General features: G+C 27.7%; 64 protein-coding genes and 2 riboswitches (1 of these 66 running past the window's edge). Of the genes, 59 read left to right on the top strand and 5 right to left on the bottom strand.

Annotated elements, in window-relative coordinates; translation table 11 throughout:
* A protein-coding gene (locus QOZ84_RS15835; RefSeq protein WP_284133868.1) for an AI-2E family transporter crosses the window boundary here: on the bottom strand, window positions 1-542 show its start. 553 nt of this gene lie to the left of the window's left edge; the window shows 542 of its 1095 coding nt (coding positions 1-542); its start codon is at window positions 540-542; its stop codon lies off the left edge, out of view.
* A 200-nt stretch (window positions 543-742) separates the two neighbouring features.
* On the opposite strand from QOZ84_RS15835, the gene QOZ84_RS15830 reads away from it, so the two are divergent.
* From QOZ84_RS15830 to add, 10 genes are all read left to right on the top strand, one after another.
* Complete coding sequence (locus QOZ84_RS15830) at window positions 743-1459, top strand: pseudouridine synthase (RefSeq protein WP_284133867.1); 717 nt, start codon at window positions 743-745, stop codon at window positions 1457-1459.
* Window positions 1460-1469: 10 nt separating this feature from the next.
* Window positions 1470-2051: a tRNA 5-(aminomethyl)-2-thiouridylate-methyltransferase MnmM gene (mnmM, locus tag QOZ84_RS15825; protein WP_284133866.1), complete on the top strand. Its 582-nt coding sequence runs from the start codon at window positions 1470-1472 to the stop codon at window positions 2049-2051.
* Window positions 2052-2119: 68 nt separating this feature from the next.
* Window positions 2120-2311, top strand: coding sequence for a 4Fe-4S binding protein (locus QOZ84_RS15820; protein ID WP_026900933.1), 192 nt, complete (start codon window positions 2120-2122; stop codon window positions 2309-2311).
* Between the two features lie 18 nt (window positions 2312-2329).
* Window positions 2330-3481, top strand: a complete 1152-nt coding sequence (locus QOZ84_RS15815; RefSeq protein WP_284133865.1) for a 2-oxoacid:acceptor oxidoreductase subunit alpha — start codon at window positions 2330-2332, stop codon at window positions 3479-3481.
* Window positions 3466-4281 carry a 2-oxoacid:ferredoxin oxidoreductase subunit beta gene (locus QOZ84_RS15810; protein WP_284133864.1) on the top strand — a complete coding sequence of 272 codons (816 nt, stop codon included), beginning with the start codon at window positions 3466-3468 and terminating at the stop codon, window positions 4279-4281. Before QOZ84_RS15815 ends, QOZ84_RS15810 begins: the two co-directional genes overlap by 16 nt.
* A 22-nt stretch (window positions 4282-4303) precedes the next feature.
* The gene (locus QOZ84_RS15805; protein ID WP_284133863.1) at window positions 4304-4849 is read left to right on the top strand and encodes a 2-oxoacid:acceptor oxidoreductase family protein; all 546 of its coding nucleotides are present in this window, start codon (window positions 4304-4306) and stop codon (window positions 4847-4849) included.
* Window positions 4850-4860: 11 nt separating this feature from the next.
* Window positions 4861-5733 (top strand): MurR/RpiR family transcriptional regulator, encoded by an 873-nt coding sequence (locus QOZ84_RS15800; protein WP_026900937.1) that lies wholly within the window; start codon window positions 4861-4863, stop codon window positions 5731-5733.
* Window positions 5734-5890: 157 nt separating this feature from the next.
* The gene (locus QOZ84_RS15795; RefSeq protein ID WP_284133862.1) at window positions 5891-6934 is read left to right on the top strand and encodes a hypothetical protein; all 1044 of its coding nucleotides are present in this window, start codon (window positions 5891-5893) and stop codon (window positions 6932-6934) included.
* A 111-nt stretch (window positions 6935-7045) separates the two neighbouring features.
* Window positions 7046-9034 (top strand): GTP-binding protein, encoded by a 1989-nt coding sequence (locus QOZ84_RS15790; protein ID WP_284133861.1) that lies wholly within the window; start codon window positions 7046-7048, stop codon window positions 9032-9034.
* 42 nt (window positions 9035-9076) lie between these two features.
* A riboswitch (purine riboswitch) is annotated at window positions 9077-9176 on the top strand.
* 98 nt (window positions 9177-9274) lie between these two features.
* The gene (gene add / locus QOZ84_RS15785) at window positions 9275-10264 is read left to right on the top strand and encodes an adenosine deaminase (protein ID WP_284133860.1); all 990 of its coding nucleotides are present in this window, start codon (window positions 9275-9277) and stop codon (window positions 10262-10264) included.
* 81 nt (window positions 10265-10345) lie between these two features.
* Here the strand turns inward: add and QOZ84_RS15780 are convergent, their stop codons facing one another.
* Window positions 10346-10975 carry a peptidylprolyl isomerase gene (locus QOZ84_RS15780; RefSeq protein ID WP_331496619.1) on the bottom strand — a complete coding sequence of 210 codons (630 nt, stop codon included), beginning with the start codon at window positions 10973-10975 and terminating at the stop codon, window positions 10346-10348.
* A gap of 129 nt (window positions 10976-11104) precedes the next feature.
* Here QOZ84_RS15780 and QOZ84_RS15775 point away from each other — a divergent pair, with 129 nt between their 5' ends.
* From QOZ84_RS15775 to QOZ84_RS15575, 44 genes are all read left to right on the top strand, one after another.
* The gene (locus tag QOZ84_RS15775) at window positions 11105-11515 is read left to right on the top strand and encodes a hypothetical protein (protein ID WP_284133859.1); all 411 of its coding nucleotides are present in this window, start codon (window positions 11105-11107) and stop codon (window positions 11513-11515) included.
* 444 nt (window positions 11516-11959) lie between these two features.
* On the top strand, window positions 11960-12511 hold the full coding sequence (locus tag QOZ84_RS15770; RefSeq protein ID WP_284133858.1) for a glycerol-3-phosphate responsive antiterminator: 552 nt from the start codon (window positions 11960-11962) through the stop codon (window positions 12509-12511).
* A gap of 222 nt (window positions 12512-12733) precedes the next feature.
* Entirely contained in the window at window positions 12734-13531 is a 798-nt protein-coding gene (locus tag QOZ84_RS15765) for an MIP/aquaporin family protein (RefSeq protein ID WP_284133857.1), read from the top strand.
* A 74-nt stretch (window positions 13532-13605) separates the two neighbouring features.
* Complete coding sequence (gene glpK, locus QOZ84_RS15760) at window positions 13606-15144, top strand: glycerol kinase GlpK (RefSeq protein ID WP_284133856.1); 1539 nt, start codon at window positions 13606-13608, stop codon at window positions 15142-15144.
* A gap of 205 nt (window positions 15145-15349) precedes the next feature.
* Window positions 15350-16810 (top strand): NAD(P)/FAD-dependent oxidoreductase, encoded by a 1461-nt coding sequence (locus tag QOZ84_RS15755; protein WP_284133855.1) that lies wholly within the window; start codon window positions 15350-15352, stop codon window positions 16808-16810.
* Window positions 16800-18044, top strand: a complete 1245-nt coding sequence (locus tag QOZ84_RS15750; protein ID WP_284133854.1) for an NAD(P)/FAD-dependent oxidoreductase — start codon at window positions 16800-16802, stop codon at window positions 18042-18044. The genes QOZ84_RS15755 and QOZ84_RS15750 overlap by 11 nt, the downstream gene beginning before the upstream one ends.
* Before the next feature lie 2 nt (window positions 18045-18046).
* Complete coding sequence (locus QOZ84_RS15745; RefSeq protein WP_284133853.1) at window positions 18047-18409, top strand: DUF1667 domain-containing protein; 363 nt, start codon at window positions 18047-18049, stop codon at window positions 18407-18409.
* A 258-nt stretch (window positions 18410-18667) separates the two neighbouring features.
* Window positions 18668-18883 (top strand): DUF3955 domain-containing protein, encoded by a 216-nt coding sequence (locus QOZ84_RS15740; protein WP_284133852.1) that lies wholly within the window; start codon window positions 18668-18670, stop codon window positions 18881-18883.
* Window positions 18884-18932: 49 nt separating this feature from the next.
* On the top strand, window positions 18933-19175 hold the full coding sequence (locus QOZ84_RS15735) for a hypothetical protein (RefSeq protein WP_284133851.1): 243 nt from the start codon (window positions 18933-18935) through the stop codon (window positions 19173-19175).
* Window positions 19176-19374: 199 nt separating this feature from the next.
* Complete coding sequence (locus tag QOZ84_RS15730; RefSeq protein WP_284133850.1) at window positions 19375-20190, top strand: sulfurtransferase; 816 nt, start codon at window positions 19375-19377, stop codon at window positions 20188-20190.
* 282 nt (window positions 20191-20472) lie between these two features.
* Window positions 20473-20649: an ABC transporter permease gene (locus tag QOZ84_RS15725; RefSeq protein WP_284133849.1), complete on the top strand. Its 177-nt coding sequence runs from the start codon at window positions 20473-20475 to the stop codon at window positions 20647-20649.
* 225 nt (window positions 20650-20874) lie between these two features.
* Window positions 20875-21063 carry a hypothetical protein gene (locus QOZ84_RS16610; RefSeq protein WP_331496618.1) on the top strand — a complete coding sequence of 63 codons (189 nt, stop codon included), beginning with the start codon at window positions 20875-20877 and terminating at the stop codon, window positions 21061-21063.
* Entirely contained in the window at window positions 21035-21229 is a 195-nt protein-coding gene (locus QOZ84_RS16605; protein WP_331496617.1) for an FAD-binding protein, read from the top strand. The genes QOZ84_RS16610 and QOZ84_RS16605 overlap by 29 nt, the downstream gene beginning before the upstream one ends.
* 231 nt (window positions 21230-21460) lie before the next feature.
* Window positions 21461-22096: a hypothetical protein gene (locus QOZ84_RS16600; RefSeq protein WP_331496615.1), complete on the top strand. Its 636-nt coding sequence runs from the start codon at window positions 21461-21463 to the stop codon at window positions 22094-22096.
* Window positions 22097-22116: 20 nt separating this feature from the next.
* Window positions 22117-22224 (top strand): BBE domain-containing protein, encoded by a 108-nt coding sequence (locus QOZ84_RS16690; protein ID WP_416390353.1) that lies wholly within the window; start codon window positions 22117-22119, stop codon window positions 22222-22224.
* Between the two features lie 410 nt (window positions 22225-22634).
* Entirely contained in the window at window positions 22635-24086 is a 1452-nt protein-coding gene (locus QOZ84_RS15715; protein ID WP_284133848.1) for an aminotransferase class I/II-fold pyridoxal phosphate-dependent enzyme, read from the top strand.
* Between the two features lie 27 nt (window positions 24087-24113).
* Window positions 24114-24527, top strand: a complete 414-nt coding sequence (speD, locus tag QOZ84_RS15710; RefSeq protein WP_026900954.1) for an adenosylmethionine decarboxylase — start codon at window positions 24114-24116, stop codon at window positions 24525-24527.
* Window positions 24528-24767: 240 nt separating this feature from the next.
* Window positions 24768-25622, top strand: a complete 855-nt coding sequence (gene speE, locus QOZ84_RS15705; RefSeq protein ID WP_284133847.1) for a polyamine aminopropyltransferase — start codon at window positions 24768-24770, stop codon at window positions 25620-25622.
* A complete protein-coding gene (speB, locus tag QOZ84_RS15700; protein WP_284133846.1) occupies window positions 25609-26499 on the top strand; it encodes an agmatinase in 891 nt (296 codons plus the stop codon). Before speE ends, speB begins: the two co-directional genes overlap by 14 nt.
* A 157-nt stretch (window positions 26500-26656) precedes the next feature.
* A complete protein-coding gene (locus QOZ84_RS15695; RefSeq protein WP_284133845.1) occupies window positions 26657-27898 on the top strand; it encodes an MFS transporter in 1242 nt (413 codons plus the stop codon).
* A gap of 54 nt (window positions 27899-27952) precedes the next feature.
* Entirely contained in the window at window positions 27953-28132 is a 180-nt protein-coding gene (locus QOZ84_RS15690) for a hypothetical protein (protein WP_284133844.1), read from the top strand.
* A gap of 172 nt (window positions 28133-28304) precedes the next feature.
* Window positions 28305-30314 (top strand): ATP-dependent DNA helicase, encoded by a 2010-nt coding sequence (locus QOZ84_RS15685; RefSeq protein ID WP_284133843.1) that lies wholly within the window; start codon window positions 28305-28307, stop codon window positions 30312-30314.
* Window positions 30315-30535: 221 nt separating this feature from the next.
* Window positions 30536-31267: an energy-coupling factor ABC transporter permease gene (locus tag QOZ84_RS15680; protein ID WP_284133842.1), complete on the top strand. Its 732-nt coding sequence runs from the start codon at window positions 30536-30538 to the stop codon at window positions 31265-31267.
* Complete coding sequence (locus QOZ84_RS15675) at window positions 31251-31556, top strand: energy-coupling factor ABC transporter substrate-binding protein (RefSeq protein WP_284133841.1); 306 nt, start codon at window positions 31251-31253, stop codon at window positions 31554-31556. The genes QOZ84_RS15680 and QOZ84_RS15675 overlap by 17 nt, the downstream gene beginning before the upstream one ends.
* Before the next feature lie 47 nt (window positions 31557-31603).
* Window positions 31604-31778: riboswitch (cobalamin riboswitch) on the top strand.
* A 248-nt stretch (window positions 31779-32026) separates the two neighbouring features.
* Window positions 32027-32710, top strand: coding sequence for a response regulator transcription factor (locus tag QOZ84_RS15670; RefSeq protein WP_284133840.1), 684 nt, complete (start codon window positions 32027-32029; stop codon window positions 32708-32710).
* The gene (locus QOZ84_RS15665) at window positions 32710-34143 is read left to right on the top strand and encodes a HAMP domain-containing sensor histidine kinase (protein ID WP_284133839.1); all 1434 of its coding nucleotides are present in this window, start codon (window positions 32710-32712) and stop codon (window positions 34141-34143) included. The genes QOZ84_RS15670 and QOZ84_RS15665 overlap by 1 nt, the downstream gene beginning before the upstream one ends.
* A gap of 63 nt (window positions 34144-34206) precedes the next feature.
* The gene (locus QOZ84_RS15660) at window positions 34207-34815 is read left to right on the top strand and encodes a HutD/Ves family protein (RefSeq protein WP_284133838.1); all 609 of its coding nucleotides are present in this window, start codon (window positions 34207-34209) and stop codon (window positions 34813-34815) included.
* A 148-nt stretch (window positions 34816-34963) separates the two neighbouring features.
* On the top strand, window positions 34964-36166 hold the full coding sequence (locus QOZ84_RS15655; protein WP_284133837.1) for an exonuclease SbcCD subunit D: 1203 nt from the start codon (window positions 34964-34966) through the stop codon (window positions 36164-36166).
* On the top strand, window positions 36167-39292 hold the full coding sequence (locus QOZ84_RS15650) for an AAA family ATPase (RefSeq protein ID WP_284133836.1): 3126 nt from the start codon (window positions 36167-36169) through the stop codon (window positions 39290-39292). It abuts the gene before it with no gap.
* A gap of 15 nt (window positions 39293-39307) precedes the next feature.
* Entirely contained in the window at window positions 39308-40198 is an 891-nt protein-coding gene (locus tag QOZ84_RS15645) for an alpha/beta fold hydrolase (RefSeq protein ID WP_284133835.1), read from the top strand.
* A gap of 173 nt (window positions 40199-40371) precedes the next feature.
* A complete protein-coding gene (gene pseB, locus QOZ84_RS15640) occupies window positions 40372-41370 on the top strand; it encodes a UDP-N-acetylglucosamine 4,6-dehydratase (inverting) (RefSeq protein ID WP_284133834.1) in 999 nt (332 codons plus the stop codon).
* Between the two features lie 22 nt (window positions 41371-41392).
* A complete protein-coding gene (pseC, locus tag QOZ84_RS15635) occupies window positions 41393-42589 on the top strand; it encodes a UDP-4-amino-4,6-dideoxy-N-acetyl-beta-L-altrosamine transaminase (RefSeq protein ID WP_331496613.1) in 1197 nt (398 codons plus the stop codon).
* A gap of 27 nt (window positions 42590-42616) precedes the next feature.
* Entirely contained in the window at window positions 42617-43603 is a 987-nt protein-coding gene (locus QOZ84_RS15630; protein WP_284133833.1) for a hypothetical protein, read from the top strand.
* Window positions 43604-43640: 37 nt separating this feature from the next.
* Window positions 43641-44462, top strand: a complete 822-nt coding sequence (locus tag QOZ84_RS15625) for an SPOCS domain-containing protein (protein WP_284133832.1) — start codon at window positions 43641-43643, stop codon at window positions 44460-44462.
* 15 nt (window positions 44463-44477) lie between these two features.
* Window positions 44478-44771, top strand: a complete 294-nt coding sequence (locus QOZ84_RS15620; protein WP_284133831.1) for a hypothetical protein — start codon at window positions 44478-44480, stop codon at window positions 44769-44771.
* A gap of 182 nt (window positions 44772-44953) precedes the next feature.
* Complete coding sequence (locus QOZ84_RS15615; RefSeq protein ID WP_284133830.1) at window positions 44954-45262, top strand: hypothetical protein; 309 nt, start codon at window positions 44954-44956, stop codon at window positions 45260-45262.
* A gap of 59 nt (window positions 45263-45321) precedes the next feature.
* Window positions 45322-47058, top strand: coding sequence for a motility associated factor glycosyltransferase family protein (locus QOZ84_RS15610; RefSeq protein ID WP_284133829.1), 1737 nt, complete (start codon window positions 45322-45324; stop codon window positions 47056-47058).
* Window positions 47059-47106: 48 nt separating this feature from the next.
* Entirely contained in the window at window positions 47107-47442 is a 336-nt protein-coding gene (locus QOZ84_RS15605; protein WP_284133828.1) for a hypothetical protein, read from the top strand.
* A 3-nt stretch (window positions 47443-47445) separates the two neighbouring features.
* Complete coding sequence (locus tag QOZ84_RS15600) at window positions 47446-47772, top strand: peptidase associated/transthyretin-like domain-containing protein (RefSeq protein ID WP_284133827.1); 327 nt, start codon at window positions 47446-47448, stop codon at window positions 47770-47772.
* A complete protein-coding gene (locus tag QOZ84_RS15595) occupies window positions 47769-48068 on the top strand; it encodes a hypothetical protein (RefSeq protein WP_284133826.1) in 300 nt (99 codons plus the stop codon). Before QOZ84_RS15600 ends, QOZ84_RS15595 begins: the two co-directional genes overlap by 4 nt.
* A 21-nt stretch (window positions 48069-48089) precedes the next feature.
* Entirely contained in the window at window positions 48090-48377 is a 288-nt protein-coding gene (locus QOZ84_RS15590; protein WP_284133825.1) for a hypothetical protein, read from the top strand.
* Between the two features lie 88 nt (window positions 48378-48465).
* Complete coding sequence (locus tag QOZ84_RS15585) at window positions 48466-49917, top strand: glycosyltransferase (RefSeq protein ID WP_284133824.1); 1452 nt, start codon at window positions 48466-48468, stop codon at window positions 49915-49917.
* A gap of 266 nt (window positions 49918-50183) precedes the next feature.
* A complete protein-coding gene (locus QOZ84_RS15580; RefSeq protein WP_284133823.1) occupies window positions 50184-51038 on the top strand; it encodes a hypothetical protein in 855 nt (284 codons plus the stop codon).
* 42 nt (window positions 51039-51080) lie between these two features.
* Window positions 51081-52292, top strand: coding sequence for a glycosyltransferase family 4 protein (locus tag QOZ84_RS15575; protein ID WP_284133822.1), 1212 nt, complete (start codon window positions 51081-51083; stop codon window positions 52290-52292).
* A 31-nt stretch (window positions 52293-52323) separates the two neighbouring features.
* On the opposite strand, the gene QOZ84_RS15570 is transcribed toward QOZ84_RS15575, so the two are convergent.
* Together QOZ84_RS15570 and QOZ84_RS15565 are read right to left on the bottom strand one after the other, a co-directional pair.
* Complete coding sequence (locus QOZ84_RS15570) at window positions 52324-52512, bottom strand: asparagine synthase (protein WP_284133821.1); 189 nt, start codon at window positions 52510-52512, stop codon at window positions 52324-52326.
* 101 nt (window positions 52513-52613) lie between these two features.
* Entirely contained in the window at window positions 52614-52892 is a 279-nt protein-coding gene (locus QOZ84_RS15565) for a hypothetical protein (RefSeq protein WP_284133820.1), read from the bottom strand.
* Between the two features lie 210 nt (window positions 52893-53102).
* Between QOZ84_RS15565 and QOZ84_RS15560 the strand changes: the two genes are divergently transcribed.
* The 4 genes from QOZ84_RS15560 (at window position 53103) to QOZ84_RS15545 (ending at window position 56901) form a co-directional block, all read left to right on the top strand.
* Window positions 53103-53357: an RING finger protein gene (locus QOZ84_RS15560; RefSeq protein WP_284133819.1), complete on the top strand. Its 255-nt coding sequence runs from the start codon at window positions 53103-53105 to the stop codon at window positions 53355-53357.
* An 18-nt stretch (window positions 53358-53375) separates the two neighbouring features.
* Window positions 53376-54092: a hypothetical protein gene (locus QOZ84_RS15555; RefSeq protein WP_284133818.1), complete on the top strand. Its 717-nt coding sequence runs from the start codon at window positions 53376-53378 to the stop codon at window positions 54090-54092.
* A 165-nt stretch (window positions 54093-54257) separates the two neighbouring features.
* Window positions 54258-55394 (top strand): betaine/proline/choline family ABC transporter ATP-binding protein, encoded by a 1137-nt coding sequence (locus tag QOZ84_RS15550; protein WP_284133817.1) that lies wholly within the window; start codon window positions 54258-54260, stop codon window positions 55392-55394.
* A gap of 25 nt (window positions 55395-55419) precedes the next feature.
* Complete coding sequence (locus QOZ84_RS15545; RefSeq protein WP_284133869.1) at window positions 55420-56901, top strand: ABC transporter permease/substrate-binding protein; 1482 nt, start codon at window positions 55420-55422, stop codon at window positions 56899-56901.
* Between the two features lie 3 nt (window positions 56902-56904).
* On the opposite strand, the gene QOZ84_RS16685 is transcribed toward QOZ84_RS15545, so the two are convergent.
* Window positions 56905-57003 (bottom strand): IS3 family transposase, encoded by a 99-nt coding sequence (locus QOZ84_RS16685; protein WP_416390354.1) that lies wholly within the window; start codon window positions 57001-57003, stop codon window positions 56905-56907.
* 281 nt (window positions 57004-57284) lie between these two features.
* Here QOZ84_RS16685 and QOZ84_RS15540 point away from each other — a divergent pair, with 281 nt between their 5' ends.
* The gene (locus QOZ84_RS15540) at window positions 57285-57494 is read left to right on the top strand and encodes a hypothetical protein (protein WP_284133816.1); all 210 of its coding nucleotides are present in this window, start codon (window positions 57285-57287) and stop codon (window positions 57492-57494) included.
* Window positions 57495-57671: the final 177 nt, after the last annotated feature.

The following is a 57671-nucleotide window of genomic DNA, read 5'->3' as shown; positions in this document are numbered from 1 at the left end:
AACATGTAAATTGATAAAATTATACCCATAGCTATGTTAAATAGTAAAGATGTTAAGCTAAATACATAAAGAACAATATCAGAAGAAGTTTTAGAAAATAAATTTATAAGCTCCTTTAAGATAACGTTTAAGTTTTTCTGAATGTGTGGCAAAGCTATATCTAACACATTAGTTTTAGAAACATACCTATTTAAAAATTCCTCTAACATAACTATATAATTTGGAATTTCTTTTATTAGAGTATCTAAAGTATTAATTATATCAGGTATGAAAATCTTACCTATTAATATTAAAACAATTGATATTATTATATAACATAAAAGTATATTTAGTATTCTATGTAGATTAAATTTTTTTTCAAATAGCATCATCATAGGGTTAATTAATAATGCAAATAAAATACCTAATAAAAAAGGACTTAAAATTTTTATCAAACCACCGATATTAGAAAGTAGTCTAGTTGGTGTATCTACAACTTTATAAATTAATATACTAATAAATGCTATGAATATATAATACTTTATATTTTCTCTTGAAATCATAATAACTCCTTAATTAACATATTTACAATATGTTATGGCGAAATATTATAAATTAATACTATTAAAGTATATGCAAAGATACTAAAGATATTTAAAAAATTAAATGTTTTGTCTTTGACATATAGTTAGTATGGTATAATAGTTAAATAAAAATAAGTAAAATACAAAAATAAATACAAAATCATAAAAGAAGGTGCAATATGAGAATTAACAAATACATAGCTTCTTGTGGAATAGCATCAAGAAGAAAAGCAGAAGAAATAATATTACAAAAAAGAGTTACAGTTAATGGTAACGTTGTGAGTGAGCTATCATTTAAAATAGATGAACAAAATGATATAGTGGAAATAGATGGATCGAAAATAGGATTAGACGAAAAAGAAGTTTATATAGTTTTAAATAAACCAGAAGGTTATATAACAACAGTAAAAGACCAATTTGATAGACCTAGTGTTCTTGACCTAGTAAGTGATATAAAGGAGAGAATTTATCCTATAGGAAGACTAGACTATGAAACTAGTGGATTATTAATACTTACTAATGACGGTGATTTAACATATAAACTAACTCATCCAAAGCACGAAGTTGCTAAAACTTATATGGCAATAGTAAAAGGAATACCAACAACTGATGAAATGAAAAATTTTGAAGACGGACTTTATATAGAGGATTATAAAACGGCCCCAGCTAAAATTAAAATTGTGAAAAAAGATGAAGAAAAAAATTATGCAATATGCGAAATAAAAATACATGAAGGTAGAAATAGACAAGTAAGAAAAATGTGTAGAGCTATAGATCATCCGGTACTAAGACTTAGAAGAGCAGCTATGGGAGAAATTACTTTAAGAGGAACAGAAGTGGGTAAATATAGAAACTTAACAAAAGAAGAAGTAGATTATTTAAAAGGATTAAAATAGAGGAGTTTATATGAAAAAGGCAAAATATTTAACAAAGGTCACTGACATAAACAAGTTATATTTAGAGAAAATAATAAATGAAGGTGATATTGTAGTAGATGCAACTATGGGAAATGGGTATGATACAAAGTACTTAGCACAAAAAGTTGGGGAAAATGGGTTTGTTTACAGCTTTGATGTACAAGAAGAAGCTATTAAATCAACGGCTAAAAAATTAGAAAAAGAAAATTTAGACAAAAGAGTAAAGCTGATATTAGATGGGCATGAAAATATGGATAAGCATGTTGAAAAAGAAGTTTCATGTATTGTATTTAATTTGGGATATTTACCAAGAGCTAAGCATAGGATTATAACAAAACCAAATACAACAATAAAAGCTATAGAGCATAGCTTAAAGCTATTAAAACCTCATGGTGTAGTGAGTATTTCAATCTACACGGGCCACGAAGGTGGAATGGATGAGAAAAATAGTGTATATGATTTTGTTAAAAATTTAGATCAAAGCGATTTTGATGTGTTGGAATGTGGATTTGTAAATCAAATAAATAATCCTCCACAACTTGTTTTGATAGAAAAGAAGAACGAATTTTAAGACCATGCTTTAAAAGCATGGTTTTTTGTATCTTAAAACATAAATTTTATATGTTTGGGGGGGTATTTATGAAAAAAACAGTGGTTATAGAGAGCGCGTGGTGTAAAAAGTGTGGTATTTGTGTTGAGTATTGTCCAGTTAAAATATTAGAGTTAAATGAGGATACAGTTTATATAAAAGATAGTGAAAAGTGTATATCATGTGGGAAATGTGAACAAAGATGCCCAGATTATGCAATATATCTACAAAAAACTGAGTAAATTTAAGGAGATGTTGGTATGACTGAAAGAACAAAGTTATTACAGGGAAATGAAGCTTGTGTACAAGGAGCAATTTATGCTGGAATGCGTTTTTTTGCAGGGTATCCTATAACACCGTCTACAGAAATAGCAGAATTATCTTCATTATTGCTTCCAAAAATTAAAGGGAAATTTATTCAAATGGAAGATGAAATAGCTTCAATTGCAGCAACTATTGGAGCGTCTTTAGCAGGATATAAAAGTATGACCGCAACAAGTGGTCCCGGATTTTCCCTAAAACAAGAATGCATAGGATATGCATCACTAATTGAATCACCATGCGTAATTGTAAATGTACAAAGATGTGGCCCAAGTACAGGATTACCTACAAGTCCATCACAAGCAGATTTAATGCAAGCTAAATGGGGAACTCATGGAGATCATCCTATTATTGCATTATCACCGTCTACAGTAGAAGAAACATTTGAATTGACTGTAAAAGCATTTAACTTTGCTGAAAAATATAGAACTCCAGTAATACTTCTTTTGGATGAGGTAGTAGGGCATTTAAGAGAAAAAATAGAAATTCCTAAAGCTGGAGAATTAGAAATTGTAAACAGGAAAAAGCCAACTTGCAATAAAGATGAATATAAGGCTTATGAGTATTGTGAAGACTTTGTTCCACCCATGGCAAGTATTGGTGAAGGATATAGATATAATGTAACTGGTCTTATGCACGATGAAACAGGATTTCCAACTAATAGTACTTCTGAAACAGGAAAACTAATGAATAGATTATTTGAGAAAATAGAAGCAAATTTAGACGATATATTAATTTATGATGAATATAAAACGCATGATGCAAATATTTTATTAGTGTCATTTGGAGGTATGTGCCGTTCTTGTAAGGATGCAATAAAAAAATTGAGAAAAGAGAATGTTAAAGTAGGGTTATTTAGTATAAAAACAGTATGGCCATTTCCTGAAGAAAAACTAAAAGAAGTAGCTAAGAATATAGACAAGATAGTTGTTGTAGAAATGAATAAGGGTCAAATGATACAAGAAGTACAAAGAACTTTAGGTAAAGATAAAGATATAATTGGCATAAATAAAATAAATGGTGAAGTCATAACTCCAATTGAAATAATAGATACTATTAAGGAGGAATATTTAAGATGCCTAGTGAAATAGTAAAAAAAAATTTAAGAACAAATAGATTGCCACATATATGGTGTCCGGGATGTGGTCATGGAATACTTATGAGAGCGATTGCTGTTTCTATAGAAGAGCTAAACATTGATAAAGATAAGGTATGTATTGTATCAGGGATAGGATGCTCGTCAAGAGCAGCTGGATATATGAATTTTAATACTATTCATACAACTCATGGTAGGGCTTTAGCATTTGCCACAGGAATAAAGATTGCAAAACCAGAACTTCATGTAATTGTAATAAGTGGTGATGGAGATTTAACAGCAATAGGTGGAAATCATTTTATACATGCTTGCAGAAGAAATATAGATATTACTACTATTGTTTTTAATAATAATATATATGGTATGACTGGAGGTCAATACTCTCCAACTACTAAAACTGGAGATTTTGCAACTACAGCGCCTTTTGGAAACATTGATAAACCATTTGATATATGTGAATTAGCTTGTGGTGCAGGAGCAACATTTGTGGCTCGTGGTAGTGTATATCATGTTCCAAATACTATTAAGTATATAAAAGAAGGATTAAAACATAAAGGTTTTTCAGTAGTAGAAGGATTAAGTATATGCCCAACTTATTATGGAAGAAAAAATAAAAAGGGTTCAGCTGTAGCATTGATGAATGAGTTAAGAGATAAGTGTGTTAATATAACTAAGAAAGAGAGTGTTAATGAAAAGGAACTTGAGGATAATATATATATAGGTGTATTTAAAGATACAATCACGCCTGAATATACAGATGAATATAAAAAAGTATTAGATAAGTTTGATAAATAAATTGTTAAAGGAGAGAAAAACTATGAAAGTGGAAGTAAGGCTTAGTGGTTCAGGCGGTCAAGGTCTAATACTTGCAGGAATAATACTTGCAGAGGGGGCTATAAGCTCAAAATTAAATGCAGTACAGACACAATCTTATGGACCTGAAGCTAGAGGTGGTGCTAGTAAATCTGAAGTAATAATAAGTGATAGTGAGATAAATTTTCCTAAAATTTTAAAACCAAAAATATTGCTTTCGTTAACACAAAAATCTTTAAATGAGTATTTAAAAGATGTAGATAAAAGTGGTATAATAGTAGTAGATAGTTCAATAGAAGTAGAATGTAGAGAAATAGCAAATATTTATAAGTTTCCAATAATAGATTCTTCAAAAGAAGTTATGGGTAGTAGCGTAGCCGCAAATATGGTAGCACTTGGTGTGCTTAGCCAACTCATAGATGATATAGATACAGAAAATATAAAAAAATCAATGATAAAAAGAGTCCCAAAAGGAACAGAAAAATTGAACATAGCAGCATTTGAAAAAGGAATTGAACTTTTTAATATGAGTATTCATGCAAACCACTAAAGGAGATATTTATGGACGATACAAAAGATTTGAAAGATAGTAAGAAACTAATATCTGATATACAGGCGCAATACCCAAGATTTAGCAAGGGACAAAAGTTAATAGCACAATATATTTTATCAAATTATGATAAGGTAGCATTTATGACTGCGTGTAAATTAGGTGATACTGTAGGTGTAAGTGAATCAACAGTTGTTAGATTTGCAAATGCATTAGGATATTCAGGATATCCAAAATTACAAGCGGCACTTCAAGAATTGATAAAAAATAAATTAACAACAGTACAGAGAGTAGAAATGGCAAATGAGTACCGTGATGACTATACAATACTTAATAAAGTATTGAAAAGTGACATGGATAATATAAGAGGGACTTTAGAAGAAATTGATAAAAAGGCTTTTGAAGATTCTGCAAATAGATTGCTAAAAGCTAAAAAAATATATATATTGGGAATGAGAAGCTCTTTTGCTATAGCTCAATACTTAGGATTTTACTTAGATATAATATTAGACAATGTTCATATAATTAGAATGGATATGGGAGATGCATTTGAACAAATAGTAAGAATTGGTGAAGATGATGTTTTAATTGCAGTAAGTTTTCCAAGGTATTCTAAAAAATCATATCAAATAGTAAGTTTTGCTAAAGAAAAGGGGACACATATAATATCTTTAACGGACAGTTTGTTTGCACCTGTAGCATCAATTGCAGACAATACTTTATTAGTGAAAAGTAATATGGCATCATTTGTTGATTCATTAGTTCCAGCTTTGAGTATAGCTAATGCACTTATAATAGCTGTTGGAATGAAAGAAAAAGAAGATATAAAACAGCATTTTGATGACTTAGAACAAATATGGGACAAATATTCAGTTTATGAATAAGAGATAGTAATTATAAATTTATATATATAAAAAGCTGACTGCACTATTGTGCAGTCAGTTTTTGTGTTTAAGCTAAATATACATTTAATTTAAACATTAAGCAAGTACTATAATAATATATATAATAAAAGGTATTATTTAAAGAGGGGTGTAAGTTGTGGATGAAGTATTTACTAAATTTATATTTGGATACCCAATGATATTTGAAAAAAAAGGAGACCAATTTGTTGTAACTATTGAGGAATTAGGGATAAAACAACAATCTCAAAGCAGAGGAAGAGCTATAAGAGAAATATTTGAAGAGGTTAAAGAAAAAAATAAGTTAAATTTAATAGAACCTAAAAAATACGATTGTAATTTGTATTATCATAATAATCTTCAGATAAGGTTATTTAAAATAAATCAAAAGATAACTAAGTTTGGATTTTCTGTAATAGCTGAAGATATAAAAGAAATAGATATAGTTAAACTAGAAAACATATGTGATATTATAGATTTAAACAAAACTTATAATATAAAAAAAACTCAAGAGGTGGAAAATGAGATTATAGAAATATTGGAACCATATATAATAAATCCTCATATAAGAGCATTAAATATGTCGTCTTTAATAATGAAAACAAAGCATCTTAATAAATTTTCTCACATAATAGAACAATCTTATATAAGTCTTTTTAAAGAAGAATACATATCCACTGTAATGATACTAATTCCAATAATAGAAGGAATACTATTGTCACTATATGGATTTAAGTTTACAAGTAAAAAACTAAAGGAGCAACAACTACTTAATAAATGGGCAGAGCTTCAATATAATTACTGTAATGAGAAAATACCACATCCATTTATAGTTGATGAATATATAAGAGCATTTATTGATATATCAGAACAAACTATTTTTACAAAGCATCAATTAGCAAGGGATAACTCATATTTTAATAGAAACTACATAGCACACGTAATGGGAGATGGGAGATTTTATTCAAGGAATAATGCGTATAAGTTGATACATTTAGTAGATTTAATGGCTCATGTATTAGCATCATGTAGCGGGGAGCATAAGAGATATGCTTTTGACAGAGAAGATATAAACTACAAATTGAGAGTTCATTATTACAACAGTTTAAAAGAGAAAAAAGATATAGAAGAAGTACAAAGATATATATTTAGTTCTCATAAGAACTTCAAAGGATATATATGATAGTTATTAGTTTAAACATATTATATAATTAAGTAAAATCATATGATAATATTGTGTTTATATATTATAGAATAGACATTTAAATACAAAAGGAAAAATAAGAGGTGAAAAATGAATAAGACAATAGGGGTACTTGCTCATGTTGACGCTGGAAAAACAACATTTTGTGAGCAAATACTTTACAATACAAACAGCATAAGAAATAGAGGTAGGGTGGATTTGAAAAATACTTTTCTAGATAGCCATGATATAGAAAAGAAAAGAGGTATAACTATATTTTCAGAACAAGGTGTTTTTAAATATAATAATTCGAATTATTATTTAATAGATACACCTGGACATATAGATTTTTCTCCAGATATGGAAAGAGCTATAAGTATAATGGACTATGGAGTCATAATAATAAGTGGCGTTGAAAAAATCCAATCACATACTAAGACTGTATTTAGGTTACTAAAAAAATATAATATACCAATAATATTTTTTGTAAACAAAATAGATAGAATAGGTTCAAGTACTGAAAATGTAGTAGAAGATATAAAAAATACATTAACTACAGATGTGATAGATATAAGTGACAGCTTAAGTTTAAATGGAAAAGAGCTTAAATTAAAAGAAGATATTATAGAGTTTATAGCAGAAAGGGATGACAACCTTTTTGAAAAATATTTATCTGATGGATACGATAAAAGCTTATGGATAGAAACTTTAAAAAAGATGCTTAAAAATGCTAAAATATGTCCACTATTAAAAGGATCAGCCCTTAATGATATAGGGATAAAAGAATTCATAGAAAAATTAGATTTTTTAACTTATACTGACTATAAAGAAGATGAAAATTTTATAGGAAAAGTATATAAAGTAAGATACGATGAAAATAAAAACAGAATAACTTATATAAAGGCCTTGAAAGGAAAATTAAAAATAAAAGATGAAATTTCATATATATACAAAGACAAAACTATTAATGAAAAAATAAATAATATGAAAATTTACAATAGTAGTAAATACGAGGCAGTGAAGGAAGTTAGGGGCGGAGATATATTTGCAGTAGTTGGCCTTACAAACACTATTTCGGGAAACTATATAATAGATGCTAAGTCGGAGAGTTTTTATATAGATAATGAAGAACTTAAATTTGAAATAGTTCCTACATTAAAATCAAAAATAATATTTGATAATTCTTTGAGTATTAAAGACATACTGAATGCTTTTAATATATTAAATTCTGAAGAACCATCATTAGATATAGTTTGGAATGAAAACCTTAAAGAGATACATATACACGTTATGGGTAAAATACAATTAGAGATTTTAAAAGAAATAGTTAAAAATAGATTTGGTATAGATGTAGAATTTGGACCTTGTGAAATATTATATAAAGAAACGATAAAAGAAAAAACTATTGGATATGGACATTTTGAACCACTTGGACACTATGCAGAAGTTCATTTACAAATAGAACCGGGGCAGAGAAATACTAATATAAGTTTTGAAAGTAAAGCACATGTTGATGATATATCTATAGGGCATCAGAATTTAATTAAAACTCATATATTTGAAAAAGAACACAGTGGAATATTAGGTGGATATAGTCTTACTGATTTGAAAATAACATTGATTACAGGAAAAGCGCATAACAAGCATACTAGCGGTGGTGATTTTAGGGAAGCAACATTAAGAGCTTTAAGGCAAGGTTTAGAAACTGTTGAGAACATAATATTAGAGCCTTATTATAAATTCAAGATAGAAGTAGATTTAAATAATATGGGAAGAGTATTGTCAGATATTCAAAAGATGCATGGAGAGTTTGAACCACCCACAGTGATAGACGATAGAAGTATAGTAGAGGGAAGAGCACCTGTTGCTACAATTATGGATTATAGCTTAGAGTTGGTTACTTTTAGTAAAGGAAGTGGAAGCATTAGTTTTACATTTGATGGATATGACACTTGCCACAATACTGAAGACGTAGTTGAGAAAAGATGTTATGATAAAGATGCAGATAGTGAGTATACTTCAAATTCAATATTTTGTTCAAAGGGTCAAGGCTATATTGTAAAGTCAAATGAAGTTAAAAGCCATATGCATTGTTTATAAAATTAGTAAAAATATATTGACAATAATATAAAAAGGTAATAGAATTAATAAAAATAAATGTTTCGTATAACCCCAATAATATGGCTTGGGGGTTTCTACCAAGAACCAATAATTCTTGATTACGAAGAAGTTGTGTATATTTGTTATGCAAAACTTCTTTGTAATCAAGAATTTTTTTTATACAAAAAAGCAAAACTAACATATATATAATAAATAAAAAAATACAAAGGGGAAAATATTATGGCTAGAAAATTACCAAAAATAGAACTACATTGTCACTTAGACGGAAGTGTAAGAGCAAGTACAATAATAGATATAGCAAAAGCTGAAAATATAGAATTACCTTCATATGATGAAATAGAAATAAAAAATATGGTTGAAGTATCTCCAAATTGTACATCACTTGATGAATACTTAAAAAAATTTGAGCTTCCAAATAAAATAATGCAAAGTAAAGAAAGTTTGGAACGAATTACATTTGAATTATTAGAAGATGCAGCAAATGAAAATGTAAAATATATAGAGGTACGATTTGCACCACAACTTCACACTAAAGGAGGACTATCTTTTGAAGAAATAATACAAAGTGTAATAAATGGAATAAAAAAAGCGGAAAATATTTATGAGATAAAAGGAAATGTAATATTGTCATGTGTAAAATTTATGGATATAGAAAGTGGATTGTTGGTTGTTGAAGAAGGTAGAAAATTTTTAAATAAAGGGGTCGTAGCTATAGATTTAGCTGGAGCTGAAGAAGAAGGATTTGCTAATAAGTTTAAATGTATAATAGATAAAGCTAGAGAATATGGATATAGAGTTACAATACATGCAGGAGAAGCTGCGAGCGCTCAAAACGTAATTGACGCTATAAATTTACTTGGTGCAGAAAGAATTGGTCATGGCGTTAGAATACAAAATATGAAAGAGGCGTATGATTTAGTAAAAGCTAAAGGGATAGTGCTTGAGATGTGTCCAACAAGCAATATTCAAACTAAGGCTATAAATAATTTTAATAAATATCCATTATTTGATTTTTATAAAGATGATATTAGTGTGACTTTTAATACAGACAATAGAACTGTTTCAAATATAGATTTAACTAATGAGATAGAATTAATATTTAAAAACTTTAAAATGAATGAGAAAGACTATAAAAATATTTACTTAAAGACTATAGATGCAACATTTGCAGATACAGAAACTAAAAAATGGCTTAAGGCATTTATATAGATTATATAATTAAAAATGGTGTGTTAAGATAATTTTTATTATTTTAACACACCATTTAATTATATAAATATTTTATTAATATTACATTTTAGTTGGGGATTTATAGTCAACGCCCTGAGTATCAACTTTTATTGATTCAATAATTATGCTTTTAACGGGTTTATCATTAGCTCCTACCTCAACATTTTCTATTTTATGTACAATGTCCATTCCGCTTGTAACTTTACCAAAACCAGCATACTGTTTATCTAAATGAGGAGAGTCTTTAGTGACTATAAAGAACTGACTACCTCCACTATCTTTTTGTTGGCTCCTAGCCATAGATAAAACACCTTCAGTGTGAGATAAGTCATTTTTAAATTTATTTTTGTCAAATTCACCCTTTATAGCATATCCTGGTCCGCCCATTCCAGTTCCATCAGGATCTCCACCTTGAATCATAAAATCTTTTATAATTCTATGGAAGGTAAGCCCATTATAAAATCCACTATTAGCTAATGCTATAAAATTGTCTACAGTGTTTGGAGCAATATGAGGATAAAGCTCAGCTTCAACAGTTCCAAAATCTTTAAAGACTATAGTAGCTATTGGAAGATTTTTTGGTGGAGTTCTAACCTCATTATTCATTCCTTCATTTGAAGAACATCCAACTAAAGCTAAAGCACCAGCTAGCAAACTTGTTAAAAACCCTTTTTTACTTTTATTAGTCATAATAATTACCATCCTTATGTTAATTTATGGGTTTATTATACCATAAAAAAATAGACAGTCAAAGCTAGGATTATTTATCCTTAAAATACATATAATATAGATAAAATAATACAATATGGAGGTTTTAACATGAAAAAGGCACATAAAACTAAGCTTATATTTTTAATAATATGCGCAGTTGTTTGTGTGGGATTTAGCATAAATAAATCATATGCTAAAGAACCTATTATGGAGTATAAGTTTACAGTAGAAGATCAAAAAGTAAAAAGAGCTAGTTTTATATGGAAATCTTGTATAAATGAACTTAAAAATGAAAAGGTATTAACAAGTATAGATATTAATAATATAAATAGCTATTTAGCTAAACAAATGAGAAGTGAGAAATCTGAACCTCCTTTAAAAAGATACGCTAGACAAAAAAATGCTCTTAGACCAACTACTATAGAAAAAATGGTAGAAGAACAAATTATAACAGCAGAACAAGGTGGACAACTTAGAGATAAAATGAGTAAATATAATTTGAAAAGCTTAGAAAAATAGAATAATTTGTTGAAAAAAGTATGATAAAAGATAGTGCACTAAAAGATAAAATATAATACAATAAATTTAAGTATACCATTCTCCTTGGCATACTAATTAAAATCTATTTTTATATTAAAAAGAGAATATATTTGAACGGAACATTAAAAGCTAACTATATTTATAGTTAGCTTTTAGTAATCTCTATATATAAATATAGAAAATTGATAAATATAGATAAAATAATAACAAAATATTGTGTATTTATGATTAAATATACAGTTGGTTAAAAGTCACAACACCAAACAATATTGACAAATGTTGTATTTAACATTATAATCAAAATGTTAAATGAGCTCGACTCAAGGGAGTTAGCAAGATAAACACAAGATGGCTAGGATTTGCTTACACTGAGTAGTGTAAGTTTTTTTTATATAAAAATAAAGCAAATATATGGAGGTTAGTATGAAAGAATTATTAGAGATAAACCCTATAATCGGTGCAATTAAGGATGATGAGAATCTTAGAGAAGTTGCCAAATCAGATTGTGATATTGTATTTTTATTAAACGGAGATATACTTACACTAAAAAAAAGAATAGACTTTTTACATAAGCATGATAAAAAAGTCTTTGTCCATATTGATATGATACAAGGTATATCTTCAAGCCCTGTAATTGTAGATTATATAAAAAGAGAATTACATTTAGATGGAATAATAACTACTAAAAATAATATTGTAAAAAGAGCAATAGAACTAGACCTAAAAGTAATTCAAAGGTTTTTCTTTATAGATTCGATGTCTCTTGAAAATGCTATAGAAAGCTTAAGGAAAGTGAAGCCTCAGGCAATCGAAATAATGCCAGGTATATTACCTAAAGTAATAAAAAAGATGAATAAAACTTATCCTAATATACCGATAATTTGTGGTGGTCTTATAGATAAAAAAGAAGAAATAATAAATGTTTTATCAGTTGGAGCAATGGCTATATCAACTACAGATATTGATATGTGGTAAGACTATTATAACAAAAAAATATGAATTAGCTTGAATATTATAAAGATTTTGTTTATTAAATATCAAACGAACTATTTTATTGACTGGAAAATGTTTTCATGATACCATTTAGTTAACTTAATATTAGGCTAGAGAAGAGAGAGCCTATAGTTTATAACTATAGGAACTCTCTGTTTTTTTTGAAATATTAAGATTGGCTAAAAATATAAGGAGGAATTTAGGTTGAAAAAAACATTAGTAGGCGAATGTATATCTGAGTTTATTGGATCATGGATATTAATATTTATAGGGTGTGGAGCAGTAGCATCTATGGTATTAAGTGGTGCAAGTATTTCACAATGGGAAATAGGTATTATATGGGGATTAGCTGTAACAATGGCAATATACATAACAGGAGCGGTATCAGGAACTCATATAAATCCAGCTGTTACAATAGCTTTAATGGTACACAGAGATTTTCCAAAGAAAAAAGTGTTACCGTATATAGTATCTCAAGTATTAGGTTGCTTTGTAGGAGCAGCTACAGTTTACTTCTTATTTAAAAATTTATTTATATCTTTTGAAAGCACTAATAATATAGTAAGAGCAAGTTCTGATGGTCTTGCTACTGCTGGAATATTTTCAACATATCCAAATGCAGCATTAAGTTCAATAGAGGCATTATTCGTAGAAATACTTATAACTATGTTTTTAGTTATGGTAATTCTTGCCGTAGGAGATGCAAAAAATTCTAACAGACCTCATGCAAATTTAGCACCAGTTATGATCGGTTTAACAATAGCTATACTAGGAGGAAGTTTTGGAGTATTAACAGGATTTGCAATGAATCCAGCGAGAGATTTAGGACCTAAATTATTTGCAGTAATAGCAGGTTGGGGAAGCGATGCGCTAGGACCTAACATGTATTTTTGGGTACCAATAGTTGGACCAATAATAGGAGCAGTAATAGCAGGATTCGTATTTGACAAAGGTGTTAAAAAATATATGGATGAAGAAGAATCATTAGAAGAAGTAAAATAATATGGCATCATTAATTGTAAAATAATAATATAAATGTTAAGATATTAAAATAAATAATTACTGGGGGAACAAAAATGGAAGAAAAATATATAATGTCCTTAGATCAGGGAACTACTAGTTCAAGAGCTATATTATTTGATAAGCAAGGAAATATAGTAGCAACTTCTCAAAAAGAATTTACTCAATTTTATCCAAACCCAGGGTGGGTAGAGCATAACCCTATGGAAATATGGGGAAGTCAAAGTGGTGTAATGAGAGAAGTTTTAGAAACTAACGGTATAAAGCCTGAAGAAGTTTGTGCTATTGGTATAACTAACCAAAGAGAAACTACAATAGTTTGGGATAAAAATACAGGAAAACCGGTATATAATGCAATAGTATGGCAGTGCAGAAGAACATCTCAAATATGTGATGAAATAGAAGCAAAGGGATATAAACAAAAAATTAAAGAAAAAACAGGGCTTATATTAGACGCGTATTTCTCAGGAACTAAAATAAAATGGATACTTGATAATGTTGAAGGTGCAAGAGAAAAAGCAGAGAATGGAGATTTATTATTTGGAACAGTAGACACTTGGTTAATATGGAACTTAACTCGTGGTAAAGTTCATGTAACTGATTATTCAAATGCAGCTAGAACAATGCTTTATAATATAAAAGATTTAAAATGGGATGATGAAATCCTTGAAGCTCTAGATATACCAAAGAGTATGTTACCAGAAGTAAAACCATCTAGTTGTGTGTATGGATATACTGATGAAGGAATGTTATCCGGTGCACAAATTCCAATAGCAGGATGTGCAGGAGATCAACAAGCAGCTTTATTTGGTCAGACTTGTTTTGAAGAAGGATGCGCTAAAAATACTTACGGAACAGGTTGTTTTATGTTAATGAATACTGGAGAAAAAATGGTTGAATCTAAAAATGGATTACTAACAACTATAGCTTGGGGTGTTGATGGAAAAGTAGAGTATGCACTTGAAGGAAGTATATTCATAGGTGGAGCAGCTATACAATGGTTAAGAGATGAGCTTAGAGTGCTATACGATGCTAAACAAAGTGAATTCTATGCACAAAGTGTTAAGGATACTAATGGAGTGTATGTAGTTCCAGCGTTTGCAGGTCTTGGTGCACCTTATTGGGATATGTATGCTAGAGGAGCTGTAATGGGTCTTACTCGTGGAGCAAATAGAGCTCACTTGGTTCGTGCAACACTTGAATCAATTGCATATCAAGTGAAGGATGTATTGAATGCTATGCAAGAAGATTCTGGACTTGAATTGAAAGACCTTAAAGTAGATGGAGGAGCAAGTGCGAATAATTTCTTGATGCAATTCCAATCAGATATATTAGATGTTAATATAAACAGACCTAAGGTTGTTGAAACTACTGCATTAGGAGCAGCATACTTAGCAGGGCTTGCTGTAGGATTTTATGAAAATAAAGAAGATATAAAAAATTCTTGGATAATTGATAAAGAATTTGAATCAAATATGAGTGAAGCAAAAAGAACTGTTTTATATAAAGGATGGAAAAAAGCAGTAACAAGATCTTTAGAATGGGCAAAAGAAGATGAAGAATTTGAAAAAGAGTTACAATCTGTTGATTGCTAAAAATAATCTATAAATATATTGACAAAAAGTGACAAATGAGATAAAATGAGTATATAATAAGAAAAGGTTTTCACTAATGTTAATATTTAATATAAATATTAGTGGATTAAAATATTTATGGCTAAGAGATGAGAGAGCCTTCTATACAATGTATAGGGGGGTCTCTCTATTTTTTTACCAAAAATGAAAATATGGAGGCAAAAATATGTATGATATAGCAATAATAGGAGCTGGAATTAGCGGAAGCGCTATAGCTCGTGAACTATCAAAATATAATTTAAAAACTATAGTCCTTGAAAAGGGAGTTGAGGTATGTCAAGGTACAACTAAAGCGAATAGTGCTATAGTGCATGGAGGATTTGATGCTAAAGAAGGTAGTTTAAAAGCAAAACTAAATGTAGTAGGAAATAAATTGTATCCTAAACTTTGTGAAGATTTAAATGTAGAATTTAAACAAAATGGTTCTTTAGTATTAGCTTTTAATGAAGAAGACGAAAAACATATAAAAGATCTTTATGAAAGAGGAATAAGAAATAATGTAGATGGACTTAAAATATTAAATAGAGAAGAAGTAATAGAAATAGAACCGAATGTTAATAAAAATGTCATTAGTGCTCTTTTATGTGAGGTAGCAGGGATTGTTTGTCCATTTAATTTAAATGTAGCTCTTATGGAAAATGCAATAGAAAATGGGGCAGAGCTTCAAGTACAATCAAAAGTTATAGGAATTGAAAAAATAGATAATTATTTTGATATAAAACTTTTAAATAAAGAAAATATTAAATCAAAATATGTTATAAATGCAGCTGGTGTTTATGCTGATAAAATAAACAACATGATAGGTGGGGATGAATACTTTATAATACCTAGAAAAGGTGAGTATAAAGTGTTAGATAAAAGTGAAGGTAAAATGGTAAACCATGTAATATTCCAATGTCCAACAGAAAAAGGAAAAGGTGTGTTAGTTACAAAAACTGTTCATGGAAATTTATTAGTCGGACCGAATGCTACAGTAGTTGATAATGCTGAGGATATAACTACAACTAGAGACGGTATAAATGAAATCGTAGAAAACTCAAAGAAAAGTATAGAAAATATAGATTTTAGAAAAACAATAACATCGTTTGGAGGAGTTAGAGCAACTCCTAATACTGGAGATTTTTGCATATTTGCATCAGATAAGTGTAAAAACTTTATAAATGTAGGTGGTATAGAATCACCAGGACTTGCATCAGCACCAGGTGTTGCAAAGTATGTAGTAGAATTACTACAAAATGAAGGATTAATCCTAGTAGAAAAAACAAACTTTAATCCAATAAGAAATAAAAATAAATCATTTGTAAAAATGAACAATGAAGAAAAAAATGCAATGATAAAAAATAATAAAAATTACGGAAAAATAGTATGTAGATGTGAAAGCATTACAGAAGCTGAAATAATAGATGCAATAAATTCTACTTGTGGGGCTAGAACTGTAGATGGAGTAAAAAGAAGAGTTAGACCAGGTATGGGAAGATGTCAAGGTGGATTTTGCGGACCTAAAGTAATAGAAATAATAGCACGAGAGTTGAATATGAGTGTAGAAGATGTATTAAAAGATTACGAAAAATCAAATATGGTAGTAGGAAAAGTAAAAGAGTTAAGGGGTGAGTTAGTTGAAATATAATGTAGTAGTAGTAGGAGGAGGACCTGCAGGTCTTGGAGCAGCAGTAGAAGCTAAAAAAAATGGTGCAAAAGATATACTTATAATAGAAAGAGATAGAGAATTAGGTGGAATATTAAACCAATGTATTCACAATGGATTTGGATTACATGAATTTAAAGAGGAACTAACAGGTCCTGAGTATGCTCATAGATTTATTGAAATGGTAAAAAAAGAAAATATAGATTATATGCTAAATACTATGGTACTTAATATAAGTGAAGACAAAACTATAGAAGCTCTAGGAGAAGATGGCTTAATAAATATAAAAGCCGATGCGATAGTTTTAGCAATGGGATGTAGAGAAAGAACGAGAGGTGCGATAGATATACCAGGATACAGACCTGGTGGAGTGTATAATGCAGGTGCAGCTCAAAGGCTTAGTAATATGGAAGGTTATATGGTAGGGAAAGAAGTAGTCATATATGGTTCTGGTGATATTGGGCTTATAATGGCTAGACGTATGACTCTAGAAGGTGCTAAAGTTAAAGCGGTAGTTGAAGTTAACCCTCATTCAAGTGGATTAACTAGAAATATAGTACAATGTTTAAATGATTTTAGCATACCATTAATGCTAAGTACTGGTATAAGCTATATACATGGAAAGCAAAGGGTTGAAGGTGTTACTCTTTCGAAACTTGATGAAAACAGAAGACCAATAGAGGGAACAGAAGAATTTATAAAATGTGATAGTATACTTTTATCAGTAGGCCTTATACCTGAAAATGAACTAAGTGTTGAAGCGGGTGTTAAGCTAGATGTTAAGACTAGTGGACCAATAGTTAATAACTCAATGATAACTAATATAGATGGAGTGTTTGCTTGTGGAAATGTTGTTCATGTACATGATTTAGTAGACTTTGTTACAAAGGAAAGTAGAATAGCAGGGAAAAATGCTGCACTTTATTCTTTAAATAAATTAATACAAAATGATACAGTAAGTACAATCGCAAATGATGGAATTTCATATATAGTTCCTCAAAACATAGATACAAAGTGTGAAGAAGATATAAATCTATTTATGAGAGTTAGAGCTATTTACAAAAATAAAAAATTAGTTGTAAGAAGCGATGATAAAGTTATATTAGAAAAGAAAAGGCTTCATATGATACCATCTGAAATGGAAAATATAAAAATAGGTAAAGATTTATTTAAAGATATTACAGGAAATATAACTGTAAGTGTTGAGGAGGTTTAAATATGGAAAATATTACTTGCATAGTTTGTCCAATGGGATGTCCATTGGTGGTAACTAAAATAGATGATGGATATAAAGTAGAAGGTAACACTTGTAAAAGAGGAGAAAAATATGGAGTAGAAGAATTAACAAATCCTAAAAGAGTTATAACGACTACTGTTAAACTTGCTGACTCATACTTAAACTTACTTCCAGTCAAAACTAGTGATTCAGTTCCTAAAGGAATGATATTTGAGATAATGGAAGAATTAGATAACATAAAGGTCAGTGCACCTATAAATGTTGGGGATATAATAATAGAGAATGTCTTAAATACTGGTGTAAATATACTTAGTTCAAAGAGTGTAGAAAAGTTTAATATATAGAATATAAATAAAAGACGATAATTATTTTTAATAAAATAATTATCGTCTTTCATTTATATAATGAAATTTATTTTTGAAATTAAAGTTCTAAATTATATTGATTTTAAAGGATGTTATTATAGAATTAAGTATATTTTAAGTAGGTATAAAAGGTTTAATCAATAAAAATATATTGAGAAACAATAAAAAGTTATTGACTAAAAAAATATTCTGTATTATAATTTAACTAAAGAAATTAGAAATTATGGAGGTGAAGAAATGAAAAAATATGCTTTGAATTTAATACCATTTGTTATAGGGTTAGGATGTTTTATATCGTTTAATATTATAGGAAGTAAAGTTTTACCTAATGGAACTCTTGATGAACCGTTTTTCTTAATACCAATTGCGTGTATGTTTTTCGCTATAGGCATAGTTGGAGTTATAGGTAGATTAATATCGTTTTATATTAAGTCTAAACAACCTAGTAAATAAAATGTTGCATTAAAAATAACTATTTTAAAAAATAAAAGGAGAGTTAGCGTTGAATGATATATTAATATTTTTAACAGGAGTGATAATTTACTTAATAGGACTGATATACAAAGCTTGTAATCATAGGTATAAAAATTTTATAAAAAAAATATGTCTTATTTCATTTTTATTTTCTACTGTTATAATATTAATTGGCAACATATTTGATTTTTCAGATATTAAATATTTGCTTGGTGGAATTTTGATTATAATATTTCCTATTATTTCAACTTTAATCAAATCTGAGATATAAGAAAGTTATGCAAAATAGATAAAATCTATTTTGCATAGCTAAAACATAGATAAAAACTATTTTAAGAAAAATGTCGAATGTAGTAAACTGATAAAGTGAAGGATAATTTAAATTGTTGAAATTATCTTAAAATTAAGTATCTTATGATGCGTGTATCATTTGTACTAATTACGCTTATAAAAATCAGAGAGGAGAAAAGATGAGAAAAAAAGTTAGTATATTATTGCTTACATTTTCATTTATGCTTTCGATACTACTAGTTGGATGCAATTCGAAAAAAATTAACAATGAGGAACAATTCAATGAAAGTGAATACAAAAATGTAGAGTATTTTATTACACCACAGGAATTAAATAAAATTATAGGTAGTAAAGATATTATATTATTAGATTGTAATAAACCTGATGTATATCAAAAAAAACATATACCAGGTGCTGTTAACATCGGAATTCATGCTTTTTCAGACATATCAAATAAAATAGGAGATCCAGGGTGGGGAACTATTTTAGACAAAGCTGAATTACAAAATAAAATGGAATCATTAGGAATTGATAATAGCAAAACAGTAGTATTTTATTCTGATGTATTTAAAGGTCCAGGCGCAGATGGAAGAGCTGTATGGCAGTCTAAAGTTGCAGGGCTTGATAATGTGAAAATGTTAGCGGGTGGACTAAGTTACTGGCAAGATTTAGGGTACGAAACTACGGATAAAGTATCCAAAGCAACATCTACTAAAGGGTTAGAGTTAAAGGATTACGATACGAGTTACATAGCTACAAAAGAATATGTAAAAGAAAACTTAGGAAAACAAGTTATTATAGATGTTAGAACAAAAGGTGAATATGAAGGTTCTCAAAAAGTAGGAGAGCCAAGAGGTGGGCATATAAAGGGTGCTATAAACATGCAGTGGATAGAACTTTTAAATGATGATGGAACTCCAAAAGATAAAGACGAAATCAAAAAAATTATGGCATCATTAGGTGTTAAACCAGAAGATGATTTTGTATTATACTGAACTATGGGTATTAGATCTGGCTATGCAGCTATGATCCTCAAAGCAGTTGGCTTTGAAAATGTTAAAAATTATGAAGGATCTATATACGAATGGGGGGGAGATTCTAGCCTTCTTATGGAAAAATAGATTAAAACTTAAAATAGCTTACAATAAATGTTGAAAAAACTGCAACTGAAAAAAACTAAGTTATAATATATGATAGTATTCAATATATCATGCATATATATATAAATTAAAATATTAATGGGAATACATATAGGTAGAAGATTGAGTATACTTAGTTTGAAAAATATAAAATATTCATTTAAAAATACAGATATTGGGATATCTCCTATTATTGCAATAAAATTTCAAATTATGGTTACGTTCATTATACTATCATCAGTTTCTATAGCAGTAATAATAGCAGCATATCTAGCATATAGAGATTTCTTTAATCAAAGAAAGCAACTTAAATAATAATAGTTAAAATGAATAATTATAAGTTATATTTTGAAACAATATAAATCGCATTATATAAAAGTTAGGATTTTTTATAAATTCTAACTTTTTTTAGTAAGCTATATTTATAAGGAGGAAAGAATGAAATAACATTAGATAAACTTGAATATATGAGAATTAAGAACTTTAATAAAAAAATACATATTATAAAGGGTAATAAAATACTTTTTTAAGGTGATTATATTGAAAAATATCGTATTTTGTAATTCAGAAAATACAGTTATAACTCAAGAAGATATAGGATATGGACAAGCTAGGCAAGAGTGGAACAGATCAATACAAAAATACCCTATAGCTATAGTGTATTGTGAAAAAACATCTGATGTAGTAGAAGCTATATTATATGCAAAACAAACACTTTATACCAATTAGAATAAGATCTGGTGGTCATAATTATGAAGGTTATTCAACCGGAAATCAAGTTGTAGTTATAGATATAAGTAAAATAAATAACGCGTGCATTAACTATATAGAAAATACAGTTACAGTAGGTGGAGGTATTAATAATAGCAAATTATATAATTATATATCCAAATAAGGGTATCCATTTCCAGGAGGAACATGCCCAACAGTAGGTGTAAGTTGATATTCATTAGGAGGAGGATGGGGATACTCATCTAGAAAGTTTGGGCTTGGATGTGACTCTTTATTAGAGCTAGAGTTAGTTGACTATAAAGGGAATATATTAAAAGCTAATGAAAATATAAATATAGACTTATTTTGGGCATTAAGAGGTGCTGGGGGAGGTGATTTTGGTGTTGTAGTATCTATGAAGTTTAAATTACCACCTAAAGTAGACAAGGTAACTTATGTCCAAATATATTATCCAAAGGCTAGCAAAAAGATACAACATGAATTTTTAAATACTTGGCAAACTTGGATTGATGAAGTTGATGAAAATATAAATTTAAATGGTGGGCTATATAATACACTAGATGATGGAGTTTATGCTTATGCAAGAGGAATAAGCTATAAAAATATAGAAGAAACACAAAAATTTTTAGAGCCGTTTTATAATATACAAGGAGCAAAAATATATTTAGAATATGAATTGTTTCTAGAGGTAGTAAATAAAATAGCAAGCGGATATACACCGTATGAACATTTTAAATTAACTGGTAGATTTGTAAATCGATATTATAAATCAAGAGAAATATCAAATTTAGTAGATATCGTTAATCAAAACAGACACAAAGGATCTATTTTAACATCTGTAAACATTTATGGATTAGGTGGAAAGGTCAAAGACATAGGTAATTGTGATAGTGCATATTATTATAGGGATGCTAATTATATATTACTAATACAATCTATATGGGAAGATAATGTATATAAGAAAGAAAATGTTGATTGGGTATTGGAAATTTTGAATATATTTATGATATTACAGAAGGCTCATATATAAAGTTTCCTCTTATTCAACTTATGAACTATGAATTTGATTATTATGGTAAAAATATTTGTAGATTAAGAAAAGTAAAAGAAAAGTATGATCCATATAATATATTTAATTTTCCTCAAAGTATAAAATAAATATACTAAAAATTAATAAAATCTATAAAAATACAGTAAGTATAATTATACTTACTGTATTTTTATAGATTGTTTTTTTAGGAAAGTTTACAAAAATAAATAAAGTTTATAAAAAAATTAAAAAAGATTACTTATACTAAATTTAATTTAAATTAATATAAGAATTGGGATAGTTATACTAAACTAAATGTAATTTAATATAAACTTCCGAAAACAACTAATCCTTTATGTGTTTGAAATACTGATATATAAAGAAAATATAAAAAATAAAATAAAAATAAAAAAACACTTGAAAAAATACTGAAAAATTGTATAATTAATAAAGTAAGTTTAATAAAAATAAACAAAAAAAATAGTTATAGTGATATTTATGAAAAATAGTAAGCGATTAATGGAAAGGAGGACACAATATGCAGGATAAAATTTATGGTAAAATACCTCTTTTGGATAGCCTTAGAAAATACTCAATTAAAGATATAACTTGCTTTGATGTCCCGGGTCATGTAAGAAATAGAGGCGTTAAAATTTTAAATGAGTATTTCGGGGATGATATCATGAATATGGATATAAACTCATCTCCAAGAATGGATAATGTATCAAATCCTCAAAGTATAATAAAAGAAGCAGAAGCCTTATTAGCCAAAGCATATAAAAGTAAAAATGCTTTTTTTATAACTAATGGAACAACACAGGCGATACATGCAATGATATTGGCTACAATAAATCCAGGTGATAAGGTTCTTCTACCAAGGAATATTCATAAGTCAGTTATAAATGCACTTATTTTAAGTGGAGGCCAGCCTATATTTATACAACCTGAGTTTTGTGATGATTTAGGAATAAGTTTAAATATTGACCATTATAAAGTAAAAGATATAATTGATAAAATAGAGGATATAAAAGCTATATTTTTATTAAATCCAACGTATTATGGAATGTGTTGTGACTTAAAAGAAATAATTGATATATGTAGTGAAAAAAATATTTTAGTATTAGTAGATGAAGCTCATGGAGCACACTTTCCGTTTAATGATGAATTACCTGTATCAGCTATGGAATTAGGAGCACATATGAGTGCAGTGAGTATTCATAAAACAGGAGGTGCACTTACTCAAGCTTCAGCACTTTTAATAAATGAAAATATAGATGCTAGCAAAGTTAAGCAAATTATAAATATGCTGCAATCAACATCCGCATCATATTTACTTATGGCAAGTATTGATGGAGCGAGGCATAATTTAGTAGAAAATGGTCAGGGTCAATTATTAAATGCTTTAAAACTTTCAAGGTATGCAAAATCAAGAATAAATAAGGTGAATAATATAAAAGTTATCTCTAAAGAACTTATAGGCAACAAAGGAGTAAGTTATCTAGATGAAACAAAGTTATGTATAAACGTAAAAAAGCTTAATTTAACAGGATTTGAAGTTTATGATTTACTTTATAAAGAATTTGATATACAGCCAGAGATGGCAGATTTATATAATATATTGGCACTTGTATCTATTGGAACTACAAAGGAAGATATTGATAAACTTATAAATGCATTAGAAATAATATCTACTATAAGTAGCAAAAATCAAATTACAAAAAATATAAAAATAAAACAAATAAAACCTATAGTAAAGCTTAATCCAAGAGAAGCATTTTACTCAAACAAAGAAAATGTAATACTAAGTGATTGCGTAGATAGAGTCTGTGGGGAAAGTATAATGGCTTATCCACCAGGAATACCTATAATAGCACCAGGAGAATTGATTACTAAAGAGATTATTGATTATATAAAACTATTAAAAGATAATAATGCATATTTATGCGATATGAATGACAAAAATCTAGAAACAATACTAGTTATAAGTTAAAAATAAATATTTAGGAGAGTGGTTATTATGCAATTTGAAACATTAGGACGCCATATATTAGTTGAATACTATAATTGTGATGAGGAGATTTTAAAAGATCCAAAAAATATAGAAAAATATATGAATGATTCAGCATTAAACGCAAAAGCAACAATAGTAGATTCAGTATTTCATCATTTTAATCCTTGGGGTGTGTCTGGTGCAGTTATAATTGCAGAGTCTCATTTAACAATACATACTTGGCCGGAATATGGATATGCAGCCGCTGATTTTTTCACTTGTGGAGATATAGATCCTTGGAAAAGTTTTGAATTATTAGAAGAACTATTAAAAGCAGAGAGAAGTGAATCAACAGAGATACCAAGAGGATTAACATCAAAGATACAAAAATTTTCAAAAAAAGATTTAGGCAAAATCACTTTTAAGCCTGAAGCTATATAAGTAAATAATGCCTATAGAAACAGCTTAATTATAAAATTAATTAAATGGTTGCACCCAGTTAATAAATTTATGAAGCTTTAAAATTTAGCAATATGGAAACTCGCAATTTCCAGCTAATAAAAATAAATTTGAACTAATATTATAACATAAATATATGCAATAAACAAATTTGCGTAGATATGAAGTAAGAATAACAATAAATATATATAAATTATTAAAATAGGTTTTGGAGGTAGTATTATGGAACTTTGGTATACAGAACAATGGACTAATAATGTACGTTTTTCAATAAAAGTAGAAAAACATTTATTTAGTGAAAAATCAGACTTTCAACAAGTGGATGTTTTTGATAGTGAAGAGTTTGGAAAATTTTTAACACTAGATGGGCTTATGATGGTAAGTTATAAAGATGAATTTATATATCATGATATGATAGTTCACACTCCTATGGCTACTAATATGAATATAAAAAATGTATTAGTTATAGGTGGTGGAGATGGAGGAACTGTAAGAGAACTTACTCGTTATCCACAAATTGAAAAGATAGATATGGTTGAAATAGATAAGATGGTAGTAGATGTATCAAGAAAATACATTGATATATGTGCATGTAAACTAGATGATGAAAGAGTTAACTTATATTATGAAGATGGAGTAGCTTTTGTTAAAAATTCTAAAGATAGCATTTATGACTTAATAATAGTTGATTCAACAGACCCAATAGGACCAGGAGAAGGATTATTTTCATTAGATTTTTATAATGACTGTTATAGAGTATTGAGCGATGATGGAATACTTGTAAATCAAAATGAAAGTCCATATTTTGATTTTAATGCTAAAGAAATGAAAAGATCAAATGAAAAAATAAAAAATATATTCCCTATAGCTAAAGTTTATCAAGCTCATATACCAACTTATCCATCAGGGCACTGGTTATTTGGATTTGCCTCTAAAAAATTAGACCCAACAAAACATCAAGATAAAGAAGCTTGGGAAAATTTAAAACTTAAAACTAAATACTATAATACTGACATACATCAAGGAGCATTTATGTTGCCTCAATATGTTAAGGATATGCTAAATGAAGAAAAATAATTTTTCGCATATAACTACATTTATGGCAATGGATACTACTTATGAAGAAGCAAATGTAGTGGTTTATGGCGTGGGATTTGATGGGACTACTTCAAATAGACCGGGAACTAGGTTTGCAAGTAGTGCTATGAGGCTTGAATTTGATGGACTTGAAACTTACAGTCCAACACTAAATTTAGATTTAGAAGATTTTAAAGTTTGCGATAGAGGAGACTTAGAGCTAAGCATAGGAAATACTGATAAAGTATTAGAAGAAATATATGAAGGAACTAAAGAAATAGTAAATGATAATAAAGTACCTTTTATGATAGGTGGAGAACATTTAGTAACACTTCCTGCTTTTAAAGCAGTCTATGAAAAATATAAGGATGTATATATAATTCACTTTGATGCTCATACAGATCTTAGAGAAAGCTACAATAATAATAAAAATTCTCATGCAACAGTAATAAAAAGGATATGGGATATAGTGGGGGATAATAAGATATTCCAATTTGGAATAAGATCGGGAACTAAAGATGAATTTAACTTTGCATTAAAAGAAAAGCATACTTATATGGAAGTATCAACTATAAACACTTTTGAAACAATAGTTAAAAATTTGGAAGGTAAAAATGTTTATTTAACAATAGACTTAGACGTATTAGACCCATCAATATTTCCTGGGACTGGAACACCAGAACCTGGTGGTATAACGTATAGAGAGTTAGAAAATATTTTTAAAATATTAAAAAATAGAAATATAAATTTAGTAGGTTGTGATATAGTTGAACTTAGTCCAGATTATGATAATTCTAGCGTATCTACAGTAGCAGCATGTAAGGTATTAAGAGAGTTAATACTTATAATTTGTGACAAACTAAAATTCAAAAACTAATTTATATATAATAAATAAAGCTAAATAGTTTGAATATGAAGCATAGTGGTGAAAATTAACCGCTATGCTTTATTTAAATATATCACTATTTATAAAATAGGAATATATAAATAGTGATATAATATAAAGTAATGAAGATGATAGGGGTGGGGGGATTTTGGAGAGCATAAAAAATGTAAGAAAAATAAATAAAAATATATATTTGTTTTTAATAATAAACCTAATAGCATCTTTTTCTATGGGTATTTTTAATATGTTTGTAGGGATATATTTAAAAGAAGTTGGATATCAAGAACAATTTGTAGGCAATATATTATCTATAAATACTTTTGCAATAGCAATAGCGTCTATTCCAAGTGCATATCTTATAGAAAAAATAGGGAGAAAGAAAAGTTTTACTTTGGGATTTGTTTGTATATCTATAGGTTCTAGTTTTTTAGTGATATTCAAAAATCCTATAATAATAATATTAATGTCTATAATAAACGGGTTTGGAATGAGCATAAAGTCAACTGCTGAAGGAATGTATATAGTTGAAAATACTTGTGAAGAACAACGAGTTTCAGTGTTTAGTACAAATTTTGTGATTTCTAATGTGGGAATGATGAGTGCGTCTTTTTTAGGGGGAGTGTTATCTTCGTATATGGGAAATTATTTTTCGCCTAAGACAGCGATAATGTATATATTTATAATGTCTTCAATACTATCCTTAATTGCGTTAATACCTATATTTTTTATGAAAGAACCAAAAAAATTAAAATCTAGAAATTTTAAAGATTGTATAAAAGGATATATAAGCATATTAAATAAAAATGTAATTAGTTTTATGATCTATAACAGCTTAATCGGTATAGGTGCTGGAATGATAGTTCCATTTTTTAGTGTATATTTAAAATATTCTATGAATATAAGTGATGGAATTGTTGGGTCCATATTGTCTATCTCTCAATTTGGATGTATAGTAGGAGGAATGATTATACCTTTTATATCAGCAAGGCTTGGGAAACAGCGTTCAATAATAATGTGTCAATTAATATCAATACCATTTTTATTATCAATAGCATTTCCACAAGGTATATTTATAATAACGGTATCTTTTTTTATGAGAAATGGACTTATGAATATGGCAATGCCATTAATCCAAAATTTATCTATGGAGATGATAGAGGATAAAGATAGGACAAATATGAGCAGTTTAATGTCATTGTCAGGTAATATAAGTAGAGCTATAGGTATAGCAATAGGTGGATTTTTAATGCAAAATGTATCATATACAGCGCCGTATTACTTTACGGTACTATTTTATATAATAGCGGTATCGTTATTCGTATATATCTATAAACAAGGTGCTAAAATAAAAAAAGAGAGCTTATGTATTAATTTAATAAATAAAGATTAATAAATAGTTTTTATTATGTTAATATAAATATAAAACTTAATTTAGGAGGGCATTATGCTAGAAAACGGAAAAACTACATGTAGCTGTAAAAACACAAAATGCCAAAGATTTGGAAAATGTATAGAGTGTATAAAACATCATAAAGATCACAATAATAAATTACCTTATTGTAAAGTACCTGAGAATATAGACGCAGCTAAAAAAATCAGTGGATTTTCTCATGTGATTTGGTAGTATATTTAAGATTATATGAAGAATAAAAAATTGAAAAATAAATAGATTAAGATTAAAGCACAGCGATAAGTAATTATCCTGGTGCTTTATTTTAATGTGAAAGTAAGCTACATAAATTAAAATCTTAAAATGCACTAAATTAATATATCATTAATGAATAAGGAGAAAAAATATGTTTTGGTTTTCAGATAATAAATACAAAACTAAGGATAGCTTAGATAAATATGAAAAACTAGAAAAATTAGTATGGGACTTTTTTATGGAAGAAATTCCAAAGCTAGGATTTGAACAAAGAGAAGGTCAGGAAGATATGGCACTTGATATTTGTTATAGTATAAAAGAAAAAAAACATACAATAGTAGAAGCAGGAGTTGGAATAGGAAAGTCTTATGCATATATTGTACCACTTCTTTGTTATAATCTTTTATTTAATAAACCTATATTAATAGCTACTTCAACAATAGCACTTCAAGAACAATTAATAAAAGATGTTAAAAAAATATGTTCTTATATAAAGCATAGGCCAGAAATAATATTAGCAAAAGGTATGACTCATTTTGCTTGTAGGAAACGAGCGGATGAATACTTCAAAGATAATAATAAAATCAATGAAGAAGATGAAGTTCTATACCAATATGTACAAAATGGAATTGTTGATAAAAGATTTATAAACTTAGAAATAAATGATGATATGTGGGAAAATGTATCTATAAAAAGTACAGACCATAGTAAGTGTGAGTATTTTAAGACCTGCAGATTTATGAGACTTAGAAATGATATGTTAGAAACTAAAGGGGTTATACTTTGTAATCAAGATTTATTAACAGTACATTTTCAAAAACTTAGAAAAGGTCATAGGGGGTTATTAAGTGAGAATATAGATTTAATAGTGATAGATGAAGCTCATAACTTAGAAGATAAAGTAAGAAATTCACTTATCGAAAGTTATAGTAAAAACAGTATAAAAACTTTAATTAAAGAATCTAGAAATGGTATTAAAAAAGTTAGTATTAAAAATAGCTTGGATTTGGAAATTAAAAATGCAAATGATATATTAAATTTATTATTTTTAGAGCTAGAAAGACAAATCAAAGTTCAAATAAAGGAAAATTTAAAATTAAAAAATAATGACATAGAAAGATTCTTTGTAAATGTTGAAGATATCAAAATTCTAATATATAAAATACAAAAACAAATTAAAATAATATATGAAAAAGTTCAATTTTATAGTGATAGCAATTTGAGTGAAGAGATAATTGAAAGTCTAGCAGACTTAGATTTATTTTTAAATAATATATTAGATGAAAATTCTAATGATTTATTTTGGATGGCAAAGAATCGTAGTGTAGAAATTTTTTCATGTCCTAAAAATATAGATAAAGAAATAAGAAAATTATATTTTGATAAAACAAAAACTACAATACTAACTTCAGCTACAATTGCAGACAAAAACAAAGGAGACGAGAAAGATAGATACGAATACTTTATAAAAAATACAGGATTCAAAATTGAGGATGGATTCTTATCTAGCCCGAAATACTCTCCTTTTAATTATAATAAAAATGCAATGATTTATTGCGCAGAAAATATGCCTCATCCGACTTATGAAAGAGAGAATTTTATAAAAAGGGGAACAGAAGAAATAATAAAACTAATAGATATTACTAAAGGTAAGGCTTTGATATTATTTACATCAAAGAATGATTTAAATGAAGTATATAATATATTGAATAAAAAAAATCTTGGATATAATTTGTTAAGACAGAGTATGTCATCGTCACAAGATGAGATACTAGACGAATTTAAAAAAGATGAGGATTCTATACTTCTAGCTACAGGTACATTTTGGGAAGGTATTGATATTCCAGGTAAAGCTTTGTCAAATTTAATAATATTTAGGTTGCCATTTCCAGTACCAGATCCTATCATTGAATATAAAAAAAATACTAGCAAGGATTTTTTGATGGAGGTTAGTGTACCGTATATGATAGTTAAACTTAGACAAGGTATAGGAAGGCTAATTAGAAAAGATAATGATAATGGAATAGTGGCTATACTTGACTCAAGGATAGCATCGAATTCAAATAGCAGATATAAAGATGTTGTATTTGATTCAATTCCTATTAAAAATAGAAGTAGTAATATTGAAGACATGAGAAAATTTTATAATGGCCATTTATAGGATAGGAATTATAAAAAATAGATTATAAATATATAATTTGAAATATCTTTTAGAATATGATTTCCTAGGTAATATGATTTAGCTAAAAATATACGCATAATTTGTCAATATTTCGTCAAGGTTTTGACATAATAATGACACAATTTATATGTATAATAAATTTGTAATAAAAAATAAAATTATGTTAATAAACAAAAGTGTATGAAAGAGGGAGAGATTAGATGAAAAAAATAAAATTAGTATTAGCATCTGCATTTATGTTAGTAATATTAAATCCAATTTATTCAAATGCGATGCATATAATGGAAGGCTTTTTACCGATGAAATGGTCTATTATATGGAGTATTATATTTATACCATTTTTCTTAGTAGGTGTAAAATCTATAAACAAAATAGTAAAAGAAGAGCCTAAAAAGAAAGTATTATTAGCTTTATGTGGAGCATTTGTATTTGTGCTATCTGCGCTAAAAATACCATCATTAACAGGCAGTTGTTCACATCCAACAGGGGTAGGATTAGGAGCAATATTATTTGGACCAAGTGTTATGGCAGTATTAGGAACAATAGTACTTTTATTCCAGGCGTTACTTTTAGCACACGGGGGGATAACAACACTAGGAGCCAATGCTTTTTCAATGGCAATCGTTGGACCAATAGTTACATTTTGTATATTTAGATTTTTAAAGAAAAGAAATGTTAAAATTGGAACAAATGTATTTATAAGTGCAGCTTTAGGTGATTTATGTACATATACAATAACAGCGCTTCAACTTGCATTAGCTTTTCCAGATGCAACTGGTGGAGTAATGGTTTCTGCAGCTAAGTTTTTAGGGGTTTTCTTTATGACTCAAATACCAATAGCAATAGCAGAAGGTATCCTTACTACTGTAATTTATAACTTAATAACTACAAGAGAAGGAAAGGAAGTGGACTGCGATGAGTTCCAATGCTAAATTAGACAATAAGAAAAATGGATCTAACAATAAAAAAAATATAATACTAATGTTACTAGCTGTAGGACTTATAATAATTCCTCTTTTACTTAATCCAAAGGCAGAGTATGGTGGAGCAGATGGGCATGCAGAGGATCTTATAACACAAATAAGTCCACAGTATGAACCATGGTTTGAAAGTTTATATGAACCGCCAAGTGGAGAAATAGAAAGCTTGTTATTTTCAACTCAAGCTGCTTTAGGAGCTGGAATTATAGGATATTACTTAGGAAGTAGAAAGAAAAAATAAATATATATTGAAAAAGGAATAAAGATAGACTAATATATATAATATAACAACTTAAAAATATTATGGGTACTCTAAGAGAGTAAAAGGGAAAAAGGTAAAAACCTTTGCAGCACCCGCTACTGTAATGTGGACGAACGTTTGCAACCACTGTAAAAATTTTACGGGAAGGAAACTAGTAGGATGAAGCTAAGCCAGGATACCTGCCTATAATAGCCAAGAAGTTCTTCGGGGATGGGGAATGTTCTTATTATCAAATATGCTATAAGTATATCTATGATATAAAGATAAGCTCAACCCATTTCGGTTGGGCTTTTAAATTTGCCCTTAAGCAATTTAAATATAGATGTAAAAACCTAACCTTATTAAATGCTTTAGTTGCCATACTAAAGCATTTTTCTTTTGCTTAAAAAATAATACATTAAAATGAAAAGTAATTTTACATAATTTTATAAATAGGGGAGTGGGATAGATTGTCTAAGACACTGATTTTAATATGTGATGATCAAGAATCAGTACATGAAACAATAGGAGAATATTTAAAAATAGAGGGTATGGATTATATATCAGCATATGAAGGGTTAGATGCACTGAATAAAGCAAAAAAATTTAAACCTGATTTGATACTATTAGATTTAATGATGCCAAAAATGTTTGGGACTGATGTATGCAAAGAAATACGTAAAAGCAGTGATGTACCAATTATTATGCTTACTGCAAAATGTGAAACCATAGATAAAATAATTGGGTTGGAGCTAGGTTCAGATGATTATATTTCTAAGCCATTTTCACCAAGGGAAGTTGTGACACGTATAAAAACTGTTTTGAGAAGAACTTCTAATGTAAGTAAAGCACTAAATTGTATAAAGTATAGAGATCTTGAAATAAATTTAGATAGCCATGAAGTTTATGTGAAAGGTGAGCTAGTTAAAGTTACACCAAAGGAAATTAAAATATTTTATATGCTTGCTTCTAATCCTGGAAATATATTAAATAGAGAACATATACTGTCTGAAGTTTGGGGATATGATTACTTTGGAGATACTAGAGTTGTAGATACTCAAATAAAAAGACTTAGAAAAAAGCTTCCACCATATGATTTGAACTGGGAAATTAAATCAATATATGGAGTAGGTTATAAGTTTGAGGTATCATGATGAAAGAAAGTATCTTTAAACGATTATTTAAAATCATAATAATAACAGCTGTAGGGGCCGTAGTAGCTACAATATTTTTTTGTAGTTTTACAGTAAAACAATATTTTTTAAGTGTAAATATGAACGAGATTAAGCAAGAAATAAACACACTTGCTATAAAGTTTGTAGAAAATGGAGCTAGCTTAAATGGAATAGTAGAGTCAGATTTAATGAAATCTGCCATTATTCAATGTTATGACAAATCGAGAAATGAAATTTCAAGTGAATACAATCATGAATCATTTACAGACGAAACTATTAATGAAGCCTTAGACCCATACATAGGTACAGTTTTAAAAGGCAATTCTGTAAAAGGTGTCACAAAATTATATGGAGTAGGAGATGATGTAGTACTTGTAGGAGAGCCAATAAAACAAGATGGAAAAATAATAGGTGCTATGTTTTTTATTAAAACTGCATATCAACTTACCTCTTCATTAAAAGGATTTTATATAGTATTAGGAGTAAGTATGATTTTATCTTTAATATCTATAATAATACCATTGTACATATTTATAAAGAGAATGATAAAACCATTGGATAATATGACTAGTGCTACAATAGATATGGCAAAAGGTAAATTTTCTACAAGAATAGAACAATATAAAGAAGATGAGATAGGTGAACTTACGAGTGCATTTAATTATTTAGCATCAAAGCTCCAGGAAAATGATGAACAAGCTAAGTTGTTAGAGCAAACTAGAAGAGACTATATTGCAAATATATCTCACGAACTAAAAACTCCAGTAGCATCTATACGAGCAATTGGAGAAACTCTAAATGATGATATATTTTTAGAAAGAATCGATAGAAAAAAATACTATAGTATGATACTTAGAGAATCAATGAGATTAGAGCTACTTATTGAAGATATGTTAGAATTATCAAGATTGCAATCAGGAAATGTGGCACTTGAAAAATCTTTTGTAAGTATTGAAGAGATAATACATCAAGTTGTAGATGAGTTTGAAGTTAGAGCTGATGACTTAGATATAAATTTTAATGCGTCAAATAATTTAAAAGATATTCCGATGTTAGTTACTAATAAAAATCGGATAATACAAGTGCTTGTAATATTATTAGATAATGCATTTAAATTTACAGAAGCTGAAGGAAATGTAAATATAGAAGTTGAAGAAGAAGAAGAGTTTGTAAGAGTGAGTGTATGTGATAATGGACATGGAATTGATAAATCTGATATGCCATTTATTTTTGATCGCTTCTACAAAGTTGACAAGGCGCACTCATCAATTGGGACAGGTATTGGACTATCAATAGCGTATGAGATTATGAAGCATTTAGATGAAAATATATACGTAAAATCAGAAATAGGAAAAGGCTCAAAATTTATTTTTACAATAAAGAAGGCCTGTGTTTTAAAGCACTCGATATAAACTAGTTGGAATAGTTATATGAAATTCAATCATATAAATTATATTATTAGGAGATGATTTAATTTGGCACATAATATTAGTGTTATAAAAAAGAAAGATTATAAAGTAAGTGAGTGGTCTGGAGGAACTACAACTGAGTTATATATATACCCTAAAGAATCAAAATACAGTGAACTTGATTTTAAATGGAGGTTGAGCTCTGCTAAAGTTGACATAGAAGAATCTGAATTTACTCATTTATCTGGAATAGATAGAAAAATAATGGTTATAGATGGAAAGTTGATTTTAGATCATAGGGGTAAATATACTACGGAATTAAACGAATTTGATATAGATAGTTTTAGTGGAGATTGGACAACCAAAAGCTATGGAAAAGCAACAGATTTTAATCTTATGACAAGTAAAGGATGCACTGGTTACTTAGAATACATATTAGTTAGTGAATCCAAAGAAATTAAGCTTACAAATAGAGAACAAGTGTATAAGAATATAGCAGATGTTTTATACTGCGTAAGTGGAAATATATCAATAGAATTAGATTCGAAAATCAATATATGTGAAGGCGATTTGTTTTTGATTATTAGAGGTTTAGTAGATGAGATAAAAGAAATAAATCTTTTCAATAATTCTAACACTCAGGCTAAGGTTATTAGAAGTACAATATACTTTTAAATAATTAGTACTATACTTTAAAATATAAATCTTGAAAAATCTAGCATAAATAAAGCCTAGAAAATATTAATATTTTCTAGGCTTTATTTATGCTAAATATAACCATATAATATAAAGAGTATGAAAGCAATGATTAGGAGGATATAAGATGAAAATTATTCACACAAGTGATTGGCATATAGGAAAAATTGTAAATGAATTTTCAATGATTGAAGACCAAAAATATATTTTAAATAAATTAATAGAACTTATAAAAGAAGAACAACCAAATGTACTTATAATAGCAGGGGATGTATATGATAGATCAATCGCACCAGTAGAGGCAGTGGAACTTTTAAATGAAACCTTAAGTGATTTAATAATGGATACAAATACAAAAATAGTAGCTATATCAGGAAATCATGACAGCGGAGAGAGACTAAGTTTTGGAAGCAAAATATTAGAAAAACAAGGACTGTATATTTGTGGTGCAGATAATGAACTTTATAGGCATGTAATTATAAAGGATGATAATAGAAATGTTAACTTCTATCTAGTACCGTACAAAGACCCCGCATTAGTAAAGAAGCTTCTTGATAACAAAGCAATCAAAAACCATAATGATGCGATGTCTGAAACTATAAAAACTATAAAAGAAAATTTAAATAAAGAAGAGGTAAATATATTAGTAAGTCATGGATATGTGACTATGAAAAGAAGTGATGCCATAGAATCTAATGAACAAAAGTATGAAATTGCAGAACTTGAAATATCTGAATCAGAAAGACCTCTATCAATTGGAGGTACAGACCTTATTGATGGAAACCTATTTAAGGATTTTGATTATGTTGCATTAGGTCATTTGCATGGCAGACAAAGAATAGGAAGATATGAAATGAGATATTCAGGTTCCCTACTTAAATATTCATTCTCTGAAGTTAATCAGAAAAAGGGAGTTACGATAGTAGATATAGATGATGATAAATCTATAAATATAGAATTTAAAAAATTAAAGCCTCTTAGAGATATGAGAGTTATAAGAGGTGATATTGAGAATTTAGTAAAAGAAGGACGAGAAGCAGAAGATGAAAAAGAAGATTACATACAAGCTATATTAACTGATGATGGAGAATTAATAAATCCTATGGAAAAATTAAGATCAGTTTATCCAAATACTATGCTAATAACTAGGGAAAGAAGACGTGAGTATAGTGAAGATAAAACATCTGCTAAAGGAGAATATAAAACTAAAAGTAAGGTAGATTTATTTAAGGAATTTTATGAGGATTTAGGTAGCGGAGATTATACCAAAGAAAAAGAGGACGTATTAATGAATACAATTGATGAAGTTTTAAAGAAAGGAGAGAAATAAATGAGACCTATAAAGTTAACTATAAGTGCTTTTGGACCATATGCAACACAACAAGTAATTGACTTTGAAGAATTAAATGGAAGAAATATATTTGTTATATCTGGTAAAACAGGAGCGGGTAAGACAACTATATTTGATGCGATAAGTTATGCACTTTATGGTGAGGCTAGTGGAGAATCTAGGGAAACTGATTCTTTAAGAAGTCATTTTGCAGAGGATACTGTTGAGACCTTTGTTGAGCTAGAATTTGATCTTAGGGGAGAAACATATATTGTAAATAGGGTCCCTAAGCAAAAAAAGAAAAAAGTCAAAGGTGAGGGCTATACAGAGAAAAGTGCTGATGCTACTTTGACACTACCAAATGGAGCTGTTATAACTAAGGTTACAAATGTTACTAATAAATTAGTAGAGATTTTAGGTATAACTAGAGATCAATTTAAGCAAATAGTAATGCTTCCACAAGGCGAGTTTAAAAAGCTATTACTTGCAGATTCGCTAGAACGTGAGAGTATTTTTAGAAAAATATTTAATACATATGACTTTGAAAAGATACAATCACAACTTAAGGATAAAGCAATAGACCTTAATAAGAAGCGAAATAAAAGTAAAGAAAAAATGCAAACTAATTTAGAAAATATAAAAGGGGAACATGATATACTTCTCGGAGAATATGTTGATTTTCCTTTAGTTATAGAAAATTTAAAAGAACTTATAGGTAAAAATAGTGAAAGTTATAAATTGCTTAGTGAAGAGTTAAAGAATGTAGAATGTAATTTAGATAATCTTAATACACGAAGAAATAAGATAGAAAATAATAATATTCTAATTAAGGAAAAAGAAGTTAGTTTAAAAAATGTTGAAGGACTTTTAAGCAAAAAGAAAGAGTTTGAAATAAAGAAAAAAGAGATAAGTAATGCTAAAAGTGCAAAAGAAGTTAAATACATAGAAGATAAACTTATTGAAAATAAACACAAATTAGCTAAAAGAGAAGAAGACTACAAGTTAAGCTTAAGTAATTTAGATAAATTGAAAGTCGATTTTAAAATAGCCACTGAAACATTAAACTTAGAGGAAGCTAAGGAAAGTGAGCGAGAAAAGCTTGCTATAGAAATTGATAATCTAAAAAATATTGAACCTAAGATAGCTGAGTTTGATAAACTAAAAGAAATTGTTATAAGCGCTACTAAAAATATTGAGGAAATTAAATTACAAATATCAGATAATAAGAAGTTAAAAGAAACGTTAAAGATTGAAAAATTAAATAATGAAAATATATTAAAGGATATAGCATCATTTGAAACTAAAAAAGTAGAGCTTGAAAATGAAATAAATAATAAAAACAAAATTATAGAAGATATAAGAAGTTTATTTAAGATTATAGCTAGTCATGAAAAATATAAGGCTAAACACTTTGAACTAAGTAAGGATTATGAAGAGTTTGAAAAAGAATACTTAAAAGTTAAAGGTGAATATGAAACTATGGATGATTTATACAAAAAGGAACAGGCTGGGATACTAGCTTCTAAACTAGAATCAAATAAACCTTGCCCTGTATGTGGGTCAAAGAATCATCCAAATCCTGCTACTGTTAAAAATGATGCTAATATCCCTACTAGAGAAGAGCTTAAAATAGTAAAAGTTAATTTAGATAAGTTAGAAGAAAAAAGGAACTTGAAGATTAGAGATTTAACAACTCTAAATTCAGATATAAAAAATTCACTAGAGTTTGTTAATAGGTCTTTATCTAGATTTGCTGATAGCTTAAACTTAGATATAAAATATTCACAGTCTACTTATAATGATGTTAAAAACAAAGGTACAGAGTTGAAAAATGTAATTGAAAATCTACAAAAAGAATTAGTAAGCGTTAAAGGAAAAGTAGAATTAAAAGAAAGTATAGTTAAAAAAATCACTGATATAAATATTAGTATAGAGACAAATGAAAATACATTGATTTCATTGGAGTCAAAAGAAAAGGATAATTTTAAGTACTTTACAGAAGTAAGTACTAAAATTGAGGAATATAAAAAAGATATTCCAAAAAATATTGAATCTGTTAAAGCCTTAAATGATTTAATAAATGAAAAGAATAAAATCTTAAATGAGAGTAAACAGAGATTATTGATTTTAAGAGAATCAAGAGATGCTATATCTAAGAATCTAGAAGGTGAAACTTCAACTTCAAAAGAGATAAATAAGAGTATAGAAGAATTAAGATTAGAAATAGAAAAAATTAATTTACAATTTGAAATTCTAATGAAAAAAGAAGGTTTTGATACTTTACAACAATATCAAAATGCTAAATTAAATATAGAAAAAATAGAGATAATACAAACGCAAGTTGAAGATTATAATGCTAAGTTAAATTTTGAAATTATAAAAAAAGAAGAGCTTATAAATAAATGTAAAGGCTTGGAATTTATAGATTCGTTAAATATTGAAGAACAAATTAAGATTATAAACGTAAGTAAAAAAGAAATGGAAGCTGAGCTAAAAGATAAATACTCTATATTGGACAGCAACAAAGATATTCTTAAAAACGTAGAAAAATTAAATGTTGAATTTAAGGAAAAAGAAGAAGAATATAGAGTAGTGGGTGAGCTTGCAGATTTAGCAAATGGTAAAAAATCGCCTTACATATCTTTTGAAAGATATATATTAGCATCATATTTTGAAGATATTATAGATGCAGCAAATGTAAGACTTGAGAAAATGACAGGTGATAGATTCTCCTTAATAAGAAAAAAAAGTAAAAGTAAAGGTGCGGGTCAAAAAGGTTTAGAACTTGAAATTTATGATAATTACACAGATAGTTCTAGAGATGTTAGTTCACTATCTGGAGGAGAAAGCTTTAAGGCTTCTTTATCACTAGCACTTGGTCTTTCTGATGTTGTACAATCAAACGCAGGAGGTGTATCTCTTGATACAATGTTTGTAGATGAAGGATTTGGGACACTTGACCCACAATCTTTAGATAATGCAATAGATAGTTTGTTAGAACTTCAAAGAGGTGGAAGATTGGTAGGAATAATATCTCATGTTGAAGAACTTAAAGAAAGGGTTGAAGCCAAGCTTGAAGTAACAGCTACATCTAGAGGAAGTAAAGCTAGATTTAATATATTATAATATGGAGGGGAATATATGAAAAATAAAGAACAATATTTTAAGGGGACACAAGAAGTACCTATACACTACAAGATATATGAAGTAAAGAATGAAAAAGCTAAAATAGTTATATCACATGGATTTTGCGAAACTTCAGTAAGATACAGAGAATTAATAAAAGTATTTAATAAAGTAGGATACTCTGTTTATATATTAGACCATAGAGGTCATGGATACTCGGGAAGATTAGGCATAGATGATAGCCAAATAAATGTAGAAAAATTTGATTACTATGTAGAAGACTTTAAAATTTTTATAGATACTATAGTTAAAAAAGATGAAACTAAATTATTTTTATTTGCGCACTCTATGGGTGGATGTATAGGTGGATTATTTTTAGAGAGATATCCCGATTATTTTGATGCAGCAATTTTAAATGCACCTATGATGCAAATACATACAGGTAAATACCCTGATATTATTTCTAAATTAATAGCTAACATTGTATGTGCTTTTGGGCAAGGAAAAAGATATATTTTAGGTCATAAACCGTATGATGGGAAACCTGATTTAATAGGTTCTGGAACTAGTTCGCAAAAAAGGTATGATACTTACTTTGATAAACAACTTAAAGATAAAAATTTACAAACATCAGGAGGATCTTTTAATTGGTTAAAGGAATCTTTTAAAGCTACTAAAGAAGTTGTAGAGAATTCTAGTAAAATACAAGTACCAGTATTATTGATACAAGCTGGAAAAGATTCATATGTTAAACCAGATGGACATGATAAATTTGTTCAAGGAAATAGTAAGTGTGAACTACATCATATAAAAGAATCTAAACACGAAGTTTACATAGAAAAAGATGAAATTTTCAATCCGTATATAAAAAAAATATTAGGATTTTATGATTCTAATTTAAAATAACAAAAATATAAAAATAATATTATAAAAAATAAGGAAAAAGAATTATCTTTTTCCTTATTTTTTATTTGAAATTAAATTTTAAATATATATCACAACTAAAGATTGTCCACGGATATATTGTATTAAGTAGTAATTAACTTGAAAAAGCAGATTTATATAAAAGGAGATAGATTATGTTAAACGATAAATCAATACTTATTACTGGTGGAACCGGGTCATTTGGAAAAGACTTCACTAAAGCTATACTAAATAAATATAATCCAAAAAAAATTATAATATTTTCTAGAGATGAGTTTAAACAAGACTTATTTAAAAAAGAATTGTCTGTCATGTTTCCTAATAAAATACAAAAAATGAGGTTTTTCATAGGCGATGTAAGAGATAAAGAAAGATTGTATAGAGCATTTGATGGTGTTGACTATATAATACATGCTGCGGCAATGAAACAAGTTCCAACGTGTGAATATAACCCTTTTGAAGCTATAAAAACTAACATACATGGAGCACAAAATGTAATTGATGCAGCAATAGATAAAGGTGTAAAAAAAGTTGTCGCATTGTCAACTGATAAAGCAGTGAATCCAATAAATTTGTATGGAGGGACTAAGTTAGTTTCAGATAAGCTATTTATATCAGCGAATGCATATGCAGCAGATAAGGGGACTGTTTTTTCAGTAGTTAGATATGGAAACGTTGCAGGAAGTAGAGGATCAGTAATCCCATTTTTTAAAGGCTTAATAGATCAAGGATGTACACAATTGCCAATTACAGATTTTAATATGACAAGATTTTGGATAAGTTTAAAAGAGGCTGTAGAATTGGTATTAAAAGCTTTAGATGAATCAAAAGGAGGAGAAACATATATATCAAAAATACCATCATTTAAAGTAGTAGATTTAGCAAAAGCAATGTTACCAGAATGTAAATGCAGAGAAGTTGGTATAAGAGAAGGTGAAAAATTAAATGAAGTAATGGTAACTAAAGATGATTCAAGAAGTACTTATGAATATGAAGAACATTATATAATATACCCTAATTTTGAATGGTGGAATAAAGAAAAATTCTTCACACTAGGAGGAAAATATATAAAAGATGGATTTGAATACAACTCGGGTAATAATACACAGTGGTTAAGTATAGAAGATATAAAATCAGAAATAGATAAATTATAGAATTATATACGGAGGTGATAATTTGAAAATAGATTTGGCAATTGATGGAGGAATGCCTGTAAGGAATTCATATCTTCCATATGGAAAGCAATTTATAGACAAAGAGGATATACAAGGTGTAATAAATACACTAAATGGTGATTATTTAACAACTGGTCCAGCTATTGAAGAATTTGAAAAAAAAGTGGCTAAATACGTAGGTGCAAAATATGCAGTAGCAATATCTAATGGAACAGCTGCACTACATGCGGCTTGTTATGCAGCAGGAATAAAAGAAGGTGACGAAGTTATAACTTCTCCAATAACATTTGCAGCCTCAGCAAATTGTATTTTATATTGTAAAGCAAAACCAGTATTTGCAGATATAAATCCTGATACGTACAATATAGATCCAAAAGAAATAGAATCTAAAATAACAAGTAAAACAAAAGCTATAATACCAGTACACTTTACGGGTCAAAGTGTAGATTTAGATCCTATAATAGAACTTGCAAAAAAATATAATCTTATAGTAATAGAAGATGCAGCACATGCTTTAGGAACTAAGTATAAAGGAAATTATATAGGAAGTATATCACATATGACTGAATTTAGTTTTCATCCTGTAAAAACTGTAACGACAGGAGAAGGTGGCATTATAACTACTAATTGTAAACAATTGTATGAAAAACTTTTACTATTTAGGACTCATGGAATAACTAGAAATGAAAAATTAATGATTACTAAAGAAGATGGGCCTTGGCATTATGAACAAATAGACCTAGGTTATAACTATAGGATAACGGATTTACAATGTGCATTAGGTACAACTCAAATGGATAAAATAGATTTTTTTATAAAAAGAAGAAAAGAACTAGTTAATAGATACAATAAAGAGTTGAGCAAAATAGATGGAATCATAATACAAAAAGAAGAAGATTTTTCAGATACTAGCAGACATTTATATATAATCAAATTGGACTTAAATAAGTTTAAAGTCGGAAGAAAAGAGGTTTTTGAAGCTCTTATTGCGGAAAACATAGGAGTGAATGTACATTATTTACCCGTGTATTTACATCCTTACTATCAAAAATTAGGCTATGAAAAGGGACTATGCCCTAGAGCAGAGGAACTTTATAAATCTATTATAACATTGCCACTATATCCAAGTATGAGTGATGAAGATTTTAATGATGTAATAAAAGCTATAAATAAAGTTGTAAGTGCTTACAGAATCTAGGATATGAACAATGTAAGGAGGAGAGCAATGACAAAAGTAATGAGAGAACTAGTCGAATATAATGGAATAACAATGTGTCCATATGAAAAAATTCCATATTTTACACAATTGAATGTTGACAATATATTTTGCATACAACCTGAAAAACCAGATATAGATAGAATCGTTAGTGTATACGCACAAGCATCTATAACAGACTCAAAGTTGATATCTACAGTCAAGGGTACATCCCTAGAAGGTCAAGGTTTAACTGGATATGATGTTATGATATGTGGAGAAATTTCGTTAAAGATAGAATATATAGAATGTGATTCTTGCAATAGCTGTGAGTGCAATGTACCAATTAATACAACAGAGTCTACATTTTCGTTTTATGGAAGTGTAGTCCTACCTCAAAACATAAATATTAACGCAACAATAACTCCAAGTGTAGCGATAGAAGATATACTTTCAGAAAAAATGGATTTAAGGTGTATTTATAATAATATAACGATTATGTTAATAGCAGATGTTTCATCAAGTTCAAATGATTTGAATGTAAAAATAGATAATTGTAGTCAAAATTTATTTCCAATAATGCCAACTTATTTTAAACAACAAATGGTTTGTGAAAATATAAATTTAGATCCTAAGAGACTAGATATAGAAAGGGTTATTGATGTATCAGTATGGCCTGAAATATCAAATATAAAGCTAATAGACACGGCAATAGGAGTATCTAATGAAGGTCAAAGACTTAGTGGTTTTGCTTTAGTAGTAGAAGTTAATCTAAAAGAAAAAATAACATATATAGCATGTGAACCTACACAAATGACCCAAGTTAATTACTACCAAAATTCAAGTATTATAAATGTTGTAGTACCGGATGAAGTAAATATAAAAGATATTAATAGTTTAATGAGCGTTGGCAGTATAAGTGTAACTCCTTATGTAGAAGGTATCAAATTTAAAAAGCTAGACAATAAAACTATAAATTTATGCGTAATGTTACTAGTAGATGTAAAAGTATGTTAAATCAAAAGAATATAAATAGATGTAAGGGGGGAAGAATGTGGTAGTAAATGCACAATTTACAATAAATAAAACTCCAAAAGGCAATTATTCAGATATAGGAGATGTTATAACTTATATTATAAAAGGTGTAAATAATTCAAGAACCGATATCTACAATTTGTATATAGAAGATTCACTTAATCCATCAATACAATTTATACCTGGAACTGTAACTATAAATGACACATTAATATCACAAGCGGATATATTGTCAGGTATATTAACTCCAAAACTTAGTGCTGGTCAAAGCTTAGTAATTAGCTATGAGGTGGTTATAACAAATACGTCTTATATAAACTATACGAATATATTAGATAGTGTAAGATATGAATATTCACTTACTCAAAGTGAAAATACATTACAAAATCTACAAATTAATAATAAAGAAAATTGTACTAAGGATAGTCCTATGTATAATTTTAGACAAATAAGTATAGAAAAAAAATTATCATTTGATCTTGTAAAACCAGATATGAAAGAAATAAGTGATATAACATCAGAAATAGAAATAATTAAATATTATGTAATAGCGACACCTAATATAAAATCTTTAGAAAATCAGAATTTATCAGGATACAAATTAATAATACATGGACTAATTAAATATACTGTGCAATATGTTGCGATAGATGAATTGGTTTATTCATCACATTATAATATACCATTTAGTACATTTATAGTGATGGCTGAAAATTATGAAATAGGAAGTAAGTTAGATGTAGAAGGTATAGTGGAAGATATATATTATAAAAAAATAAATTCTAGAGAATACCTAACAAATGCAATAATTTTAGTAAATGCAAAAATATTATGTGGATAGTGAAAAGGTGATGATATGGGAGCATCAAATAGTGTTTATGTTGAGGGAAGTGAAATTATTAAAAATGGTGGAGCGGTAGCAAATTTATATATGGATAAAGAAGAATATGTATTTGTTAGTGGAATAATATATAGTCCTACTAAAGAAGTAATACCTAATGCAGCAGTATCAATTACATTAATCGATAAAAGTGAAACACCTCCTAATGAGATATTTTTAGGTGTTACATTTTCAAATCAAGATGGAGTGTATGGAGTATCTCTACCTTGGAAATTAAATTATGAATATAAATTTATTCCATATTGTTAAATGAAAAATGTAGAAATTGTGTAGCATTATTTGATTTTTTTATGTGATATGTTAATGACAAAGATTCATTGATGTATTATTATATGAAAAAATGTAGAAAAATAGAACGTTATTTACATTTTTTTCATATAATATATTGAGGATAAAAATTCCTTAATATATTAATATAAGGAGCGAATTATATGCCTAAGGCAAATTATAAACCTGAAGCAATGGTTGTAAACAGTATAGCACCAGCAGCAGTAGCAATGAGACTTAGTACAAATTTAAGTACTGTATATTGGAACTTAGTATTAGTAGAAGGTATTGCTAAATATTCAGCTACAGCAACTATACTAAAAAGTGCAGCAGTTGTATTATGGTTAACAGCAAACCCACCAGCAACAGCTACTATAGGTACAGCAGATTATCTTACTTTTACAGACGATGCAGGTAGATATGCTATAACTATTCCAACTGGTAAAGATGTTACAATGAGAGTATACAGTTAATAATAAAAAGGGGATTAGCCTATTGCTAATCTCCAAATTTAAGTTATCAAGGAGGAATTATGTTTAATATAAAAAAGTATAAAAGTAAGGATGATTACTATCTATATAAATTAATATCAGAGGATAAATCATATTATCTAGCTGACAAAGATAATTATAAGAAAAATATACAAAATTTAATTGATAATTTAGAAGGCATTTTATTTGATTCTGTAGTTATAATATTTGGAATTGATAGTGGTGAATATATAAAAGCTCTTAAAAGTAAATTATGTGAACGTAATAGAGTTATAATAATAGAACCTAATAAAGAGATATATGATATAGCGAAAGAAAAAATAGTAGATGATAATATACATTTAATACACTATGATGAGCAAGTTATAAAAGCAATTTTAAGAAATCTAATAAATCATAAAAATTTTAATAGATTGCATGTTCACTGTTTCGGGAACTATAAAGATGTATACATTGAAGAATATGAAAAATTTATAGGTATTTTAGATAATATATATTATACTTCTAGTTCATCAATAGCTGTAGTTTCTAGTTTTAAAAAAATATTTTTTGGAAATATGATTTCGAATTTATCAATTATAAACCATACATCTTCTTTAAATTCATATATAGATAAATTTAAAAACACACCAGCTATAATAGTATCAGCAGGCCCATCTTTAGATAGAAATATCCAAACTATGCTAAAATACAAAAATTGCTTAGATAAATTTTTTATAATAGCTGGAAACAGAACTATGGGTTCACTTATAGAAAATGGAATAAAACCTAACTTAGTAGTATCAGTAGATCCGGCACAAGTTACTTATGATATGATGAAAAAATATTTAGATAGTGATGTTCCTCTTGCTTTTTATGAATATAGTAATAAAGATTTAGTGAAAGAATATAGAGGAGAAAAAATATATATATCAGAGCTATTTTCAAGAACTATAGAAGACCTAAAGGATTTGTCAAGAACCTATATTGGAGGCTCTGTTGCACATACCTGTATAGATATAGCTAAAATTATAGGTTGTAATAAAATAATTTTAGTAGGTCAAGATTGTGCACTTACTGAAAATAAGCATCATTCATATAATTCAACTTTTGATATAGATAAAACTCCAAATGAATTAGAAGTAGTATTAGACAAAGATATATATGGAGATGAGATAAGAACTACGTTAACATTAACATTTTTTAAGACTAAAATTGAAGAATATATAAATTTGGTAAAAGAAGAAGATGAAAGCAAATACATTGAGTTTATAAATGCATCTTATGGAGCTGATATAGAGGGTGCACCACATAAAGAACTAGAAGAAATAATAACATCAAGTGAATTTAATAAAAATATAGAAAATTTAATTCCTAATAAATCTATTAATATAGATTATAAAGAAATAATAAATTCAATTTTAGAACACATAAACAACTTTATAGTTAAATCGGATGAATGCATAAATATATGTAATGAATTTTTAAATAATGATGTAAATGGATCATTAATGGATATGGATGAAGATGATATTAACTTACAAAATTTTTTATATTTGTTGCATGTTGTAGATGAATTTGAATATAGCACAAAAAGTTATTATCTAGGTGGATATTTTACTGAATTCTTATTTGATGTAAGAAAGAATTATTTTGAAATGCCAGCACAAGATTATTCTAAATTAACTTCTGATTTTAAATATCAAAGTGAAACTTTCCTACATTATTTTCAGGACTTGAATAGTTTATTAAAAGTAATAAAGGAATTACTTTTAACTAACGCACCAAATGTAGATTAATACCATATTGTAGTATTAAATATACATTTAATTAATGGAGGCATAGATATGAGTGATAAACTTAATATAAATGGAAAAGAATATACTCAAAGGGGTGTAAGTACTCTAGAGATAAATGATAAAGTTGACACTAGTGGAGTGGTTTCATTAGAATCTCATGATGGAAGTGGACATATGAATATAATAATAAACTTAGCTGAAGATGATGTTGAGGTTAGTGAACAAGATTCACCAGAAATTCAATCTATAGAAAACATAAATGAAAGTAAAGTCAATGATGCAAAAATGGAGATGCCTGAAGGAATAGAAAATAAAGAAACTAAGTCATGGATAAGCAAGATATTACAATATATAAAAAATATTTTCATTAAAAATAAAAAATAATAAATGGAAACATTACAGACTGATTATATAATTATAAAAAGCTCTGACTTAGTGGAAGGAAAGCCTTATACTGTAAAATTTGTGATTCCTCAAAAACAAGAATTTAAGATAAAAGGGACTGTTTATGATAAAGACCTACACCCTATACCTAATGCAGCTATAGAAATTATAGAGATTAATAAGATTAGCGGAGATAGCAAAATTATAGGAAATATTTTCTCTGATGAAAATGGAGAATATAGTTTTGCTGTAGAACCAAGATTTGAACTACAGTATAAGATTACTGCTTATTCTCCTCTGATTATAAATTATAAGAGTGGTAAAAAATGAAAACATATACAGAAATTATAATTACGCCAGAAGAGCTAAAAGAAAAATACTTAATATGCAAAAGTATTGTAGTTCCCCAAAATCATGAAGTATTAGTCATGGGCATAGTGGTATATGAAGATCGTACACCAGCAGGTGGGACTTCAGTTATAATATCTAAGATAGATTCAAATCAGACACCAATAACAACAACCAAAATAGGATTTGTAATAACTGATGCAGAGGGGAAATTTATAACTTATCTTGAAAAGACAGATAAGGTAGACTATTTGTTAGAATTTTATCCTCCAAGTTAATACATAGGAGGGTTGATATATATGAAAGAAAGCAATTTAATATATGGAGTAGTTAAGTATGATGATGGTACTCCTGTAAGAGATGCACTTGTAGCTGTGCAGGAAATTAGAACTTGTAGCAATAACCCTATTTATGAGTGTTGTTCAAATTGTGAATGTCCACTAGATAGATATACAACCACAAATATGTGTGGGGAGTTTTACATCAAAATATATAATAAGTCTTCTTATTATAAAATTAAAATATATCCAACCGAGATAAACTCATTACAGATATCTTATAGTATGTCAAAACTTGATAAAATATAAAATAAATTCCTTAAGATAACTCTAAATTATTTTTAGGAATTTATTTTTAGATAAAAACAATTAAATAGGTATGAAAAGAGGCTAAAATATGAATAATGTAAATTTAAATATTTTAAAAATTAGTAAAGAAATATTAGATACTGGTATAGATAAAATAGAGTTAAATAATAAGGATATATTAAATAATATTTTATTTTCTATATCATATCATTATGATATAAACAAAGATATAAGATGCATAGTCGCTTTTGAAAAAATTTGTAAAAACATAAATGTAGATATCAATATAAGAATTTTCTTATACTGGCAATTTGTAAGAATAAGTTTTTTGAATAAAGAAATATTAAAAAGTATAAATATAAAAGAAATATATGACAGTATATTAGATACAGTAAATCAAAGTAGCGCTTTAAAAGAAATAAGTGAAATAAAAGAAAAAAATAAGCAAATAGCTGTGTTTATCACAAATCAATTTTTATCTTATGAACATTCCCCAACAAAGATTCTATTAAGCATGATTAAATCTATTAATGATAAATTTAGTGAAATACACGAAATTTATATTTTTAATTCAACAGAAATGCCAAAAATATCACCTTGTTCTTATTACAAACCCTCAGTATTTAATCATATAAATATAAGTGATGAGTACTTTTACTATCTTATGAAATTAGCAAGTATAGATAGATGTGAAGTTAATTATTTTGATGATATAGATGAAACAAACTCACTAAAAAAAATAGATAACATGTTAGAAGAAATATATACTTTAAAGCCAAATTTTATTATTTCAATTGGAGGGTCAAACATATTAGCAGATATGTGTAATAATTTTACAGATGTATATACTTATGGAACTACTAGAGATACACCTATAGCTAAAACGAAATATTTAGTAAAAAGTTTAAATACAACAAAAATTAAAGAAATTTTAATTAATGATAAACAAAGTATAATAGAAATTCCTCAAGGTTTTTTTGGATTAGAAGATAAATATGATGAGTCATATATAAGAGAACAGTTTGAGATACCAAATGATTTATTTTTAATATCGATAGTTGGGAATAGATTAGAAGAAGAATTAAGTGATAAATTTATAGACATATGTAAAGATATATTAATAAAAAATAAAAATACAGGTATAGTTTTTATAGGAGAATATAATAAAGAGTGTCTTAAAAACAAATTGCCAAAGGATGTATATAATAGATTATATACAATTGGATTTAAGAATAATTTAATTTCAGCAATAGCTCTATCAGATATGTTTTTAAATCCGAAACGAACAGGAGGAGGATATGGTGGTTTAGCGGCTATATTATGCAATATACCTGTAATATCTATTAATACAGGGGATGTATCAGAACTCTTGAGTGATGAATTTAAAGTGAGTAGTTATAGCGAAATGTTTGATTTAGTAAATTCTATTATTGAAAATAATGATTTATATATCCGTATGTGTGATAAAATTAAAATATTATCAAATAAATATGAAGGTAAGGACTGGGATCTTTTAATAAATTATATATTACAAAAATAAAATTAATATAGCTTTAATTTTCGATTTAGACTTATCTATAAAAAATAAATAAACGCTATTTAAAATATATAAATAGATATATAAAATGAATTGTTTTAAAATAGATTTTTTATTTTGAGATAGTTCATTTTGTGCTACAATAATAGGCAAGTATTTATTTGAAAGTAATAATATACAAAGATGTTATGGAATTAAAAAACATCATAGAGATATTAGTTCATAAAATAAGAAAATCTAAGTTTTTAAACTGTGAAGGGGTTAAAAATATGAATATTAAGAAATCTGATGTTTTATGTTGTCAGGGAAGTGCAAGATATAATGAAGATATAGTAGGTGTAACACCTTGGGGCGCATGGGTGTTAGATGGAGCTACTGGTCTTAATAATAAAAATTTAGTTGCTAAAGATAGTGATGCTAAATGGTATGTTAGTTGGTGGAACGAATATTTACATAATAATATAAAGAATGATAAAAGTTTGAAAAATATTATGTTAAGTGGAATTAAAGATATAAAACATGATTATTATAAACAAATTGGGGAAAATAAAATTGAAAAATTAGATACGCCATCTAGTTCCATATCTATTATTAAATTTTATGAAAATAAACTAGAATACTTTATGTTAGGTGATTGTTCAATTCACTTAGAATATGATGAGAATACGATAATTATAAAAGATAAAATTTTGTGTGAATTAGATAAAGTAGTTTATAATCAAATGGAAAAATTACCTGATTTAGCGAAGCTTTCTTTTGAAAGTATAAAACAAAGGGTTATTAGCACTATAATAGAAAATAGGCTAAAAAAAAACACTAAAGAGGGGTATTGGATTCTTGAATTTGATGAACATGCGATTAGTGAAGCTATACATGGAGAAATCTATATAGACAAAGGTATAAAATTAATGTTAGCTAGTGATGGTTTTTCGTGTATTAGTGATAGATATAAATTAATAGAAGATGAAAAAATATTAGAGACAGTTGAAAATAGAGGGGTTGGGTCGATCTACAATGAGCTAAGAGCCTTTGAAGAAAAAGATTTTTCCACTACAAAATTTCCTAGATTTAAAATAAAAGATGATTGTTCATGTGTTTATTTAGATATAGAATATAATCTTTGATTTAATATAAATAGAAACTGACGTACAATAAGGGGAGTATAAATGAAAATTTTACATATAACAACTCAAAAACCAAATAGCACAGGTAGTGGAGTATACATGTGTGGTATGATAAATGGGTTTAGAGAAAAAGGACATAAACAAGGTGTAGTAGCAGGTGTTGATAAGGATGATATAAATTCTTTTAATGATGACATAGAATATTACCCTGTATTTTTTAATAGTGATAAATTACCGTTTGATGTTGTAGGGATGAGTGATAGCATGCCTTACAATAGCACAATATACAGTGAAATGGACTTAAACATGGTTAATTCACTAAAAGGTGCATTTGAAAAAAATATAAAAAAAGCAGTAAGTGAATTAAAACCAGATTTAATAATCTGTCATCACTTGTATTTATTAACATCATTTGTTAGAGAAATAATAAATGATATTAATTTAGTTAGCATATGCCATGGTACCTGCCTTAGGCAAATACAAAGTCATGATTTAGAAAAAAATTATATTATATCTAATATAAGAAAATTAGATGCGGTATTTGCACTTCATGATGAGCAAAGAAAAGAAATTATAAAAATATTTAATATTGATCCATCAAAGGTTTTTATATTAGGAAGTGGATACGATAATCAAGTTTTTTTTAAGGAAGAACGAAATTTAAGTAACGAGAAAATAACAATAACCTATGCTGGTAAGATTTGCAAAGCAAAAGGTGTAAAATGTTTAATAAAATCTTTGAATAATCTAAAGTATGAAAGAAATTTTATTAATATAAATGTAGTTGGCGATGGAAGTAACAAAGAAGAGTATGAAGAAATAATAGCAGTATCAAAAGATATAAAATTTAATATAAATTTTTTAGGTAAGATTAACCAAATTAAATTATCGAAACTTTTTAGAGAATCTCATATATTTGTATTACCATCATTTTTTGAAGGACTTCCCTTAGTTGTGATAGAATCGTTAGCTAGTGGGTGCAATGTAATTACTACTGATATACCGGGATTGCGTGGATGGATCGGAGAAAATATAAACAATTCAGAAAAAGTAAGCTATATTGATTTACCTAAAATGCAGAAATTAGGAATTCCAGTAGAAAAAGAACTTAAAAAATTTGAAGATAATTTAAGTGCTTCTTTAAATTATATGATAGAGAATATTTTAAACAAAAATACTAGAAATAAAATGATTGATATGGAGAATAAAACATGGAGTGGATTATGTAGCACACTAGAAAATATAATCCAATAAAAAAAGACAGACTTTGCTGTCTTTTTTTTATTTATTTTTTTACTATATCTATACTACCAAGTAATATATGAGCTACACCTAAGCCCACTAAAAATGTTCCTAACAAACTTGTGTAATCATTTCTTCTACATAAATTGATTTTACTTTGATTAGAATCTAAAGTGACTCCTACTGCTGTAACGGCAGTTCCTAAAGCTACGGGTATTAATCCTTTTCTCATAAATATAACCTCCTAAACGAATATAATCAAACATATTTTTCTCATATAGATTGTTTTTTATAGCTAGTAATTAATTTTAAAAAAGTAATTATAAGCCATATTTAAACTATCATATTTTGCCTAATATAGTTTAAAGTTTTATCCATATCATTAAACACCTTCTTGGAGATCATTAATCTTTCTATTCCTGGATTTATACCTTTAAAATCAAATACTTTGTCTATTTTTATTTCTATATTTTCTTCGCAAAAATTTATATAAATACATTTTGTATATTTAGTACAACATTTAAAGATAACTAACTTGTTAGAAGTAGTTTTTAATAGTGTAAAATCAGATAAATCTAATTTGGATTTTAAAAAATTTATAAAATTATTCATTTACTATTCTCCTTATAGGTTTTATAGACATAGTATTGACATATTTTTCAAATTTTATAGTACTTAATAAAAAGAATTTACTTTTATCGATTTAAAAGTATAGTATATGAAAATAATAAATAAAATGGCACAAAAAATTAGCTTTTGAAAGTAATTATGTGTATAATAGTTAAGTACAATACTTGAAAAATACATACTTAAGGAGATAATATGATAAAAAGAGAATTTGAAATAAATGATATAGCATACCTTGCTAAAGATAGAAGAATAAAGGTACACGTTGATGGAAGTGATACTTATACTAAAAACATATCTTTAAGAGCTGGAGATGCTGTTAAAATATTAGATTTTTATGAAATAGAAAAATACGGATTTTCATATGAAGCAGAATTTAAAAAAGATAATACATCATATATTATAAGAAAACACTTAAGTCAATCAGACTTAAGACCTAAAAAAGCTTAAAAACCAGGAGAAAAATAAATGAATTATATAACAGTAGATAGTAAGAAAGAAGTATTTGTTAAGAACATAGCTATAAAACAAAAATTTGATAAATTAATGACTAAATCAGTAAATGTAACTCGTGATCAAGTAAAAGGATGTATGGAGTTTGCAAAAGAAAGTGTTGAAAGCTCTAAGGACTATATAAAATTAGTACCTAAAGATATAAAAGACAAAGACCTTCAACTAGAAGTAGGAATGCAAAGAGTGTTTGTAGAAAAGATTGCAGAGTGTGCATTTTTAAACTATTTAATGGAAAGAAATTTAGATGAAAGTGTAATAGAGAAACATAAAATAGGAATAAAAACGGCAATAGCTAATGAAATACACACTAGGCTTATAATAGGTAAAGAAGAGTTTAAATCTAAAAAAAATAAGAAAAATTATTATGTAGGTATACACTTAAATTTAGAAATGGAAGACAAGAAAGATCGTATAAAAAGACATTTAATAAAAGATTTATATAAAATAGAAAAAGTTCAAATCTTTGGATATTTAGATTATCACTTTATAAGTGAACTTAAATACGAAACTACAAAAAATAAAATGGGGAAAAATGAATTTAAATTCTATAATAAAAAAGCCCCTAATTACTCATCAAAAGATGAATTTGCTAAACTTTTAGATGGAGAATGTAAGTGGTATTACTTAGATAGATTAATGCCAATAGACAGCTTATCTAAAAAAATAAAATAAAATTTATAAACCATTGCAAGCACCGTATTTTACGGTGCTTTTGTTTATTGCAAAATATGAATAAAATATATCAAATTTTGCACTTTTCAGAAAATATGTTATACTGAGTTGTAGCAATATAGCGCATTGAGTCTAAATTGATACAAATTAAGGGGATGATAATATATGATAAAAATCAAAAATGTAACAAAAAAAGTAGGAGCTAAAGTCATACTTGATGATATAACTTTAGACATTGAAAAAGGCACATTAGTAGTTTTAATAGGTTCTAGTGGGTGTGGAAAAACTACTACACTTAAGCTTATAAATAAATTAATAAAACCTACATCTGGAGAAATTTATATAGACGATAAACCTATATCAAAAGAAAACACTATAGAACTTAGAAGGAAAATCGGATATGTTATTCAAAATACAGGTCTTTTCCCACATTTAACTATAAAAGAAAATATCGAATTAATTCCAAGATTAAAAAAAGAAAAAACTATAGAAGAAATAGAAAAAACTACAATAGAGCTTTTAGAAATGGTAGGACTTAAATACGAAGACTATATAGATAAATACCCATCACAGCTTAGTGGAGGACAACAACAAAGAATCGGTGTTGCAAGAGCAATAGCCACAGACGCAGAAATAATACTAATGGATGAACCATTTAGTGCACTAGATCCAATAACTCGAACATCTCTTCAAGAACAATTATTTACACTTCAAGATGAGCTTAAAAAGACAATAATATTTGTAACTCATGATATGGATGAAGCTTTAAAAATAGCTGATAAAATTTGTATTATGGATAGCGGTAAAGTAGCTCAATATGATACTCCTGAAAATATTTTAAGAAACCCAGTAAATGAATTTGTAAAAAACTTTATAGGATTAGACAGAGTTTGGAATAATCCAGAATATATAAAAGCAAAAGATATTATGATAAAAGATCCAGTTTCAGTAAAGCCATCTAGAACTATAATTCAAGGAATTGAAATAATGAGAACTAGCAAGGTAGATAGTTTATTGGTAACAGATAAAAATCATAAGTTAGAAGGAATAGTTACTGTAAAGGATATGAAATCAAATATAAGTAAATCACAATCATTAGGAAGCATAATGTCATCAGAAGTATTAGTAGTAAAAGAAGATGATAACTTGGTAAATATATTAAGTATTATGAATGAACGTTCAGTAGGATATATACCAGTAGTAACCGATGAATATAAATTAGCAGGATTAATAACAAGAAGCAGTTTACTTTCAGTTTTAAGTGAGCAATTTTTAGAAATGGAGGTGAGTGTTCTTGGATAAAATTATAGAACTAACAATACAACATATGACTCTTACAGCAGGAGCTATTTTAATAGCCATATTAATCGGTGTACCACTTGGAATAATTATATGTAGAGTAAAGTCGCTTAGAAAAATAATATTAGGATTTGTAAATTTAGTACAAGCAGTACCATCAATGGCATTACTTGGATTACTTGTACCAGTACTTGGAATAGGAAGTAAACCAGCTATATTTATGGTTGTAGTATACTCACTACTTCCAATAGTAAAAAACACATATATCGGGATTTCTGGTATTGACCCCGTAATACTAGAATCAGCAAAAGGAATAGGTCTTACTAAAAATCAAACTTTATTTAAAATACAATTGCCATTAGCACTTCCAATAATAATGGGAGGAGTTAGAATATCAGCAGTTACAGCTGTTGGTCTTATGACATTAGCAGCATTTATTGGAGGCGGGGGATTAGGATACTTAGTATTCTTAGGAGTTGGAACCGTTAATAATACTATGATACTACAAGGAGCAATACCAGCATGTATACTTGCGTTAGTAGTAGATTACGTATTTGGAAAAATTGAAAAAACAGTTTCTGCAAGAGGATTAGACCCGAGAGCTACTAAAAAGAACCTAAAAGCTCTTAAAATAATGGGGATATTAATATTAATTGCAGCATTGGTTACAGGAACAATAGCAATATTTACAAACAAAAAAGATAGTATAACAATAGGTTCTAAAAATTATACAGAACAACTTATACTTGGAAATATATATGCAGAATTAGTAGAGGAACATACTGATTTAAATGTAGAAAAACAGTTAAACTTAGGTGGAACAATGATTGCATTTAATGCAATTAAAAGTAACGACTTAGATATGTATATTGATTATACCGGAACTATGTTAGTAAATATACTAAAAAAAGAACCAATGAGAGATGAAAAACAAGTTTATGACGCTGTAAAAAAAGAAATGAAAGATAAACATAATTTGGATGTACTTAAGCCACTAGGATTCAATAATACGTATGCTTTAGGGATGATGCCAGATGTTGCTAAAAAATATAATATAAATACTATATCAGATTTAAAAAAACATACAAGTGAATTACTTTTATCACCAACTTTAGAATTTGAAGTAAGAGAAGATGGATTAGTAGGTTTAAATAAACACTATGATATGAAATTTGAAAACATTAAAGCTATGGATGGAGCTATTAGATATACTTCATTAAGCGAAAATAAATCGCAAGTTACAGATTTATTTTCAACTGATGGGCTAATTAAAAAAATGGGAATTAAAGTATTAGAAGATGATGAAAAATTCTTTACTCCTTACTATGCAGTACCTTTAGTAAATGAAAAAACTTTAGAAAAACATCCAGAGCTGGAAGATGTGTTTAATTTATTAGCAGGAAAGATTGATGAAGAAACTATGACAAATCTTAACTATGAGGTAGATGTGCTTGGTAAATCACCAGAAGAAGTAGCACATAAATTCTTAGTTGATTCGAAACTTATATAAACTTTAATGTATGAACTGCATTTTGAAGGTCTGTTCTCCGTATTCAATAGGAGTCAGGCCTTTTATTTTTTTGTGAAATCTCTTTTTATTGTAAGTTTCTATATAATTATTTACTTAATACTTTATGTTCGTTTAATATTTTATAAAAAATCACAATATAAGTATATTTTTTAGTATGAGAGATATTGAAGAAGATACAGGAAATGTAGTTGAACAGTTAAAACAAGTATATAGTTGCAAGGCAAATATAGTGAATAAATAACTATTATACAAGTTTGATTTTACATTTTATATTTATAGTGACCTTTATGAATATAAAAAATTGTTATTTAAACCGTTAGTCATGAATATATTTATACCGAATAAGTATATGGAGGTATAAAATGAGATGGATTAATGTAAAATCTGTTGAAGAACTAAAAGCACTAGGTAATTTTAGATATGTAACAAAAGTAATAAAAGAAGATGTAGGAGATATGGTTATAATAAAGGGTAAAAGTTGGGAAGAGATTTATAACAACATAGTTGAATTTAGAATTTTATTAGAAGAGCTAAATAAAGCAATACAAAGAGATGAGAATTATAATAAATAGTCAACAAAAAAGCATTATATAAGAGTTCTTATATAATGCTTTTTTAGTGTGCCCGGCATGAGCAATAACTTGACGGTGAAAGTCCGTTGCAGGCTTGATAGTGGGAACTGCTAGCTAAGGGCAAGGGTGTCCATCGTGAGGTGGAATCTGAAGGAAGCCTACGGCAAAATCTTGGTC

Origin of the sequence: Romboutsia sedimentorum (genome assembly GCF_030131845.1) — a bacterium.
In the GTDB taxonomy this organism is placed as follows: domain Bacteria; phylum Bacillota; class Clostridia; order Peptostreptococcales; family Peptostreptococcaceae; genus Romboutsia_D; species Romboutsia_D sedimentorum.
This window is presented reverse-complemented; position numbering and strand designations above follow the sequence as displayed.

Excerpts from the sequence above, each read along its gene's own strand:
- QOZ84_RS15830 (WP_284133867.1), top strand. The coding sequence starts at position 743 with ATGAGAATTAACAAATACATAGCTTCTTGTGGAATAGCATCAAGAAGA.
- mnmM (WP_284133866.1), top strand. The coding sequence starts at position 1,470 with ATGAAAAAGGCAAAATATTTAACAAAGGTCACTGACATAAACAAGTTA.
- QOZ84_RS15820 (WP_026900933.1), top strand. The coding sequence starts at position 2,120 with ATGAAAAAAACAGTGGTTATAGAGAGCGCGTGGTGTAAAAAGTGTGGT.
- QOZ84_RS15815 (WP_284133865.1), top strand. The coding sequence starts at position 2,330 with ATGACTGAAAGAACAAAGTTATTACAGGGAAATGAAGCTTGTGTACAA.
- QOZ84_RS15810 (WP_284133864.1), top strand. The coding sequence starts at position 3,466 with ATGCCTAGTGAAATAGTAAAAAAAAATTTAAGAACAAATAGATTGCCA.
- QOZ84_RS15805 (WP_284133863.1), top strand. The coding sequence starts at position 4,304 with ATGAAAGTGGAAGTAAGGCTTAGTGGTTCAGGCGGTCAAGGTCTAATA.
- QOZ84_RS15800 (WP_026900937.1), top strand. The coding sequence starts at position 4,861 with ATGGACGATACAAAAGATTTGAAAGATAGTAAGAAACTAATATCTGAT.
- QOZ84_RS15790 (WP_284133861.1), top strand. The coding sequence starts at position 7,046 with ATGAATAAGACAATAGGGGTACTTGCTCATGTTGACGCTGGAAAAACA.
- add (WP_284133860.1), top strand. The coding sequence starts at position 9,275 with ATGGCTAGAAAATTACCAAAAATAGAACTACATTGTCACTTAGACGGA.
- QOZ84_RS15780 (WP_331496619.1), bottom strand. The coding sequence starts at position 10,975 with ATGACTAATAAAAGTAAAAAAGGGTTTTTAACAAGTTTGCTAGCTGGT.
- QOZ84_RS15775 (WP_284133859.1), top strand. The coding sequence starts at position 11,105 with ATGAAAAAGGCACATAAAACTAAGCTTATATTTTTAATAATATGCGCA.
- QOZ84_RS15770 (WP_284133858.1), top strand. The coding sequence starts at position 11,960 with ATGAAAGAATTATTAGAGATAAACCCTATAATCGGTGCAATTAAGGAT.
- glpK (WP_284133856.1), top strand. The coding sequence starts at position 13,606 with ATGGAAGAAAAATATATAATGTCCTTAGATCAGGGAACTACTAGTTCA.
- QOZ84_RS15755 (WP_284133855.1), top strand. The coding sequence starts at position 15,350 with ATGTATGATATAGCAATAATAGGAGCTGGAATTAGCGGAAGCGCTATA.
- QOZ84_RS15745 (WP_284133853.1), top strand. The coding sequence starts at position 18,047 with ATGGAAAATATTACTTGCATAGTTTGTCCAATGGGATGTCCATTGGTG.
- QOZ84_RS15740 (WP_284133852.1), top strand. The coding sequence starts at position 18,668 with ATGAAAAAATATGCTTTGAATTTAATACCATTTGTTATAGGGTTAGGA.
- QOZ84_RS15730 (WP_284133850.1), top strand. The coding sequence starts at position 19,375 with ATGAGAAAAAAAGTTAGTATATTATTGCTTACATTTTCATTTATGCTT.
- QOZ84_RS16605 (WP_331496617.1), top strand. The coding sequence starts at position 21,035 with ATGCAAAACAAACACTTTATACCAATTAGAATAAGATCTGGTGGTCAT.
- QOZ84_RS16600 (WP_331496615.1), top strand. The coding sequence starts at position 21,461 with ATGAAGTTTAAATTACCACCTAAAGTAGACAAGGTAACTTATGTCCAA.
- QOZ84_RS16690 (WP_416390353.1), top strand. The coding sequence starts at position 22,117 with ATGAACTATGAATTTGATTATTATGGTAAAAATATTTGTAGATTAAGA.
- QOZ84_RS15715 (WP_284133848.1), top strand. The coding sequence starts at position 22,635 with ATGCAGGATAAAATTTATGGTAAAATACCTCTTTTGGATAGCCTTAGA.
- speD (WP_026900954.1), top strand. The coding sequence starts at position 24,114 with ATGCAATTTGAAACATTAGGACGCCATATATTAGTTGAATACTATAAT.
- speE (WP_284133847.1), top strand. The coding sequence starts at position 24,768 with ATGGAACTTTGGTATACAGAACAATGGACTAATAATGTACGTTTTTCA.
- speB (WP_284133846.1), top strand. The coding sequence starts at position 25,609 with ATGAAGAAAAATAATTTTTCGCATATAACTACATTTATGGCAATGGAT.
- QOZ84_RS15690 (WP_284133844.1), top strand. The coding sequence starts at position 27,953 with ATGCTAGAAAACGGAAAAACTACATGTAGCTGTAAAAACACAAAATGC.
- QOZ84_RS15685 (WP_284133843.1), top strand. The coding sequence starts at position 28,305 with ATGTTTTGGTTTTCAGATAATAAATACAAAACTAAGGATAGCTTAGAT.
- QOZ84_RS15680 (WP_284133842.1), top strand. The coding sequence starts at position 30,536 with ATGAAAAAAATAAAATTAGTATTAGCATCTGCATTTATGTTAGTAATA.
- QOZ84_RS15675 (WP_284133841.1), top strand. The coding sequence starts at position 31,251 with ATGAGTTCCAATGCTAAATTAGACAATAAGAAAAATGGATCTAACAAT.
- QOZ84_RS15665 (WP_284133839.1), top strand. The coding sequence starts at position 32,710 with ATGAAAGAAAGTATCTTTAAACGATTATTTAAAATCATAATAATAACA.
- QOZ84_RS15655 (WP_284133837.1), top strand. The coding sequence starts at position 34,964 with ATGAAAATTATTCACACAAGTGATTGGCATATAGGAAAAATTGTAAAT.
- QOZ84_RS15650 (WP_284133836.1), top strand. The coding sequence starts at position 36,167 with ATGAGACCTATAAAGTTAACTATAAGTGCTTTTGGACCATATGCAACA.
- QOZ84_RS15645 (WP_284133835.1), top strand. The coding sequence starts at position 39,308 with ATGAAAAATAAAGAACAATATTTTAAGGGGACACAAGAAGTACCTATA.
- pseB (WP_284133834.1), top strand. The coding sequence starts at position 40,372 with ATGTTAAACGATAAATCAATACTTATTACTGGTGGAACCGGGTCATTT.
- QOZ84_RS15630 (WP_284133833.1), top strand. The coding sequence starts at position 42,617 with ATGACAAAAGTAATGAGAGAACTAGTCGAATATAATGGAATAACAATG.
- QOZ84_RS15620 (WP_284133831.1), top strand. The coding sequence starts at position 44,478 with ATGGGAGCATCAAATAGTGTTTATGTTGAGGGAAGTGAAATTATTAAA.
- QOZ84_RS15615 (WP_284133830.1), top strand. The coding sequence starts at position 44,954 with ATGCCTAAGGCAAATTATAAACCTGAAGCAATGGTTGTAAACAGTATA.
- QOZ84_RS15610 (WP_284133829.1), top strand. The coding sequence starts at position 45,322 with ATGTTTAATATAAAAAAGTATAAAAGTAAGGATGATTACTATCTATAT.
- QOZ84_RS15605 (WP_284133828.1), top strand. The coding sequence starts at position 47,107 with ATGAGTGATAAACTTAATATAAATGGAAAAGAATATACTCAAAGGGGT.
- QOZ84_RS15600 (WP_284133827.1), top strand. The coding sequence starts at position 47,446 with ATGGAAACATTACAGACTGATTATATAATTATAAAAAGCTCTGACTTA.
- QOZ84_RS15595 (WP_284133826.1), top strand. The coding sequence starts at position 47,769 with ATGAAAACATATACAGAAATTATAATTACGCCAGAAGAGCTAAAAGAA.
- QOZ84_RS15590 (WP_284133825.1), top strand. The coding sequence starts at position 48,090 with ATGAAAGAAAGCAATTTAATATATGGAGTAGTTAAGTATGATGATGGT.
- QOZ84_RS15585 (WP_284133824.1), top strand. The coding sequence starts at position 48,466 with ATGAATAATGTAAATTTAAATATTTTAAAAATTAGTAAAGAAATATTA.
- QOZ84_RS15580 (WP_284133823.1), top strand. The coding sequence starts at position 50,184 with ATGAATATTAAGAAATCTGATGTTTTATGTTGTCAGGGAAGTGCAAGA.
- QOZ84_RS15575 (WP_284133822.1), top strand. The coding sequence starts at position 51,081 with ATGAAAATTTTACATATAACAACTCAAAAACCAAATAGCACAGGTAGT.
- QOZ84_RS15570 (WP_284133821.1), bottom strand. The coding sequence starts at position 52,512 with ATGAGAAAAGGATTAATACCCGTAGCTTTAGGAACTGCCGTTACAGCA.
- QOZ84_RS15565 (WP_284133820.1), bottom strand. The coding sequence starts at position 52,892 with ATGAATAATTTTATAAATTTTTTAAAATCCAAATTAGATTTATCTGAT.
- QOZ84_RS15560 (WP_284133819.1), top strand. The coding sequence starts at position 53,103 with ATGATAAAAAGAGAATTTGAAATAAATGATATAGCATACCTTGCTAAA.
- QOZ84_RS15555 (WP_284133818.1), top strand. The coding sequence starts at position 53,376 with ATGAATTATATAACAGTAGATAGTAAGAAAGAAGTATTTGTTAAGAAC.
- QOZ84_RS15550 (WP_284133817.1), top strand. The coding sequence starts at position 54,258 with ATGATAAAAATCAAAAATGTAACAAAAAAAGTAGGAGCTAAAGTCATA.
- QOZ84_RS15545 (WP_284133869.1), top strand. The coding sequence starts at position 55,420 with ATGACTCTTACAGCAGGAGCTATTTTAATAGCCATATTAATCGGTGTA.
- QOZ84_RS15540 (WP_284133816.1), top strand. The coding sequence starts at position 57,285 with ATGAGATGGATTAATGTAAAATCTGTTGAAGAACTAAAAGCACTAGGT.